Below are 57,085 nucleotides of genomic sequence, written 5' to 3'. Positions count from 1 at the left end.
CGACCATCGCGACGGCCTCACCCTGACCGAGATCCAGCGCCTGCTGGAGATCCCGAAGAGCAGCACCTACACGCTGCTCGTCACGATGGCCACCAGGGGGTTCCTGGAACAGGACGCCGAGACCCGGCGCTTTCGCGTCGGCATCCGGCTGTGGCAGGCGGGCCAGAGCTACGTCGCGGTCTCCGACCTGGAGCAGGCGGCGCTGCCGTACATGGAGGCGCTGCGGGACACCCTGAACGAGACCGTCCAGCTGGCCACGCTCGACGGCACGGACAACGTCTACATCGCCAAGGTCGACCCCGACCAGCAGCTGCGCCTCGCCTCCCGCGTCGGCATCCGGCTGCCGGCCTACGCCACCGGGATCGGCAAGGCCCTGCTCAGCCAGCTCCGCGACGAGGAGATCGGGGAACGGTTCGCCGAGGTCCGCTTCGTCCAGTACACCCCTCAGACCATCACGTCGCTGCCCCACCTGCTCGCCGCCGTGCACGAGGTACGTGAGAACGGCTACGCGACCGACAACTCCGAGTACACCCCCGGCGTGTTCTGCATCGCCGCGCCCTTCAGCGGCCACCGGGGAGGCGGCCGCGCCGCGATCAGCGTCTCGATCCCCGAGATGCGCAAGACGCCGGCGCTCATCGCCACGACCATCGACAACGTCCGCTCGACCGCTCACCAGCTCTCGCTGCGCATGGGCTACCAGGTCGGCGCGGGCGGCAACGCGTAAGGACTCACATGGAACTCTTCCGGTTCGGCCCGGCCGGGTCAGAACGCCCCGCCGTACGGCACGAGGGTCGCGAGTACGACCTCACCTCGCTCACCGCCGACCTCGACGGCGCGTTCTTCGCGGCCGACGGCATCGAGCGGGTCGCCGCCGCCCTGGCCACGGGTGAGCTCACCGAGATCGACACGACCGGGCAGCGGATCGGATCGCCCGTCGCGCGGCCCGCCGCGGTGGTGTGCATCGGGATGAACTACGCCGCCCACGCGGCCGAGTCCGGCGCGGCCCCGCCGGAGCACCCCGTGGTCTTCCTGAAGCACCCGGGTTGCGTGGTCGGCCCCGGCGACGAGGTGATCCTCCCTCCCGGTTCGGTCAAGACCGACTGGGAGGTCGAGCTCGCCGTGGTGATGAAGCGCACCCCGCGCTATCTGAGCGACCCGGCCGAGGCCCTCGACTACGTGGCGGGCTACGCGCTCTCCAACGACCTGTCGGAGCGGGCGTTCCAGATCGAGGTGTCGGGCGGCCAGTGGTCCAAGGGCAAGTGCGCCGAGACGTTCAACCCGCTCGGCCCGGTGCTGCGGCCCGCGGCCGAGATCCGGCCCGACCGGCTGCGGCTGCGCTCCTGGGTCAACGGCGAGCCCCGGCAGGACTCCAGCACCGCCGACATGATCTTCTCGGTGCCCGAGCTCATCGTGCATCTGAGCAACCACATGCTGCTGCTGCCCGGCGACGTCATCAGCACCGGAACCCCCGAGGGCGTCGGTCTCTCCGGCCGCTTCCCCTACCTCAGGGCCGGCGACGTGGTGAGCGTGGAGATCGACGGGCTGGGCCGGCAGGAGCAGAAGGTGGTGGACTACCGGCCCGTGTCCTGAGCGACGTCAGGGCACGGGCGAACGGCCCCGCGACCGGTCGCGGTACGGAAAAGACGACACGGAAAAGACGACACGGCAGGCCCGGCACCGCGCGATCGGTCGCGGTACCGGGCCCCTCGCGTTCACGAACCGGGGAGCTCCGCGACGACGCCGTCCGGGTAGCGGGTGAGCTGGTCGGCGTCGTAGATGGTCAGCGGCACGTCGGCCACCCTGCGGACCCGCTCGTGGGCCGCCATCGCCTCGTAGATGTTCTCGCAGATCCCGATGGGCTGGTCGGTGTCGAGGTTGCGGCGGGTGAAGTAGGCGTCGGTCACCGTGACCACGCCCGCCGTGCTGTCGATCTCCACGGCCATGGAGGCGCGGTGGTGCGAGCCGGTCCACCAGGTACGGATCCCCGGCACCACCTCGTCCTCGTCGGCGAGCAGCCGGACCCGGTCCCACGCGTCGTGGGTGAGATAGCCGAGCACGTCGGGCGGCAGGCAGGCCCAGCGGTCGTCGTGCGGGTGCCGCTTGGTGCGGTGGAAATGGGTCCAGCCACGCTCGGTCAGGCAGATTCGCGCGTTCGGGAACAGCGGGACGTTCGAGGTGGTGTAAAGCTGCAACGGCGTCAGCAGGACGTGGGTGACATCCTCCGGTGCGACACCGTGCGCGGCCAGCTGGTCGGGCAACCACTGGCCGGGCTCACGCCGCATCGCCGCGCGCTCGCCGAGGAAACCGGCCCACTGCTCGTTCATCGGGCCGAGGTCCTCGGCCGGTCCCGTGCCGACGAGCGCGGTGACCCCCTCGCCCTGGATCAGTACGGCCTGGAAGGCGAGCCGATACCACCGGTCCCAGTCCGACATCCAGTACACCTCGGGACCCGGAACGTCTCCGTCGCCCAGATGAAGCAGACGTACACCGAACATCTCACTCCCCTCCCCACGGGCGCAGCAGCGCCTTGACGACATCCTGTCGTCCTTCCATCAGCTCGCCGAAGATGGCCGCGCCGTCGGCCAGGTCGAAACAGGACGCCCAGTCCAGCGTGAGGCTCCCCGCGAGCCTCACGGCGTCGGCGAACTCGGCCGCCGTGTAGCAGTACGAGCCGACGACACGCTTCTCCTCACGGACGATCTTCTGTCCGTCGAAGGCGGCGTCGCTGCTGAGCAGCCCCACCCACACGGCGGTGCCGCCCGGGCGCAGGTGCTGCACCGACATGCGGTGCGTCGCCGCCGCACCGACGGCGTCCACGACGATGTCGAACTCGCCCCGCAGAGAGGTGGTGACGGCGGTCGCGCCCAGGCGCTCGGCCACCTCCAGCCGCTCCCGCGACAGGTCGCAGACCACCACCTGGTCGGAGAACCGCCTGGCCGCGAGCATGGAGACCAGGCCGATCGTGCCGGCACCCAGCACGGCGACGCGGGCGCCCTCGGCCGGGCGGGCGAGGTTCAGCGCGTGCACGCCGTTGGCGAGGGGCTCGATCATCGCCGCCGTCTCGAACGACATGGACGGCTCGATCGGATGCAGGGCCTTCTCGGGTACGCAGACGTACTCCGCGAACGCCCCCGCCCGGTGGATGCCCAGGATGGCCCGCTCACGGCAGAGATGATCGCGGCCCAGCAGGCACAGGTCGCACACCCCGCAGCTGAGCAGGGGGTTGACCGTGACCCGGCGGCCGTCGGGAGTGGTCCCGGCGAACTCGTGGCCCATGATCAGCGGTGGCCGCCGGAAACCGCTGTCGCGGATGCCGTGCAGCTCGCTGCCGCAGATGCCGACCGCGCGGACCTGGACGAGGGCCTCACCGTCGATCGGCCGGGGGTCGGCGACATCGAGCAGCTCGACGGTGCTCGGCTTGGTGTAGACGAGAGCGCGCACCGTGCTCAGCCCGCCTTCAGCAGGTCACGCATGATCTCGGCGGCCCGCCGCTGCAGCATCGGCAGCGACCGCGTCGAGAGGTAGGCGACATGCGGGGTCACCAGCACGCGGTCGTGCCCGGCGAGCTCCGCCGAGATCCCCGACGGCGGCTCCCCCGCCAGCACGTCCAGTGAGGCGAAGCCCAGCGTGCCCGCCTCCAGCGCGGCCAGCAGCGCGGACTCCTCCACCAGGGCTCCCCTGGCGGTGTTGACCAGATGCCCGGCCGGGCCGAGCGCCTCCAGCACCGTCCGGTCGACGATGCCGCGGGTCTGCTCGGTCGAGGGCATGTGCAGCGTGAGGTGGTTGACGGCCGCGGCGAGGCCGGCCGGCGTCGCGTGCCCGGTGACGTCCGGGGGCAGGTCGACGACGTACGGATCCCACACGTGCACGGGGAAGCCGAGCGCGGTGGCGCGGCGGGCGACCTCACGGCCGATCCGCCCGAACCCGGCGATGCCCACCGGGTCCTCACCGGGACACAGCGGCGCGGCGATGCCCTCGGTGGTCCACCCCCGCACGGTGTAGGACCGGCTCGCCGCGACGAGCCTGCGGTTGTGGGCGTAGATCGACGCGACCGCGTGGTCGGCCACCTCCGCCAGGCAGTAGTCGTCCACGTTGCGGACCTCGATGCCCAGCCGGGCGGCGGCGGCGAGGTCGATGTTGTCCAGGCCGATCCCGTACCGCACGACCGCGCGCAGCCGGGGCAGGCCGGACAGGACCCGCTCGGTCAGCGGTGCCCACTGCACCAGCAGGCCGTCGGCGTCCGCGCCGACCTTGAGCACCTCCTCCTCGCTTCTGGCGTCGTGGTGGCTCACCTCGAACTCGGGGACCAGGACTCCGCGCTCGATGGAGCCGTCCCCCAGGTTGGTGTCGGTGATGACGATGTGCGTGTTCAACGCGGGTCCCTCGAATCGCTGTCGATGCGCGTCGCCGGAGCCGATCCGGCGAAGCTGGAGTTCTCGCCCAGGCCTTCGGGGCCCATGGCCAGATAGCCGCCGTCCACGGGCAGTTCCGCGCCGGTGATGAAGCTGGCGTCGCTGGAGCACAGGAAGGCGATGGCGCGGGCCACCTCGTCCGGCTCGCCCAGGCGGCCCAGCAGGTGGAAACGGCCCCAGACCGGTTCGACGGCGGCCCGGTCGCCGTTCGCGGCCCGGCTCACCTCGGGGGTCCAGATCCAGCCGGGGCTGACCGCGTTGACCCGGATACCGTCCGGGGCGAGGTCCATCGCCATGCACTTGGTCAGGGTCAGGATGGCGCCCTTGGTGGCGTTGTAGGTCCAGCGGGCGGGCTGCGCGACGTGGGCCGAGATACTGGCGGTGTTCACGATCGCGCCCGCCCCGGAGCGGGCCAGCAGCGGATGCGCCGCCTGCACCACGTTGCCGATGCCCTGCACGTTGACGCGGAGCACCCGCTCCCAGTCGGCCGCCGTCACGTCCAGGCCCCTGGCCAGGAAGTTCACCGCGCAGTTGACCACCGCGTCGAGGCGGCCGTGCGCGGCCTCGATGCCGGCGACGGCGCGGCGCACCGCCTCGCCGTCGCCGACGTCGACCACCTCGGCACTCGCCGTGCCGCCCATCCGCTCGATCGCCTCGCGAGTAGCGGCCAGGCCGGTCTCGTCGACGTCGAACCCGATCACGTGCATGCCGCGCGCGGCGAAGCGCAGAGCCGTGGCCGCGCCGATACCCGACGCGGCGCCGGTCACGACGCCGACACGATCGGTCCAGTCCATCTTCGTCCTCCCCTTCGGTCAGGCGTCCGGTCGCGAGGTCAGTCCGACACCCACGCGTTCAGGAAGCTCGGCACGCTGTAGCGCAGCCGGCTCGGCTCGTCGAGGTCGACGCTGTGCACCCGCTTGGACCAGATGAAGCCGATCGGCGCGCTGGTCGTCCACACCCACGGGAGCTTGGTGGTCAGGACGGCGTCCGCCTCGTTCCACAGCTTCTTCTGCTCCTCGGGGCTCCCGGCGACACGGGCCGCCTCGACCTTCTCGTCGAAGGCGTCGTCCTTGAACCCGCCGGTGTTCAGGTCGCCGCCCGAGTGCAGGAACCGGTACGGCAGCAGGTCGGGGGTGAGGAATCCGGCCATCGTCCAGCAGATCGCCCCGTACTTCTTGCCGAAGAACTGCGCCAGCCAGGCGGAACTCTCCAGCGCGTCCAGCTTCACGTCGAATCCGGCCGCCTTGAGCTGGGAGACGATGACGTCACTCGCCGCCCGGGCGTTGTTGCAGGTGTAGGTGAAGGAGGCCTTCTTCCCCGTCTCGCTCTCGTACGCCGCGATCAGCTCCTTGGCCCCCGCGAGGTCGTACTCCGGGACGGCCTCGGTGCCGTGGAAGGGGTTGCCCTCGGGGAAGAGGCTCACGGCTGGCTTGCCCAGTCCCTCGGTGGTCAGGTCGACGATCTCCTGGCGGTTGAGCGCCTTCGACACCGCCTGGCGGACCCGCTCGTCGTCGAAGGGGGGCCTGGTCACGTTGAGGATGATGCTGTCCTGGTCACCGCCGACGCCCTGGACGAAGTTGACCTGGGTGTTCGTCGTCGCCGTCTTCATCAGCGTCGAGGAGGTGGTCGCCATCAGGTCGATGTCCCCGGCCAGCAGCGCCTGGTAGGCACTCTGCGGGTCGGCGATGGTCTTGACCACGACCTTGTCCAGGTAGGCCTGCTTGTCCTTGTTCCAGTAGTCGGGGTTGCGGACCAGTTCCACCGGGCTGCCCGGCGACCACGACTGGAGCTTGTACGGCCCGGCCCCGGCGGCGTGCGCGGTGTAGTCGTCGCCGTGCTTCTTCAACGCCGTCGGAGAGGCCACGTACCCGGCGGTGCCGGAACCGTCGTAGGAGAACACGTACGGCAGGTTGCTGAAGGGCTTCTTCATCTTGATGACGACGGTGCTGTCGTCCTTCACCGCGACGGAGCCGACGGAGGACAGCAGCGCGGCGGCGGTCGAGCCCTCGGCCCTGTTGCGGTCGAGGTTGAACTTCACCGCCTCGGCGTCGAAAGGCGTGCCGTCGCTGAATTTGACGCCCGTGGGCAGCGTCATCTCCCAGCTCATCTTGTCGTCGCTCTCGACCAGGGACCTGGCCAGGTTCGGCTCCGGCCGGTCACCGATCTTCGGCACCGTCATCAGCGTGTCGTAGACCGCCGAGCCGATCAGCGCCATCGTGTTGGCGGAGCCCTTGGAGGGGTCCAGCGTGGTCAGGTCGGCCCCGGCGGCGACGGTGAGGGTGCCCCCCGCCTTCGGGGCGGCGTCGGCGGCGGCTCCCGAAGGAGAGGCGGCGGTGCCGCTCTGCACCGTGCAGGCGGCCAGGGTGACCACGGTGACGGGCGCGATGAGCAGGGCGATCGCCCTGCTCACACGGCTACCCCTATATGGGACGCGCATTGCCTTGCCTTCTTTCTCAAAAGGGGAAGAGCGGTAGTCAGCGGACGGCGGGCTCGAACGGGTGGTGGCAGGCGACCTCGTGCCGCGGGGACAGTTCGTCCAGCGGGGGCGGGGTGGTCCTGCACACCGAGGTGACGGAGGGGCACAGCGCGGCGAAGCGGCAGCCCGGCAGGAGCCGGCCGTCCACGTCGTCGCTCCCGGTCCTGGTGCGGATCCTGGGCGCGGGGTCGTCGTCCGGCTCCAGCGAGGGCACGGCGTCCTGGAGGGCGACCGAGTAGGGATGGCGGGGACTGTTGGCGATGTCCGGTGCGGTGCCCCGCTCGACGACCCGCCCGGCGTACATCACGGCGGTCCGGTCGCACAGGGACGCGACCACGCCGAGGTCGTGGGAGATGAACAGCATGGCCAGGCCCTGCTCGGTGCGCAGTTCGGCCAGCAGTTCCAGGATCTGCGCCTGGATGGAGACGTCCAGCGCGGAGACCGGTTCGTCGCAGACGAGCACCTCGGGCCGCAGGATCGTGGCCCGCGCGATCGCGGCCCGCTGGCACTGGCCGCCGGAGACCTCGTTCGGTCGGCGGAGCGCCATCTGCTCGGTGACGCCGACCCGGTCGAGCTCGGCCAGCGCCCGTGTGCGCCGTTCCTGCCGCGTGCCCTGGCCGTGCACCCGCAGCGGCTCGGCGACCGAGTCGAGCAACGACCTCTTCGGGTTGAACGACGCGGCCGGGTTCTGGAAGATCGCCTGCACCGACGCCCGCAGCCGCCGCTCGTGGACGCCCACCGGCGTGCCGTGCAGTGTCAGCCGGCCGCTGCTCAGCGGTACCAGCCCGAGCATCGCCCGCGCCGTGGTGGACTTCCCGCAGCCGGACTCCCCGACCAGGCCGAGGATCTCTCCCCGATAGAGCCGCACCGAGACGTCCGAGACGGCTTCGGGTCCGTTGCCGTACCGCACGGAGCCGTTCTCCAACGTGAAGATCGGCTGCTTGCCTTCCGTCATCGGCTCGCCTTTCCCGGGTGCCAGCAGGCGTACTCGTGGCCGGGGACGTCGCCGAGCGCGAGCAACGGCGGCTGCTCGTCGCGGCAGCGTGCCGAGGCGTGCCCGCACCGGGGGCCGAAACGGCAACCGGGGGGTGGGTTCAGCAGGTTGGGCGGCTGCCCGGGTATCGGCCGCGGCAGGGACTGCTCCGTCGCGCGGTGCCGCGGGATCGCGGCCATGAGCGAGCTGGTGTAGTGCATGCTCGGCCGGGCGAAGACGGCACCCACCGGCCCTCGCTCGGCGATCCTTCCGGCGTACATCACGGCGACCTGGTCGGTGTGGCGGCCGACGACGCCGAGGTCGTGGCTGACCATCACCAGCCCGATCCCGAAGCTCGCGCACAGCTCGTCGAACAGGTCGAGGATGCGGGCCTGCACGGTGACGTCCAGCGCGGTGGTCGGCTCGTCGGCGAACAGGAGCTTGGGGCGGCAGGCGACGGCCATCGCGATGGCCACCCGCTGGCGCATTCCGCCGGACAGCTCATGGGCGCGGGAGTGGACGCGCCGGGCGGCCTGCGGGATGCCCACGGTCTCCAGCAGCTCGACGGCCCGCGCCGCGGCCTGGCGGCGGGTCACCTCGGGGTCGCGGCGGACCGCCTCGGCGATCTGCTCGCCGATCGGCGTGATCGGGTGCAGCGCGCTCAGCGGATCCTGGAAGACCATCGCGACCTCGCGCCCCCACAGGGCACGGCGGCGGCGCTCCTTGAGATCCAGCACCGAGTGCCCGGCGATCACGACCTGGCCGCTGATCCGGGCCGTGCCCGCTCTGGTGAGTCCCATCGCGGTGCGGGCCAGCACACTCTTGCCGGACCCCGACTCCCCGACGATGCCCAGGCGCTCGCCGTAACCGAGTTCGAGGCTCACATGGTCGACCGCGCGGACCGTCCCGGCGCCGGTCGGGAACTCCACGACCAGGTCCCGGATGCTCAGCAGCGCGTCGCCGGCGCCCGGGGTCGCGGCAGGGGTGACATCGGAGGTCGTGTTGAGAGTCATCGCACACCTGCCGTCGCGGCGTCGGAACGGGACAGGAAACGGTCGGCGATCAGGTTCAGGCCCAGGATGGTGAGCAGCATGAACATCGAGGGCACCGCGACGAGGCGCGGATCCTCGCTGATGAAGATCCGGCCACTGTTGATCATGCTTCCCCAGGAGGGCTGCTCCGGCGGCACGCCCATCCCCAGGAAGCTCAGGCCCCCCTCGATGAGGATCGCAGAACCCACGCTGACCAGCGCGTACGCCATGACGGGCTGGAGGATGTTGGGCAGCACGTCACGCACCACGATCGACCACGTGCGGGTGCCGATCACCTGACTCGCCTCGACGTACTCCCGGCCCGCCACCGACATCGTCTGTGCCTTGGCCAGCCGGACGAACACCGGCGTCATCGGCACCAGGATCGCGATCATCACGTTGCCGACCGAGGGCCCGAGGAACGAGGCCAGCGCCAGTGCCAGCACCAGCCCGGGGAAGGCGAGGATCACGTCCACCACGAAGGAGACGACCGCGTCCACCCAGCCCCTCAGGTAGCCCGCGAGCATGCCGAGCGGCACTCCGATGAGGGCGGCCGCGGCGACCGAGCCGAACCCGATCCCGAGCGAGATCCTCGCCCCGGACAGGGCTCGGGCGAGCAGGTCACGACCGTAGTTGTCGGTGCCGAGCCAGTGCTGGGCGGAAGGACCGCCGAGCCGTTCGGCCGACGACATCGTCTCGGTGTCGAGCTGGAGGAACAGCGGCAGGGCCAGCGCGGCGAGGGCGAGGAACCCGAGCCAGGTGAGCGACAGCGCGTCGGTCAGCCGCCAGGTGCGCAGCCGCCGTCGCCAGGTGCTCGCGGCGCCCACGGCGGGAAGAAGTCCTGTGCTCACGCGACCGGCACCTCCCGCGCGCGCCCGGCCTGACGGCCGGCCGTCCGCGTCTTTCGCAGCCGGGGGTCGATGAAGCCGTACAGCAGGTCCACGACCGCGTTGATCAGTACGAACGACGTGGCCGCCACCAGCACGACCCCCTGCACGGTGACGTAGTCGCGGGCACTGACCGACTGGGCCAGGATCGACCCCAGTCCGGGCAGGCTGAACAGGTTCTCGATGATCACACTCGACCCGATCAGCACGCCCGCCACCACTCCGATCGAGGTGGTGAGCCCGAGCAGGCTGGGCCGGAACGCGTGCCGCACGGCCATCCGCAGCGGCGAGATCCCCTTGGCACGTGCCACGTTCATGAACTCCTGTCCGTATGTCTCGACCAGGTCGGCCCGCAGCACCCGCTGGTAGAGCGCGGCCGGACCGGCGGCGAGCGCGAGGGCGGGCAGGAACAGCGAGCCGAGGTTCTGTCCCAGTCCGGCGCTGATCGGGACGAAGCCGTTGGCCGGGTACAGTCCGAGCTTGATCGCGAACACCCAGATCAGCACGAACGCGAGGACGAAGGAGGGCACCGAGACGGCCACGAACACCAGTGAGCTGATGCCGCGGTCCACCACGGTCCCCCGTTTGATCGCGGCGACCGCCGCGAGGGGCACGGCCGCCGCGAGCGCGATGATCTGGCTGAGGACGATGAGCTCGACGGTGACCGGCGCCCGCGCCAGGATGATGTCGGCGACCGGCTGCCGGTTGGCGTAGGAGCGGCCGAAGTCGCCCCGCAGGATGTCGCCCAGCCAGTTCACGTAGCGGTCGGCGAGCGGCCGGTCCAGCCCGAGTTCCTGGCGCAGGGCCGCCACCGACTGGGGGGTGCCCGACTCGCCGAGGATCGCCCTGGCCGGGTCTCCTGGCAGCAGGTTGAGGCTCAGGAAGCACAGGGTCGACACCACGATCAGCACGGCGGCCAGCCGGGCCAGCCGGGCCAGCACTCTCCGCGTCCTCATCGCGGGCCCAGGTGCACGCGGACCGTGTGGCGACCGGGGCCGAGCCGGACGTGTCCCGTCGTGGTCACTGTCGGGGTCGCTGCCGGGGCCGCTGTCGGAGACGGGGTCGCGTCCCCGGCCTCCAGCGCGGCGCCGACCGGCGCGTGCACGGTCGCGTACGCGGCCCCCGGCACCTCCAGCTCGTGCTCGACGACCTCGCCCGACCATCTCCAGTGGCTGCGGATCGGGCCGACCGGACTGTCGTAGCCGGCCCTGACCCAGTCGAGCTCGCGGGTGTAGCGGGCGCGCACGGCGACCTCGCCGGTCCAGGTGGTCTCGGTGGCGTCGATGCCCGCCACCCCCTCGAAGAGGTGACGGCCGACCGCGCCGAGGGCGCAGTGGTTGAAGGAGTTCATCTCGGCGGTGGCCAGCGACCCGTCCGGTTCGATGCCGTCCCACTTCTCCCAGATCGTCGTCGCGCCCTGGCCGACCATGTAGAGCCAGCCGGGCATCTGGTCGCGGAGCAGCAGCCCGGTGGCGAAGTCGGCGTGCCCGTGGGCGCTCAGGACGGGGAGCACGTGCTCGACGCCGTGGATCCCCGCGGTCACGTGTCCGATCCGCTCGATGTTCTCGCGGAGCCGGTCCGCCGTCGCCCGCGCGGCCTCGCCCCGCACCAGGCCGTACCCGACGGCCTGGGCGTAGGCGGTCTGGGTCGCCTCCTTGATGTCGCCGTCGGGCAGCAGGAACGCCTCCAGGTACGCCTCGCGGATCCGCTCGGCCCTCGCCGCGAGCCGCGCCGCCTCGCCGTCCTCGCCCAGCCGGCGGGCGATCTCCGACAGCTGGACGAAGGAGCGGTAGCTGTGCGCGGTCCCGACGATCGGCCGGGGTGTGGTCGAGTACGCGCCGGTGTACTCGAACCCGGTGTGCCGCGGGAGCCCGTCGCGCTCCGGCAGGGAGAGCCAGTCCCCGAAGTCCGCGCCGGTCTGGTTCACCCGCAGGCCGTCGGGGTTGGCGCGGTCGACATGGCCGAGGAAGCGCGTCATGGGCTCGAACAGGCGCCGCGCGGTCTCCAGCTCGCCGTAGCGCTGGACGAGCAGGTGCACCAGCCGGACGAAACCGTCGGACCAGCCTGGTGCCCCCGGTCTCAGCGTGCTCGGCGGCACGGCCGGGGCGTAGTTGCGGATGATCCCCTCGGCGTCCTGGGTGTCGGCCGCGTCCTGCGCGAACTTGGCCACGAACGCGGAGACGTCGAAGTGGTAGGCGGCGGTCGGGGCGATCACTCCCGCGTCGCCCAGCCAGCCGTGCCGTTCGTCCCGCTGCGGGCAGTCGGTCACCGCCTCCAGGAAGTTGTCCCGCACGGTCCACTCCACGTTGCTCGCCAGCCGGGTCAGCCGGTCGTCGGAGCACTCGAACCAGCCCGTCCTGCTGGGCAGCCCGGTGACGGAGCACGCCTCGATCGAGGTCTCCGGCAACACGTCGTAGGCGCCGTACGGCGTCGTCCCCGGTAGCCCCCACACCTCGGCGTAGCGGAAGCCGTGCATCGTGAACGAGGTCTCCAGGCGGTGCGGCCCCGGGTCGGGAACGGTGTAGTGGTCCTCCTGGAAGGCGCCGCGCAGGTTGTCGCGGTAGACCAGCCGGTCGGGCGTGAGAATCTCGCCGTGCCGCACGATCAGTTCGACGGAGGGCGCGCAGGGCGTGGTGAGCCTGGTCCAGCCGACCAGGTTCTGCCCGAAGTCGAAGACGGCCGGGCCGCGCGCGTGCGCGTGGACCAGCTTGCCGGGGTGCGTCCGGTAACCGGTGATCGAGTCGTGCGGCTGCGGCAGCACCAGCTCGGGCGCTGCGGTGAAGGGCAGTGCCGGAGTCCACCCGCTGTCGTCGAACCCGTTCAGGTGCCAGCCCTCGGGCTCCTGGCGCAGGTCCTGGATCTCGCCGCGCAGCAGATCGGAGGCGAGGAGCGCGCCCTGGCCGGTACGCCACTCCTCGTCGGTGCCCACGACGGGGACACCGTCGACCTCCAGTTGCGCCAGGAAGGCCGGGCGGTCGCCGTAGTAGCCGGGCTCGCGGAGCAGGCCGAGGCGTCCCGCGTACCAGCCCTTGGCCAGGACGGCGGTGAGGGTGTTGCGGCCGCGCCGCAGCGCCGCCGTGCCGTCGAAGGTCTGGTGGTGGACGCGGACGGTGTAGTCGGTCCAGCCTGGCCGGTACAGCTCGCCGGAGGTCAGCTCGACCCCGTTGAGCCAGAGGCGGTAGAGGCCGAGCGCGCTCGCGTACACCCGGACCGAGCCCATGTCCTCGACGTCGAACTCGCGCCGCAGGTAAGGGCAGGGGTCCCAGCTCTCGCGCGGGAACGCCACCGGCTCGGCGCGGATCCATCCGGCCCGCCAGTCGGCGGCGGAGGTGAGCCCGACCTCCCAGGAGGCGATGTCGCCGGTCAGGCGCAGGCCGGAACGATCCAGGGCGGTGACCGTCCAGTACAACCTCTGGCGCGAGGTGGGTTCCGGGCCGCCGTAGCCGACCCAGGGGCGCTCGCCACCGCCCGACCACAGCAGCGGGCCGTCCCTCAACGCGCGCTCCGAGGCGGCGACGGACACCTCGAAGAACGTGCCGGGATCGATCCGGGCGTCGGGCGAGACCGACCAGGACAGGCGTGGCGGCGTGCCCGGCATGCCCAACGGGTCGACGCGCCCCCCGGTGCGCGGCGAACTCAACGCCGGGCTTGTCTGCTGCCTCATCATCGCGAACTGCCCTTCTGGTTTACGGCCCTCCGGAACGCGCCTTTGTAACGCACTGTTCACACGAGCGGAATCGTGCGCCACCTCGCCCCGAACTGTCAAGGATGAGAACCGAAGTTCATATATGTGAACTAGCCGAACACGTTTGATCCACTAAGAAGATATTTGATAGCTAGTTTCACATATGCCCGATTTGTCGAGTAATCGGACCGTAGGGGGCTTTGTGGTTCACATTTGTGAACATAGGTCCACAGTCTTGACTCGATGCCACACCGTACGGCAGCATCGCGCGGGTCCCTTCGATGAGGGACGTCTCACCGTCCGGAGAGGAAACGGCCCATGCGGACCACGGTGAACCCCGCCTCCCACGGACTCGCCCCGTCGAGCCTGGCCACCCTCGACGAGCGACTGCGCGAGTACGTCGACAACGGCCTTCTCCCCGGCTGGCAACTCCTGGTGAGTCGGCACGGGCAGGTCGTCCACCACCGCTCCTACGGCATGGACGACCGTGACGACACGCTCTTCCGGATCTACTCGATGACCAAGCCCGTCACCTCGGTCGCCGCGATGATCCTCCACGAGGAGGGCCGATTCGACCTGACCGACCCGCTGGAACGCCACCTACCGGCCTTCCGCGACATGAGGATCTTCACCGGCGGCGACGCGGACGCCCCGGTGACCGAGCCGGCGCGGGGCCCCATCCGGGTTCGCCACCTGCTCCAGCACACCTCGGGCCTGTCCTACGGTGCCTTCCTGGACCACCCGCTGGACGAGATGTACCGCGCCCGGGGCCTCGGCTCACCACAGCCCCCGGGCCGCGATCTGGCCGAGCTCACCGACGCCTGGGCCGGGCTTCCGCTGCTGTTCGAACCCGGCAGCCGCTGGAACTACGGCGTCTCCACCGACGTTCTCGGCCGCCTGATCGAGGTCGTCTCCGGACAGAGCCTGGACGTCTTCCTCACCGAACGCGTCTTCGCGCCACTGGGAATGACCGACACCACTTTCACCCCGACCCCGGCACAGCGCACCCGTCTCACCCGCGTGTACGCCCCCGGCGAGGGCGGCGGCCTGGTCGAACGCGCAGAGAACGCCGAGAACACGGTGCTGGAGAGCTCAGGTTTCCTGTGCGGCGGCGGCGGGCTGCTGTCGACCATGGCCGACTACCACCGCTTCACCCAGATGCTGCTGGGCGGCGGCGCCCTCGACGGCGTCCGCCTCCTGGAGCGCCACACGGTGAACCTCATGACCGCCAACCACCTGCCCGGCGGCGTCGATCTCGCCCAGGCCGCCGTGACGATCCCCGAACCCGGTCGCTACGACGGCCTCGGCTTCGGCCTGGGCTTCTCCACCGACCTGGATCCGGCCTTCCGTGGCGTCACCTGCGCCCCCGGCCAGTACGGCTGGTCCGGCGCGGCCGGGACGACCTTCCTCGTCGACCCCCACCACCACCTCACCGCCGTCTTCCTGACCCAGGTCCTCCCCTCCCCCCACACCGCCGCCGTCCGAACCCTTCTCGGCCGGCTCCCGCACACCGGACTGCGGGACTGACCACTGACACCGCCGCCCCCCGAACGGCGGGTTCACGGTCACGTCCGGCCGAGGGACGCGCCACCTCGGCCCCGGGCGAAGCCGGTGGCCAGGTGTGACCAGGGCCGCGATGCCGGACCGTCACCCACCGACCGGGGGCAAGCCCGCCCGGTCCGGGAACCCGCCGGTCGATCACGAGCCGACCACCGCGGCCCCCTCCCGCGTGACACGGCGACGCCGAACCGGCAGCCCGAGCGTCGGGTTCGCGACGCTCCAGGCGGCGCCCCTGCAGACCAGCTCCTTGTAGACGGCCGCGAACCGTCCGGTCAGGACCGCCCGCACCGCACGGTCGTCGGCGGTGACGTACTGGATCAGCCCCTCCCCGCGACCCAGTGAGACGCACTGATTGATGTAGCGGATCGGCGTGTTCGGGAGTCTCCCGCCGGTCAGGCGCGCCGCGATCGCGTCGGCGGCCTGCCACGCGGTCGGCCCTCCCGAGGCGCACGACATCCGCAGCGGCTTGCCTCCGGGGCCCGCCACCATCGCCGCGTCGCCGACGGCGTACACCTCCGGGTGCGAGACCGAGCGCATGGTCTCGTCGACCACGATCTGGCCGGTGCCGGTGACCTTCAGGCCGGTCGCCGCCGCGATCGGGTGGACGGCGAAGCCGGTGGTCCACACGGTGACCGCGGCCGGGATGCCCCTGCCGTCGGCGGTGGTGACGCGCTCGGCCTCGACCCCGGTGACGACGGCGTGCTCGTGCACGGTGATCTTGAGCTTGCCGAAGACCTTCCGCAGGTGCTCGCGGCCCCCGGGCGAGAAGTGGCCACCGAGGTCGCCACGGACGGCGAGCGCGACGTCGAGGTCCGGGCGCGCCTCGGCGATCTCGGCCGCGGCCTCCAGGCCGGTGAGACCTCCGCCGACGACGACCACGCTCTGTCCGGCGCCCAGGCGTGCCAGGCGCTCACGCAGCCGGAGTGCTCCGGGCCGGCCGGCGATCTCGTAGGCGTGCTCGGCGCTCCCGGGGACGCCCTGGGAGTTCCAGCCGCTGCCCAGGGCGTAGACGAGCGTGTCGTAGGCGAGTTCTTCCGCGCCGTTCGCGTCGACGACGGCGACGGTCCTGCCGTCGACGTCGACGCCGGTGACCTTCGCGATCCGCAGTTCGACGCCGGTGCCCGCGAACATCTCACTGAACGGCCGGGGCCTGAGATCCTGGCCGACCGCCAGCTGGTGCATGCGGACGCGTTCCACGAAGTCGGGCTCGGCGTTGACGAGGGTGATCGCGACGTCCTCACGGCGGAGCCGCCTGGCGAGGCGACCGGCGGCGATGGCTCCGGCATATCCGGCTCCAAGAACGATGATGCGGTGCTGCATTCCCTTGCTCCTATCTCGCGCGGGTTTGCCCTTTGAACCGGGCGGCCCGCCGTTTCCTGACAGGAACGCGATGTGAAGCACCTCACACAGTGATCGGAAGTGATCAGGAAGCGCCGAACAGAGGCTCCCCGTGATCGGTGGCCGCCCAGCGCGCGGTCGCGCGGTCGAGCTTGTCGGGATTGACCTGGTGACGGAACGCGGCGATGCCCTCGGCGGTGACCTCCAGACACATGACACCGACGACCCGGCCGTCCATGACGGCCACGACGGCGGGGTCACCGTTGGCGGTCCAGGCGTAGACCTCGGGCATACCGCCGACCACGGCGCGTACGCCCTTGCCGAACGCGAACAGGCCCCGCAGGAACTTCGCGACCGCGACGGAGCCCTCGAACGCCGTGGCGCGGGCCGGAACCTTTCCTCCACCGTCTCCGATCGAGACGACGTCCTCGGTGAGCAGCCGCACGAGCGATTCGACCTGGCCGCCGGCCGCGGCCGCCAGGAACTCCTCGACGATCCGCCGGGTCGCGGCCTCGTCGACCTCGGTTCGGGCTTTGCCGTCCGCGACGCGCTTCCTGGCCCGGTGGAAGATCTGCTGGCTGGCACCCTCGGTGATGTCGAGGATCTCGGCGATCTCCCGGTGCGAGTAGCCGAAGGCCTCCCGCAGCACGTACACCGCCCGCTCGTTGGGGTGGAGGCGCTCCATGAGGGTGAGGACCGCGTACGAGACCGATTCGCGCTGCTCGGCGGTCTCGGCCGGGCCGAGCATCGGGTCTCCGGCGAGCAGCGGTTCGGGAAGCCACTGGCCCACGTAGGTCTCGCGGCGCGCCCGCGCGGAGGCGAGCTGGTTGAGGCACAGGTTGGTGAGGACCTTCGTCAGCCAGGCCTCGGGGACCTCGATGCGGCCGACGTCGGCGGCCTGCCAGCGCAGGAACGTCTCCTGCACGGCGTCCTCGGCCTCCCCGCCGGAGCCGAGGAGGCGATAGGCGATGGCCTCCAGGCGCGGTCTGGAGGCCTCGAACCGGCCGACGTCGTTCGCGGTCAACGGCATGGCCCGATCCTAGGTCGCGCGGCGCGAATCGGCCGCCACGGCAGGAATCGAGGTAGTCCTGTCCCGGCGCGAACCGCGCCACGCAGCAGAGGTTCGACGATCGCCGCACGCGATCCGTGAGCGCCGGAACCGCGCCGGAGGACTACGGCGCGGGTCCGGCGGGTTCACGAGATGACCGGGCCGCGACGACTCAACCCGCGTCCCGGGAACGAAGGATGATCGCTTCACGGGGACAGCAGTCCGCCACCTCCTCGGCCAGCGAGATGTCGTCCGGGTCGGTGAGTTCGCCCTCGCGCGCGACGGCGATCCGATCCGCGCCGAGCGTGAACAACCCGGGGGCCGTCGCGGAACAGAGCCCGGTGCCGAAACACAGGGCTCGGTCCACCTCCAGACGCCGGCCCGTCACAGGACGACGGGCAGAGCACGGTAGTCGTTCAACGCCCACACCTCGTGACGCCGTATCTCCTCCCGAGGGCAGGCGAGCCGCAGATCCGGGAACCGCTCGACGAGAGTGGCGAGAGCCATCTCGCTGATCAACCGCGCGGCGGCCGCCCCGAGGCAGTTGTGGATACCGTGCCCGAGTCCCAGGTGACGCGCCCCGCTGCGGGTGAGGTCGAGGCGATGCGGATCGTCGAAGACCTCCGGGTCACGGTTGGCCGACGCGATCATGACCATCACCGGCTCACCGGCCGCGATCTCCACGTCCCTCACCTTGATCGCCTCGGTGGGGAACCGCCAGGGCACGGAGGCGACCGGCGACTCGTAGCGCAGCAGCTCCTCGATGCCCGACCGGCCCAGGACGCCGGGATCCCCGGTGACCAGCGCGCGCTGGTCGGGGTGGTCCAGCAGCGCCAGCATCGCGTTGCCGATGAACATCTTGGTCGTCCCGACCCCCGCGATGATCATGATGATCACCATCGCCACCAGCTCGTCCTCGGTGATCCGCCCCTCCTCGTCCGCCGCGCGGATGAAGGCGGAGGTGAGGTCGTCACCGGGTTCGGCCCGCTTCCTGGCGACGAGCTCGCGGCCCCGTTCGCAGAAACGCTCCCGCGCCCCCGGAATCAGCGGATGTTCGGCCGGGTCGGTGGAGATGAGCAGGTCCACGTCCCGGGCGAGATCCTCCCGCCCCTCCAGGGTGAACCCCAGGCGCGTCGCGATCACCGAAGGTGGAATCGGCGCCGCGAACTCCGACACCAGATCCCGTTCCTGCCCCGGTTCCCAATCTTTTATGGTCAGGTCGATAACGCGCCGGATATCCTCCCGCCATTTTTCGACGGCTCGCGGAGTGAACGCGCTCATGGCGCACCGCCGGACCCGGGTGTGCTGCGGTGGATCGAGTCCCGGAATGGTCTGCGCCAGTATGCTCTCTCCACCGATGGACAATCCCGCCGCGTGGAATTCGGCGCTCCCGCGCCACTCGGCGGTGCTGAACCGCGTGTCGGCGAGGATGGCCTGAGCGTCGTCGTATCTGGTCACCACCCACATGGGGACGTCGCCGAGCGGGAAGACGTATCGATGAACAGGCGAGTTGACCCGCAACCAGTCAAGCGCCGTATAGGGGTCACGAAAATAGTCGGAGCCGAAAAGCTCGAACGGAACGACCGTATCAGCCATACCAGGATTCCTCCCGCTGCCTATATCGCCCGCATCGTACGTCTCATATCCACCGTGGGAAATAGGCGGCCCGCAACGGAGCCACCGCACAAAAGGCGAACGCCGGTCACCGGAAAAACCTGCGAGCAAAGGCACGGCTCACTCGACCCGGACTCCGAGTGGGAGGACCCGGGGGTCGTCCCGCCGGGTAAACGAGAACGGGACCTGCGGGAGGCCGCCCCTGAAGGCGGACCCGCAGGTCCCGGTCACACGTGGAGCTATGGGGATTCGAACCCCAGACCTCCTCCATGCCATGGAGGCGCGCTACCAGCTGCGCCATAGCCCCTTGCGATGCAGATGAAATCCTAGCCGATTCGGGACAGTCCTCGCGCCCTCATTCCGGTCGCGAGCGCGACGGCCGCGGAGCCCGCGGCGCTCGCGGTGATGATGCCGAAGGAGATCACGTACGCGTCGCGGGAGGGGACGGAGGTTCCCGCGATGGTGATCGAGGTGAGGAGCGCGGAGGTCGCGGCGCCGGAGAGGCTGCCGCCGATGGAGCGGACCAGGGAGTTGATGCCGCTCGCGATGCCGCTCTGGTCCCTGGACACGTGCTGCACGGCGAGGGCCCCCAGCGCGGCGTAGCCGATGCCGAACCCCAGGCCCTGTACGGCGTTGGAGCCGACCAGATGGAGCACCGAGTCGTTGAAGAGGGTGAACCAGCCGAATCCGGTGGCGCACAGGGCCGCGCCGAGGGCGAGGGAGTAGGCGGGACCGAGCCGGGCGGAGAGACGGCCCGCCGTGAAGGAGGCGAGCAGCATCGTCACGGTGCTGGGCAGGGCGTAGACGCCGACGTCGAGGACCGACCCGCCGAAGCCGTACCCGGCGGACGAGGGCGTCTGGATGAATCCTGAGACCAGGGTGAAGGAGCCGAACATGGCGAAACCCAGGAGCATCGACGCCACGTTGGCCGGCAGGGACCGACGCCCGACGAGCAGGTGGAGCCGTACCATCGGCGCCCGGAGCCGCAGCTGGCTGAAGACCCAGACGGCACAGAATCCGCCCGCGCCCGCGAACAGCCACAGGACGACTCCCGAGCTCCAGCCCCAGTCGTTGCCCTTGGAGATCGCCAGCAGCAGGCAGACCAGCCAGGCCGACAGCAGCGCCGCGCCGATGAGGTCGGGGCGGCCCCCGGCGCCGGCTCCGTCGCCGGGAGCGCTCAGCACGATGAGAACGATCGCGAGCGCGCTGAGCCCAGCCGTGATCCAGAAGACCGGGTGGTGATCGGGGGTGCGGTCGGCGATCAGACCGGTGACGATCATGCCGAGGCTGCCGCCGACACCCATGGTGGCGCTGACCACCCCGATCGCCGTCATGACCCTGCCGGGCGGGAAGGTGTCCCTGATCATGCCGATGGCCAGCGGGATCAGTGCCGCCGAGGCACCCTGCAGAGCCCGCCCGGCGATCAGCACGGGGAGGGAACCGGACAGGGCGCAGACCAGCGAGCCCAGTACGAGCAGGCCGACGGTGAACAGGATCATCCGCTTCTTGCCGTACATGTCCCCGAGGCGCGAAAGCAGCGGCGTGGCCACCGCCGCGGCGAGCAGCGAGGCGGTGAAGACCCAGGTGACCTCGGCCACCGACGCGCCGAAGGTGACCATGAGCCTGGGCAGCAGCGGAATGACCACGGTCTGCTGCACGGACACGACCATCCCGGCGGTGGAGAGCGCCACCAGGGTCAGCCAGAGTTGTCTGCCCTGCCGTGTGGTGCCAGGTTCGGCGAGGGTCGTTCCCGTCACTGCCCGCTCCTCCGCTGTCGACTGCCGCCTTCGCATGGTAGAGGGCGACGGTAAACAACTGTTTACCAGGTGGCGGTCGACCGAACCCCCTCGGCCTTTCCGCCGGGACGCGTGACGCGCGTCGAGTCCGCGATCGGCGTCATCCCGTCATGCCGGTGTTCATGCCGATGCGGCTCGCGCCGCCCCCGAAGGGGCGCGAGCCGCATCGGCGCGGTCGATCAGCGCGCGAGGGACCGCTCGTCCTCCAGATATCCAGGGCGACCGGCGTGCCAGCCGGTCACGAACTGGACGGCGACCACCGCGAACAGCAGCAGGAACGGCAGCGTCCAGCCGCCGGTCGATTCGTGCATGACGCCGACGACCAGGGGCCCGGCACCCGCGATGAGGTATCCGACACTCTGCCCGAAGGCCGACAGCGCGGCCGTCGCCTCGGGGGTGCGGGTGCGCATGGCGAGCATCGTGAGCGCGAGGGGGAACGACCCCATACCGACGCCCACCAGGCTCGCGAAGACCCAGGCCAGGCCGGAGGGACCGAGCCAGAGTCCGAGGAATCCGACCGTGTAGAAGACGACGAAGGCGGCAACCACGGGCCTCTGGTCGGAGAACCGCGACGCGATCGAGGGCACCAGGAGCGAGACCGGGATACCGATCGCGGTGAAGACGCCCAGCACCAGGCCCGCCTGCGCGGTGGTGTAGCCGCCGTCGGTCAGGATCTTCGGCAGGAAGCCGAACATGATGTAGGCGACCATGCTCTGGGTGCCGAAATAAGCGGCGACCGCCCAGGCCAGCCTGCTACGAAGCAGGGCACGGGCCCCCGTGCCCCCGCTCGTGCCGCGCCGCTCCGGCTCACTGCGCGAGAGCGCAAGCCACGGAATGGCGGCGACGGCCGCGAGCGCCCCCCACACCCCCAGGGCAACATGCCAGTTGCCGTCGGTGGCCCGCTGGATGGGCACGGTCGCGGCGGCCGCGAGCATCGTGCCCACCGCGAGGGCGGTGGTGTAGACGGTGGTCATGGTCCCGGCCCGGCCGGGGAAGTGACGCTTGATCAGGCTGGGGATGAGCACGTTGCCCACCGCGCCGCCCGACAGCGCCAGGGCACTGCTGTAGAGGAACACCTCGGCCGAGCCCACCATCGAGCGGATGAGCAGGCCCGCACCGAGGACGACGAGGGCGAGGAGCAGAAGGCGGTGCTCTCCGACCCTCACCGCGAGGGCGGGCGTCACCGCGCCGACCGAGGCGAAGATGAGCACCGGGAGCGTGGTGAGCAGCCCGGCTCCGACGGCGGTCATGCCCAGGCCGGAGGTTATCTGGTCGAGGACCGGTCCGACGCTCGTGACGGCGGTACGCAGGTTCAGTGCCGCGAGGACGATTCCCAGTACGAGCAACCAGGCGAGAGAGCCCGTGGTTCCATCGGTGCGGCCCCTGGTCTGATGGGTGAGCACGCTCATGCTGGTTTCAGTCCTCCTCAGTGGTTTCATCCAATCGTAGGATGATTGGCTGACCCCGACTGTAACAGGAGTGAAACCTCAGTTTGTTCCTGACCTGGCGTGTCGAATCCGAACAGGACGAATCACTGACAACGTGAAAGCCGGGCCACGATCCTCTTTACAGATCGTGGCCCGGCTTTCTCACGCACCGGCACGACTCCCCGGCCTCCGGATGCCCGGAATCCCGGACGGTTCGGGCAGCGGACGCCTGGGACGTCACCGAGCGCGCCTTGGGATCGGACGCGCGGCCTGGGACCGACCGCACCGGACGCCCACCCCGGACGAGAGTCCCCCAGGTCCGGACGGCGGTTTCCGGGCACGCGGCCCCGGTCGGCGAGCGTCAGATGCGCGGCCCCGGGGTGAGCGGCGGCTCCTCGCCCGGCCTGCGCCCCGCCGGGGGCAGCGGCTCACCACCGGGCGGAGGAAGATCCGGGTCCGCCGGGTAGGGCTGGCCCACCGTACGCGGCGGCACCGGCTCACCGAACCCGTGACCGCCCCCCGTACCGGTGCCGCGATGCTCCCCCAGGCCCGGGTCGCTCAGAGGCCGGTCGGTGACCCCACCGGTGCCGGCGACATCGCCGCCGCGCTCGTGCGGGCCGGGAACGTCGCCACGCCACGCGCCGGTCTCGTCGCCGCGCGACTCGACGAAAGCCTTGAAACGCTCCAGGTCGCCGCGGACGCGCAGCCGGACGAGCTGCAGCCAGTCACCGACGGTCTCGACGAACCCCTCGGGGTCGTACTCCATCTGCAACGTGACCCGGGTGCTGTCGGGACCGAGATGGTGGAAGGTCACCACGCCCGCCTGGTGCGGCTTGTCCAGTGACTTCCAGGCCACCCGCTCGTCGGGGTGCTGCTCGGTGATCTCCGCCTCGAACTCCCGGCGGACCCCCGCGATCTCGACGACCCACGCCGTGCGCGTGTCGCTCAGCTGCTTGATCGACTCGACGCCTTCCATGAACTCGGGAAAGCTCTCGAACTGGGTCCACTGGTTGTACGCGGTCCGGATCGGAACGTTGACGTCCACTGACTGTTCAATCGAGCTCATGACCGTGCCTCCCTTGTGGTTTGGTCGGTTCGGGAACCAGACCTGCCCGGTGAGGCACGGGCCTAACTAGCGGCGCCGCAAAAGCCAGTAAAGGCCCAGGACAGGAAGCACAAACGGGATGAAAAGATATCCGCTCCCGTAACCCGACCAGACCGTGGCACGCGGGAAGGCCTCGGGGTCGACCATGCTGAGCGTTCCCACGATGAGCACCCCGGCCAGCTCGACACCGCAGGCGACGAGCGCCAGGGTCCTGTTCCCCCTGGCCAGCGCCACGGTAAGCACGACGTAGACGGCCGCGGCGAACGCCGACAGCGCGTAGGCCAGCGGAGCCTCCTGGAACCGGGTGGCGATCTGCACGGCGGCACGCGCCCCCGCGGCGAGGGCGAACACCCCGTAGACCGCCACCAGCGCGCGTCCCGGCCCGCTGCCGATCGCCGGTTCGCTCACGGCAGCCCCTGCCAGACCTGGAGCATCCGCCCGACCATGCCGGGAATCGCGAAACCCGCCACCGCGATCACCGCGGGCCCCCAGCGCGACCGCTCACCGATCCCCCAGAACGCCGCCACCGGCGGGATCACCAGGCTGCCCGCCAGATAGCCGATGAGCGTGGCCGTCTCCGCGGGCCCCTCGCCCCGCACCAGCGCGGCGATCACGAACCCGGCCTGGACGAGCAGGCCGATCTCCAGCACTCCGAGCGCGACGAGGAGCGGTCTGCTCATCGCCCTGTTCCTCGCCGTACTCACCAGCGCGAAGATCCCGACCAACAGCGACAGCAGGATGAGGCCGGTCGCGAGCGGGCCGATCATCGAGACCTCAGGGGATCGAAAAGCATGGGCAGCAGGGTACTGCCCGGCCCCCTCGCCCTCCGCTCCGCGCCACGTACTCTGGGTCCGTGGAGAGGATCCTGGTCAGTGCCTGCCTGATGGGACGGAAGGTCCGCTACGACGGGGCCGCCAAGACGAGCGGCGACGCCCTGCTGGCCACGTGGCGGCGACAGGGGCGGCTCGTCCCGTTCTGCCCCGAGGTCGAGGGCGGTCTGCCCGTGCCGCGCCCGGCCGCGGAGATCGAGGACGGCGCCGGGGGCGAGGCGGTGCTGTCCGGGGCGGCCCGGGTGCTGACCGCCGAGGGTGCCGACGTCACGGAGTCCTTTCTCTCCGGCGCACGGGCGGCGCTCGCCGCCGCGCGGACCCACGGTGTGCGGGTGGCGATTCTGAAGGAGGGCAGTCCCTCCTGCGGCAGCCTGGTCATCTACGACGGCGCCTTCGGGGGCGGGCGCGTGCCCGGCCACGGGGTGACCACCGCCCTGCTCGAACGGCACGGCATCGCGGTCTTTTCCGAGGAGCGTGTCGCCGAGGCCGCCGCGCGACTGCGCGAACTCGGCGACCGGCACCCCGGACCCGCCTGAAGGCCGGCCCTCGCTCGCCCCGGCGTCCACCAGGGGCGGCCTAGTACTCCCACAGGTCGGTGCGGCCCTCCGCTCCGATGCAGAAGACCGCGGAACCGTGCTCTCCCTGGACGAGGTCGACCCTGATCCAGCCGGTGGCCGAGGCGACCTTGGCCTCGTAGCCCGCGTTGGGCGCGGCGGCGATCAGACGGCACACGCCGTTCTCGATGGCGAACGAGACCGAACCACCCTTGACGTTCACCACGCGCAGATTCTCGGTGGAGATCGATCGCGTCCTGGTGGCCGTCGCCCTGGGCGTGGCGGGCGACGAGGTGGCCGCCTGGGTTCCGCGCGGCCTGGACGGCGCGGACGACGGCCCGGAACGGGAGGAATCGCCCTCCCGCGTGCGGGCCCGCGCCGCGGCGGTCCTCGACGGAGAGGGGGCGGAACTCGGCCTGGCGGTGCCGCGTGCGGGCGCGGTGGAGCGGGGCGCCGGGGTCCGGTCCGGCCCGGAGGAAGGCGCGGAGGAGGCCGCTGTCGGCGTGCCGAGTACCTGCGGTCCCGTGGGCGCTCCCCGGGGGAGTCGCGAGTCTCCCGTACGCCCGATGGCGGCGTTGATGGGTTCGATGCTCGCGTCCTCGAAGACCTCGCTGCGGAGCACGTCGCGGACGCCGAACCAGGCGACCGAGATCGCCAGGACGGTGGCCCCGCACCACACCGCTATGAACCCCAGCGTCTGCCGCATATCGTGAATTATTACGTCATATGTCCCACTGTTCACTACCGTTACATGGCATGGCGACGGTGCTAGTGGTCGAAGACGATGAATACGTACGATCCGCGATCATCCAGGAACTCAGCAGGCGCCAGCACGCCGTACGCAGCGCGGGGCGTGCGCTCGACGCGCTGCGAGAGATCACCCAGAACCCCCCGGACGCGGTGGTTCTCGACCTCGGGTTGCCCGACCTGGACGGGGCGGAGGCGCTCAAGATGGTCCGCAGCGTCTCCAGCGTCCCGGTCATCGTGGCCACGGCCAGGGACAACGAGGCGGAGATCGTCCGCCTCCTCCAGGCGGGGGCCGACGACTACCTGGTCAAACCGTTCTCCGGCGACCACCTGAACGCCCGCCTGGACGCCGTGCTGCGCCGGGCGCGGAGCGCGACCCCACCCCCGGTCCTGTGCGTCGGCGCCCTGTCGGTGGACCTCAACCGGCGCGAGGCCCACCTGGACGGTGCCCCGCTCACCCTCACCAGGCGCGAGTTCGACCTCCTCGCCTATCTCGCCACCCGCGCCGACCGGGTGGTCTCCCGCAAGGAACTGCTCACCGAGGTCTGGCAACAGTCCTACGGGGACGACCAGACGATCGACGTCCACCTGTCATGGCTGCGGCGCAAACTCGGCGAGAGCGCGTCCTCCCCCCGCTACCTGCACACCGTACGCGGCGTGGGGGTCATGCTGATCACACCGCCGTGAGGCGGACCCTCGCCCTGCTCACCGTCGCGGGAACCTCGATGGTCGCCCTCGCCTTCCTGATCCCGCTCGGGCTCATCGTCAGGGAGATCGCCCACGGCCGGGCCATGGCCGAGGCGGAGCGGCAGGCGTCGGCGCTGGTCCCCGTGCTCGCCATCACCGTCGATCCCGACCGGCTCACCCACGCGCTGCTCAGCACCGGCGCACGGGACCGCATCGGGGTCCACCTGCCCGGCGGCGGCTCGGCCGGTACCGTGAGGGCCCCCGCGGAGACCGTGGCCGCGGCCTCCCGCCTGACCCGGGCCGTCACCTCCGAGATGGACACCGGCTACCTCCTGCTGCGACCCGTCGCCCTGGACGGTGACAGGACCGTGGTCATCGAGATCTTCATCCCGCCGGCCGACCTCACCCGAGGCGTCGCCTCGTCGTGGGCGGTGCTGAGCGGGGTGGCCGCGGTACTCGTCGCCGGATCACTCCTGGTCGGCGACCGGCTGGGCGTACGCGTGGTGCGCTCGGCCCGGCGGCTGGGACGGGCCGCGAGCGCCCTGGGCGCCGGGGACCTCAGCGTCCGCATCGAGCCCGAGGGCCCGCCCGAGCTCGTCGCGGCCGGCGAGGCGTTCAACAGCATGGCCGACCGCGTGACCCAGCTGCTGGCCGCGGAAAGGGAGATGGCCGCGGACCTGTCGCACCGCCTGCGCACCCCTCTCACCGCGCTCCGGCTCAGCCTGGACCACCTGGGACCCGAGGCCGAGCAGAGCAGGAGCGCGCTGAGCCGCCTGGAGGCCGAGGTGGATCAGATCATCGCGGCGGCGAGGCAGCCCTCCCGCGCACCGGAGCTCGTCCACTGTGACGCCGCCGAGGTGCTGCGCGAACGGCTCGCCTTCTGGTCGGCGCTCGCCGAGGACCAGAGGCGCCCCTGGGAGCTGATCGGCGCCTCGGCGCCCGCACGGGTGCCGGTCGCCGCGGGAGAGCTCAGCGCCGTGGTGGACGCCCTGCTCGGCAACGTCTTCCGGCACACCCCCGAGGGCACGGCGTTCACGGTGACCCTGCACCAGGGCTCGGGCACCGTCGGCGTGCTGATCGCCGACGCCGGTCCCGGCATCGGCGACCCCGAGGCGGCGCTGCGACGTGGGACCAGCGGGGCGGGATCCACCGGGCTCGGCCTGGACATCGCCCGCAGGCTCGCCGAGTCCTCCGGCGGCACCCTGCGGATCGACGCGTCCTCACTCGGCGGCGCCAGAGTCCAGCTCTGGTTCCGCACCGAACCGCACGACCGTCCCCCCCGTACCGCCCGGCGTCTGGTCGGCGGCCGCTGGTCCCGCAGGGACGCGAGGCGCTGAGCGGCGCGGCCGGGACCGTGTCGTGGACCGCGCCGGAGAGTACGCCTCGGCCGATACGGGGCCGGCTCACGACGTGCTTCTCGGGACGTCGGCCAGAGCACGGGTAATCGAACGGCCGGATCACCCGAAGTGCGAAGCGTTGCCCGGACCACGCGTGAGCGGACATTGGTTAGATCACGCGTAAGCGCACCTTAAGCAATGCTCAAACGGGCTGTTTCCCCATTCCGGCTGCTCGATCATGAAGGGGAACGCGGACGTCACCCCGCGTCCATGGTTTCCGGCTCGCCCCGCCGCGCCGGTCTCGCGTCCAGACGGAGGAGGCGCGACCGGCACGGCGGGCGAGCCGGAAGCTCGCCTTCGCGGTCTCTTCTGATGATCCGTGATCGAAGCGCTCCATCGCGAAGAACCGGGATGACGTTCGCCTTCCGGGGACGCGGGAACGGCGGGCATCCCCCACCTCCTCGTTGACCCGCTGACCCGACTCGGCCGACGTGTCGTCCCGCGTGATCGGCCGTCACCGGATCACGAAACAGAACACGCCGGTGGCGAGGCAGACGACGAGCATGCCCGTGGCGTTGAGGAAGAGGTTCCTGCCGAAGTCTCTCGCCGCCACGTGCATCGATATCGCGACGAGGAAGTACAGGACGAGCGCGGCGCAGGTGACCGCCCCCAGATAGGGGATCCATATGCCCGCCAGCAGGCCGGCCGCCGCCGCGAACTTGATCGGCGACATCACCCACCAGTGTCTTCGCGGCCACTTCACGTCCTCCAGGCACTGAGCGACGAAAGCCACCGGCCTGACGCACAGGATCGCGTCGACCACCTGTATGAAAGCCAGCACCACGACGGGCCACACCGGATCAGGAAGGTGCGTCAAGGTCGTCCTCCCTTCGTACGCTCTCGACTCGAAACGTACCATACGGCATGGTATGGAAAAGCGGCAAGGATCCTCCGACGCCGGGACGTGCGGGCGGGTCACCGTCCTTCCTCCCGCTCAGCTGAACGCTCAGGTGAAGGAGAACATGGGCCGCCCGGAAACCCGGTCGAACAACGGCGTGGACCGCGCGGGAAAGCAGCCGGCCGACGTCATGAACCGCGCGGGAAACCGGTCGGCCGATGCCATGAACCGCACAGAAATCCGACCGGCGATGCCGTGGAGGGTCCGGCAAACCGGCCGGCCCATGTCGCGGAGCGCGAATCGATGTCGCGCCTCAGTCGGCGGCGGTGGTCGACTCCTCAGGCACCAGGGGCAGAAGCATCTCGACGACGCCCCTCAACTCCTCGGCACCGACGGGCGGGACCAGCACGGTGGCCCCCACGGCCAGGAGATACGGAAGCAGCGCGGCTCGTCTCGCCTCCGCGTCCGTCGCGACATGGGGCCGCCAGACGCGCTGCAACGCCGACAGCCTGACCTGGTCGAGGGGGGGGGGGGCGGGGCGGCCCCCCCCCGCCCCCCACCCCCCCCCCCCCCCCGGGCCCGCCCCCCCCCCCCCCCCCCCCCACGCCAGGATCCGACATCGACCAGGCACGTACCGCGGCCTCCAGTTGCGGGCGGTAGAGCCCCGTATCCCGCGACCGGATCAGCTCGGTCAGCCTCCCGAGGACGGCGCGCGCGTCACCCTGCGTTTCGACCTCGGCGATCGCCCGGTCGAACGCCTCGACGGACAAACGCTCGAAGTACGCCAGCAGGTCGCGCTTGTATCCCTCGGCACCATCGAAATGGTGGTGAAAGGACCCCTTGGACAATCCCAGGCGGGCGGCGATCCGGTCGATGCGCACCCCCGAGGCCCCCTCGGCGGCCAGCACCCGGATGCCCTCGTCCAACCAACGGTCACGCGCCGCACTCACGCCCCGACCATACCAGGAGGTACGGCGCCCGGACGTGCCCGCGACACGCCCCTGAACGAAACAAGGCCACCCGGAGGGTGGCCTTGCCAGGGAGATCGCGGGCGACCTCCCACCGGCGCTCACCGCGCCGACGATCCGATCACCCGTCCGTGGGTGGAGCTATGGGGATTCGAACCCCAGACCTCCTCCATGCCATGGAGGCGCGCTACCAGCTGCGCCATAGCCCCTGGTCACCGCTTCGAGTGCTCTCGTTGCGGCGCTCGGGAAGCATATAAGGACACCGGCGTGTTCACCTAATCGACGACCACACGGCCCGCGCCCGCCACCGGGGCGCAAGCCGCGCCGCCCGAAGGTTAATCCTGGGTGACCTCGGGGTTGTCGTCGCTGCTGACCGGCTCGGGGAGGGTCCCCGCGTTGTGCTCCAGCAGACGCCAGCCCTTACGCCCCTCCTCCAGCACCGACCACGAGCAGTTTCCGAGACCTCCCAGGGCGGGCCAGAGCTCCTGCGGCAGGTTCATGAGCTTGGCGATACCGAGCCGGATCGCCGCCCCATGGGAGGCGACGACCAGCAGGCCGTCGGAGTCGATCTCCGCCGCCCAGCGGCGGATGGCCGAGGAGACCCTGTCGGCGACGTCGGTGACCGCCTCACCGCCCGGCGCCTCCCAGTCGGCGAACTCCCGGGGCCACCTCTTGGAGATCTCCTCCCGGGTGAGCCCTTCCCACTGGCCTCCGCCCCGCTCTCGCAGATCCTTGTCGACACTGACGTCCAGGCGCGTGACGCGGCCCAGCGCCGAGGCGGTGTCGAAGGCGCGCTGGAGATCGGAGGAGACAATCCTGCTCGGGCGGAGAGCGGCGAGCAGCGAGGCCGCGCGGGTGGCCTGCGCGATCCCGGTCTCGTCAAGGGGGATGTCGCTGTGGCCCTGGAAGCGGTGCTCGACGTTCCACAGCGTCTGGCCATGCCTGAGGCAGACGACGCGGCGACTCACTCAGCTACCGTCCCGCGGGCGCGCTGGGCGGCGACCTGGGTCACACTGTCCGGCAGCGAGATGGAGGGGCAGTCCTTCCACAGGCGCTCCAGCGCGTAGAAGGTGCGGTCCTCCTCGTGCTGGACGTGCACGACGATGTCGATGTAGTCCAGCAGGACCCAGCGGCCCTCGCGCTCACCCTCGCGACGGACGGGCTTGGCGTCGGCCCCGATCCGCAGCCGGTCCTCGATCTCGTCGACGATGGCGCGGACCTGACGGTCGTTGGTGGCGGAGCAGAGCACGAACGCGTCGGTGATGACGAGCTGGTCGCTCACGTCGTAGGCGAGAATGTCGTCGGCCAGTTTGTCCGCCGCCGCCTCGGCGGCGAGCCTGACGAGCTGGATGGATCTTTCTGTTGCTGTCACGGTGTGGGTCAGTCCTCCTGCTAGTCGGCGCTGTCACCTATCAGGGTGCCCGATTCGGCGCTTGTTGAAGAGCCGCCTGTTGGACAACGCCTATCGTGTGTCACCCGATTCCGCACCGCAAACGAATTGCCGCCCTGATCAGGGGCGTCCTCGGCGGGCGGGGCCGCGTTCGTCGATCTCGGGTGGGACGGGCACGGCCCGCGCGGTCGGCGATCATGCCGGATGAGCCGCGGATACTCGTCCCACGCAAATTTCTCGAATCATAGCGAATTTCATCAAAATCGGCCCCCGCTCACCGGCCACCGGAAGGTCTGGCCGCCGTGTCGCCGTACAGACCGCGCTTGTTGATGTACTGGACGATGCCGTCGGGGACGAGATACCAGATGGGCTCCCCGGAGGCCACCCGCTGGCGACACTCCGACGACGAGATGGCCAGTGCCGGGATCTCCACCAGGCTCACCTTGCCGTCGGGCAGGCCGGGGTCGTGCAGGACGTGGCCGGGCCTGGTGGCACCCACGAAGTGCGCGATGGTGAACAGCTCGTCGACGTCGCGCCAGCTCAGGATCTGGGCGAGCGCGTCGGCCCCGGTGATGAAGTAGAGATCCACATCGGGCCCCCAGGCGGCGGAGATCTCCCTGAGCGTGTCGATGGTGAAGGTGGGACCCGGGCGGTCGATGTCGACGCGGCTCACCGAGAACCTGGGGTTGGAGGCGGTGGCGATGACCGTCATGAGATAGCGGTCCTCGGCGGCCGAGACGATCTTGTCGGCCTTCTGCCACGGCTGTCCCGTCGGCACGAAGACCACCTCGTCAAGATCGAAATGGTGAGCGACCTCACTGGCCGCGACCAGGTGACCGTGATGGATCGGGTCGAAGGTCCCGCCCATGACGCCCAGACGTCGCTTCCCCTTGCCCGTAGGCACGTTCATCATGAAACGGACCATACGTGCAAGCCGTACACAGCTTTTAATCACCCCCCGCGCGTGGCAGGCGGACCCGACGTAGCATGCCGGACATGACCACCACCCCGGATCGCAACCGCGTGCAGCTTCCCGGCATCAGCTCGCGCGCCTACGAACATCCTGCCGATCGGTCCGCGCTGGTCGCCCTCCGGTCGCTCAGCGGGTTCGACACGGTGCTCAAGCAGATGTCCGGCCTGGTCAGCGAGCGCCGCCTGCGCCTGATCTACCTCGCCTCGGCCGTGCGCACCAGCGAGACCCAGTTCCGCTCGCTGCACGACATGGGCCGCGACGCCGCCTACACGCTCGACCTCCACCGCATTCCCGAGGTCTACGTACAGCAGAGCCCTCTGGTGCAGGCGAAGGCGATCGGTTTCGACGACCCGTTCATCGTCGTCACGACCGGTCTCCTCGACCTGATGGACGAAGAGGAGCAGCGCTTCGTCATCGGCCACGAGACCGCCCACATCCTGTCGGGCCACGCGGTCTACCGGACCATGCTCGACATCCTGACCCGTCTCGCCACCCGTGTGGCCTGGATCCCGCTCGGCTACATCGGCCTGCGCGCGATCGTGGCCGGCCTGGAGGAGTGGCACCGCAAGTCCGAGCTCTCCGCCGACCGAGGCGGCCTGCTCTGCGGCCAGGACTCCGACGCGGCACTGCGCGCCCTGATGAAGCTCGCCGGCGGCTCGCGCCTGCACGAGATGAACATCGAGGCCTTCCTCGACCAGGCCAGGGAGTACGACACGGCGGGCGACGTCCGTGACGGCCTGCTCAAGGTCCTCAACCTGCTGGGCACCACCCACCCGTTCGCCGTCTCGCGTGTCGCCGAGCTCGACAAGTGGCGCCGCAGCGGCGAGTACGAGACGATCCTCGCCGGTGAATACCCCCGCCGCACCGACGACGCCAACGCGAAGATCTCCGAAGAGGTCAAGGCGGCCGCCCGCTCCTACCGTGAATCCTGGTCGCAGTCCCAGGACCCGTTCATCGGCGTCCTGCGCGACGTCGCGGAAGGCGCGGTCAACGCCGGAGAGCGTATCTTCAACCGCTTCTCCCGCCGCGATGGAAATTAATCAGAAGCTCCACCAAAAGGGCCCGGGGACCGCTCCGGGCCCTTTTTCATTCTGGCCGGATTCAATCCGATGCTGTCCTATTATCGTGCCCCATGAGAATTCGAATGATCATTGCTATGGTCGGGGCGGCCGGAATGGTTCTCACGGGTACGGCGAACGCCTACCCGATCAAGGATCCTGTTCTGACGAAGAACCCCTTCTACACCTCCGGCAAGCTCGCCGACACCAGGTGCGCGGAGACACCGATGAAAGACAACGACCGAACGCTGGCCAGGAGATACATCGCGGCAGTCACCGACTGTCTGAACACCGCGTGGGGAGGGCATTTCAAGACCGCCGGCCTGCCGTTCGGCAGGCCGAAACTCAAGTTCGTCAACAAGGTGCCCGCCGGCTACTGCGGCCTTGACGTGGATCCCACGGCGAAGTCGCAGGTCTACTACTGCTCCACATCGCGGACAATGACGGTGCAGATCGGCCAGGACTGGCTCACCGATGCCGACGACCTCTGGTTGCTCCACATGACGGGACTGCTGTACGGCACACATCTGCTGGGGCTCACCGGCATCGAAAAGGCATTCGAGGATGCCCCGTACGCGAACAAGAACGAAATGAACGAGCAGATCCGCCGCTCCAACCTGCAGACCGACTGCCTGAGCGGTGTGTTCATCCGGAGTGTCTGGTCCTCCCTGAACCGGGGGGCCAAGGACTGGAACCAACTGCTGCGGTCCCTGAGGCACAACGGTGATCTCAAGGGCGGGCCCCGGATATCCGGAAAGGGTGTCAACCGCGCCGCCTGGACGAAACTCGGCTACACCACCGGCGACCCCGCCTCCTGCAACACCTGGGTCGCCACCCCCGCCAAGGTCGGCTAGCCCGCACGCGTCCCGTCTCGGCGAGGAACGCCCGCGTCAGAGACCTTTACACGAGGAGGGCGATCGCGCGTACGGCCGCGGAACACAGGGCGACGAACCCGCCCAGTACGGCGAGCGCGCGCAGGCCCTCCTTGCGGAGTTCGACGAGCTCGGCACCGATCCGCTCGATCTCCCGGCCGAGGATGCCTCCGCAGACGACGCCGAACACGACGCCGGCGACGGCGACCGGGGCGGGATGCGCCCACCAGTCCGGGGGCAGCGAGCCGCCGAGGCTCAGCCAGAGCGCGCCCCCGGCGAGGGCCGCCGCCGGCAGCCCCGGCCACGCGAGGGCGGTCAGCAGCGAGACGACGAAGGTCAGTGGAAAGCCCAGCACACGCAGGACCGCCCGGGTCCTGGCCGACTTACGCTTCCTGACCAGCCAGTGCCCGGCCCACAGCGTACGGGCCAGCGTGGCGAACAGCCCGGTGACGGCGAAGGTGGCCGGCGGCCAGATGACCGTGGCCACGACGCACGGCACGGCCAGCACTGCCAGCAGTAGCAGCGCCGCGTTGCCCGCTGGCAACGGCCCCGCCCTGCCCCCGCCCTGGAGTTCTCCGGCCGCCCCGCCCCGCCCCTTACCGGCTTGGCGCCGCCGGACGGCTCTGCCCGCCGCGGCGGCGGGACGCCCGCCACGCGACGTCTCTGCGGCCGCGGGGGCCCGCCCGGTCCTGGACGTCTCACCTGTCGTGGCGGCCGCGCGTGCCCCGCGAGGTGTCTCACCGCTCGCGGGGGCAGAGCGGCCGCGGGGCGCCTCGCCGACCGCGGCGGCCGGGCGCCCGCCCCGGGACGTCTCACCGGGCGCCGGGAGCGCCCGGGCCGCACGGGCCGTCTCACCGGCGGGCACCGCCCTCCCCCCGCGCGGCGCGCCGTCCGTGTCGGCCGGGGACCGGGGCGGACGCACCGCTCCGTCCGTGGGAACGGACGACCTTCCTCTGCCGGTCTCCGCCCTGGCCGCCCGCCCGCTCTTGACGGGCTCCTCGCCCTTGGTGCCGGACCTGGAGCGACCTTCCTGCTTCCTGCCCTGGCCGGGCTTCTCCCCCGCGAGGGTGCCCGGTTTCCTGGCCGCCCCCGCCTCGGACGGGATCGTCCTCACCAGGCGGCCCAGGCGGCTGGTGAGGAGTGCCGCGGTGGGGCGCTTGGCCGGCTCGCGGTGCAGGGCCGCGCGGATCAACGGCAGCAGAGCCGCCGGGACGCCCTCAAGGTCGGCCTGGCCGTTGAGGATCGCGTACATCTGTGCCTCGACGGTGCCTCCACCGAAGGTGGGGCGGCCGGTCGCGGCGAAGGCGACGGTGGCCGCCCAGGCGTGCACGTCCGCGGGCTCGCCCACGTGCTCGTCGGCGAACAGTTCGGGGGCGGCGTAGCCGGGGGTGCCCAGGAAGGTGCCGGTCAGGGTGAGCCGGGTGGCGTCCAGGACGTGGGCGATGCCGAAGTCGATGAGGACGGGCTCGTCGTCCCCGTTGACCACCACGTTGGCGGGTTTGAGGTCACGGTGCACGACCCCGGCCGCGTGGATGATCGACAGGGCGATGGCGAGGCCCTGCGCGACACTGAGCAGGCCGGCGCCCTCCAGGCAACCGTCGCGGCGCACCCGATCCAGGAGGGTGTCTCCCTCGATGTGCTCCATGACCAGGTAGGGCCGGTCACCGTCGAGATCGGCGTCGACGACGCGGGCGACGTAGGGGCTCTCGACCCTGCGCAGGGCGCGGACCTCTCGCTCCAGACGCACCCGGGCCTCGGAGCCCGGGTCGTGGACGTCGTGGAGCACCTTGAGCGCGACCCTGTCACCCCGGCGGCTGGAGGCGAGGTAGACCTCGCCCATTCCCCCCCGGCCAAGACGTTCCAGCAACGTATAGGGACCGACCCGCCCGAGACGACCCACGTGACCTCCTGCGTCGGCCACATGGGTCAGGGACCGCCGCGCCTATCGGGTCGCTCACTCCCGCTCGCTTCCCTGCTCTCCAGCCATAGGAGACCACACCATAGCGGGCGAGTGTGACGTTTTCCCGGCGGCACGCCGGACTCCCAGAAAGATCCGGAAGAGCGAAAGGCCCTGCGGCTGCGGGATTCGCCGGGTCCGGGCGGTGCGCCCCGGGCCCGAGGAACGGCTCACGGGGCACCCGGAAGGCCGCGTCGCGACGTCCGGGGCCCCGAGGGAGCGACTTATCGGGACGCGGACTCGGGTGAGGCGAGGACCGTACCCTCGGCCGTGCGCAGATGACCTTCGCCGGTGTAGACCCACTTGGTCGAGGTCAGCTCCGGCAGGCCCATGGGGCCGCGCGCGTGCAGCTTCTGGGTGGAGATGCCGATCTCCGCGCCGAAGCCGAACTCCCCGCCGTCGGTGAACCTGGTCGAGGCGTTGACCGCCACGGCCGCGGAGTCGACCAGCGCGACGAACCTGCGGGAGGCGCTGACCGAGCGCGTGACGATCGCGTCGGTGTGCGCCGAGCCGTACTTCCTGATGTGCGCGACCGCCTCCTCCAGCGAGTCGACCACGGCGGCGGCGATGTCCAGCGAGAGGTACTCCATCCGGAAGTCCTCCTCCCCGGCGGGCACCACGTCGCCGTACGCCGCGACGCGCGCGTCGCCGTGCACCGTGACGCCCTCCGCCGCCAGCGCGGCCAGCGCTCGCGGCACGAAGGTGTCGGCCACGGCCGCGTGCACCAGGAGCGTCTCGGCGGAGTTGCACACCGAGGGCCGCTGAACCTTGGCGTTGATCAGGATCTGGATCGCGAGGTCCAGATCGGCGTCGGCGTCGACGTAGACGTGGCAGTTGCCCACGCCGGTCTCGATCACCGGGACGGTGGACTCCTGCACCACCGAGTTGATCAGCGAGGCGCCGCCGCGCGGAATCAGCACATCGACCAGGCCGCGGGCCCTCATGAGTTCCTTGGCCGAGTCGCGGCTCTGCCCGGGGACCAACTGGACGGCTCCGGCGGGCACCCGGGTGCCCGCCAGCGCCTCCTGCATGATCCTGACGAGGACCGTGTTCGACTCGTACGCGCTGGACGAGCCGCGCAGCAGGGTGGCGTTGCCGCTCTTGAGGCAGAGCGCCGCGGCGTCCACGGTCACGTTGGGGCGGCCCTCGTAGATGATGCCGATCACGCCGAGCGGGACCCGCAGCTGGCGCAGCTCCAGCCCGTTGGGCAGCGTGTTGCCCCGGATCACCTCGCCGACGGGGTCGGGCAGGTCGGCGACCTGACGGACCGCCTCGGCGATCGCCTCGATCCTGGCCTCGTCGAGACGAAGACGGTCGATCATGTACTCGGAGATCCCGCTCTCCCGCGCCCGCTCCACATCGAGCGCGTTGGCCGCGACGATCTCGGCGGACGCGGCCACCAGCGCGTCGGCCATCACCCGGAGCGCGGCGTCCTTCGGCGCCCTCGGCAGCGGGGCCAGCTCCGCGGCGGCCTCTTTGGCCGCCAAGGCCACCTTCAGGAAGTCCTCGGACATCTCGCGCTCCAAAAAACTAGTTGTGGGATTCCAGTATGACGATGTCGTCGCGGTGGATCAGCTCTCGTTCGTACTCGGGCCCCAGGCTCGCCGCCAGCTCCCGGGTGGAGCGCCCGAGCAGCCCCGGAATCTCCCCCGCGTCGAAGTTGACCAGGCCGCGCGCGACCACCCGGCCGAGCGGTCCGCACAGGTCCACCGGATCGCCCGCCGCGAACTCGCCCTCGACGGAGGTGACCCCCGCCGGGAGCAGCGACTTGCGGCGGCTCACCACCGCCTCGACGGCGCCGGAGTCCAGGTGGAGGCGTCCACGACCCGTGGTGGCGTGGGCCAGCCAGAGCAGGCGGGTGCCCGGGTGACGCCCGCCGGGGTGGAAGTAGGTGCCGACGTCGGTTCCCGCGAGCGCCTGGGCGGCGTGCGCGGCGGCGGTGAGCACCACGGGCACACCCGCCCCTGTGGCGATCTTGGCGGCCTGCACCTTGGTGATCATGCCTCCGGTGCCGACCGCCCCGCCCTTGCCGAGCTCCACCCCGACGAGGTCCTCGGGCCCGCGTACGTCGGCGAGCCTGCGGGCGCCGGGACGACGGGGGTCGCCGTCGTAGAGCGCGTCCACATCCGACAGCAGCACCAGCGCATCGGCCCTGGTCAGGTGGGCGACCAGCGCGGCGAGCCGGTCGTTGTCGCCGAAGCGGATCTCGTCGGTGGCCACGGTGTCGTTCTCGTTGACCACGGGGACGATGCCCAGCTCCAGCAGCCGGGCCAGTGTGCGCTCGGCGTTGACGTGGTGCGAGCGGCGCATCATGTCGTCGGCGGTCAGCAGAACCTGGCCGACCCGCAGGCCGTACCGGGCGAAGGAGGAGGTGTATCGGGCCACCAGCACGCCCTGGCCGACCGAGGCGGCGGCCTGCTGGGTGGCGAGGTCGCGCGGCCTGGCGGGCAGGCCCAGCGGACCGAGACCCGCCGCGATCGCGCCGGAGGAGACCAGCACGATCTGGGTGCCGGCCTTGCGCCGAGCGGCGAGCACGTCGACCAGGGCGTCCACCCGGTCAACGTCGATCATTCCCCGCGGGGTGGTGAGCGAGGACGAACCCACCTTCACGACAAGGCGCGAAGCCGTACGGATCCGTTCGCGCGCAGAGTCCACGACACGCACCTCTCAAAGATGATCACTTGGAAGATCAGGTTATCCGAGCCGCCCGGACGGGGCGGGGAGCACACGGGACGCGCGTCGAGGCGCCCTCGCGAGGCCCCGCTAGCCGAGCCGGTTGTCCGATCCGCGCGGCCCCTGACGTACGGCCTCGGCGTTGAGCGTCGGCTGCCAGTCGAAGATGTGTCCGCTCTCCATGGAGCCGATGATCACCTCGGCTCCGGCCTTCGCCCCGGCCTTGGTGAGCTCCTCCTCGACGCCGAGCCGCTCCAGCCGGTCGGCCAGGTAGCCCACGGCCTCGTCGTTGGTGAAGTCGGTCTGGCGGATCCACCGCTCCGGCCTCACCCCGGTGACCTGGAAGGTGTGGTCGTCGATCCTGCGGACGGCGAATCCCGCGTCACCGTGCTGCTTGGGCCTGATGACCAGGCGGGTCGGCTCCGGGATCGGAGCGGCGGCCCTCGCGGCGGCGACCATCTCCCCCATGGCGTAGGTCAGCTCCTTGAGGCCGTCGTGGGTGGCCGCGGAGATCGAGAAGACCCGCAGTCCCCGCTCCTGGAGCATCGGCGTCACGATCTCCGCCAGCTCGCGGGCGTCGGGCACGTCGGACTTGTTGAGCACCGCCAGGCGCGGCCGGTCCTCCAGCTTGCCGTACGCGGCCAGCTCGGCCTCGATCGCCTCGTAGTCGCTGATCGGGTCACGGCCCGGCTCCATCGTGGCGCAGTCGATCACGTGCACGAGCGTGTTGCAGCGCTCGACGTGGCGCAGGAACTCGTGCCCCAGCCCCTTGCCCTCCGAGGCGCCGGGGATCAGTCCCGGCACGTCCGCGACGGTGAAGACGGTCTCGCCCGCGGTGACCACCCCGAGGTTGGGGACCAGGGTGGTGAACGGGTAGTCGGCGATCTTCGGGCGGGCGGCGGAGAGCGCGGCGATGAGGGAGGACTTGCCCGCACTGGGGAATCCGACGAGCGCCACGTCGGCGACGCTCTTCATCTCCAGCATGACGTCGAGCTCGTCGCCCGGCTCACCGAGCAGCGCGAAGCCGGGGGCCTTGCGTTTGGCGGAGGCGAGTGCGGCGTTGCCGAGCCCGCCGTGCCCGCCCTCGGCGATCACGTAGCGGGTACCCGCGCCGATCAGGTCGATCAGGACCTCGCCGGTGGCGGCGTTCTTGACCACGGTGCCGTCGGGCACCGAGATGATGATGTCGCCGCCGTTGGCGCCGTCGCGGTTGGCGCCCTGCCCCTGCTTGCCGTTGTCGGCCTTGCGGTGCGGGCGGCGGTGATACTCCAGCAGGGTCGCCGTGTTGGCGTCGACCTCCAGGATCACGTCACCGCCCCGGCCTCCGTTGCCCCCGTCGGGACCGCCCAGCGGCTTGAACTTCTCCCGATGGACAGAGGCACAGCCGTTTCCCCCGTCACCGGCCTTGATGTGCAGGACCACCTGGTCCACAAAGTCCGGCATATCTACTTTCCTACCTCTATCTACGGGAAATTCCGGTGAAAACGCGAACAGGGGTGGACCGCTGAATGCGATCCACCCCTGCCCTCAACGTCTGTCGGCGCGAATCTACTCCGCGACCGGAACGATGCTCACCGCGCGGCGTCCGCGCTTGACACCGAACAGAACGTGGCCCGCGGCCAGCGCGAACAGCGTGTCGTCACTGCCACGGCCGACGTTGTCGCCGGGGTGGAAGTGGGTGCCGCGCTGACGAACGATGATCTCGCCGGCGTTGACCAGCTGACCGCCGAAGCGCTTCACACCGAGCCGCTGGGCGTTGGAGTCGCGGCCGTTCCGAGTGGACGACGCGCCCTTCTTGTGTGCCATCTCGCAAAACTCCCGAAACTCAGGCCTGGTCGATGCCGGTGATCTTCACCTGGGTGTACCGCTGGCGGTGACCCTGGCGCTTCTTGTACCCCGACTTGTTCTTGTACTTCAGAATCCGGATCTTCGGACCCTTGGTCTCACCGAGAATCTCGGCGGCAACCGTGAACTTGCCCGCCTCGGTGGTCACGTCGCCGTCGTTGACGACGAGGACCGTCGGCAGCGAAACCGTGGAACCGACCTCGCCGGCGACCTTGTCCACTTCAAGGACGTCACCGACGGAGACCTTCTGCTGCCTGCCGCCGCAACGAACGATCGCGTACACCGCGGAACCCTTCTTCTGACTGCTTGCTCGCTGGATGCTGCGCCCCGCATCCGGCTGTGGTCATTGATGACGTACCGGGTAGGCGCGCGAACAGGGCGCGCCATGAGCGCACCGGTTCACCAGGGTACCGGATTGACGGTGTCCTGGTCGAACCGGGCGGAACGTCGGGGGTGCCGGCCTTCGGCCCCGTCCCTGTGCGGGACGGGGTCTAATCGGCCGACCTGGCCTTGCGGGAGCGTCGCCGCCCCCGGCCAGAAGCCTGTGCTGCCTGACCGTCCTCATGCTGGACTCCATCAAGCGCATCGGTCACCGTATCACGCCCAGACTGGTCACCGGCCGCCACCGCGTGGTTACCGTCCTTGCCGAGCTTTTCCGCGACGGCCTTCTCCACGGCCATCTTGCCCTGGGTGCCGCGCGGCTCGGGCTTGCCCTCGACCGGTTCCGACGAGACGTGCAGGCCACGGCCGTTGCAGCACTCACAGGTGGTCGAGAAGGCCTCCAGGAGGCCCTGGCCGACCCGCTTGCGCGTCATCTGGACCAGACCGAGGGAGGTCACCTCGGCCACCTGGTGCTTGGTACGGTCACGGGCCAGGCACTCCAGCAGCCGCCGCAGCACCAGATCACGGTTGTTCTCCAGCACCATGTCGATGAAGTCGATGACGATGATGCCGCCGATGTCGCGCAACCTGAGCTGGCGGACGATCTCCTCGGCCGCCTCCAGGTTGTTGCGGGTGACGGTCTCCTCGAGGTTGCCGCCCTGACCGGTGAACTTGCCGGTGTTGACGTCGACCACGGTCATGGCCTCGGTCCTGTCGATCACCAGCGAGCCGCCGCTGGGCAGCCAGACCTTGCGCTCCATCGCCTTGGCGATCTGCTCGTCGATCCGGTACGCGGCGAAGACGTCACCGCCCTCCTCCCACCTGCTGAGGCGGTCGGCCAGATGCGGGGCGACGTAGCGGACGTACTCGTCGACCGTCTCCCACACGTCCCCCGCGACGACCAGCGAGGCGAAGTCCTCGTTGAACACGTCGCGGACCACCCGGACGGTCAGGTCGGGCTCGGAGGAGAGCAGCTCGGGCGCGCTGGCCGACTTGGCCTTGCGCTGGATGTTCTCCCACTGCGCCGACAGTCTGGCCACGTCGCGAGCCAGCTCGTCCTCCGAGGCGCCCTCGGCAGCCGTACGGACGATGACCCCCGCGTTCTCCGGCATGACCTTCTTCAGGATGCTCTTGAGACGGGTGCGCTCCTTGTCGGGGAGCTTGCGGCTGATACCGGTCATCGAACCGTCGGGCACGTAGACCAGGTAACGTCCCGGCAGGCTGATCTGGCTCGTCAGGCGGGCGCCCTTGTGGCCCATCGGGTCCTTGGTGACCTGCACCAGCACCGACTGGCCCGACTTCAGCGCCACCTCGATCCGCTTGGGCTGTCCTTCCAGCCCTGCGGTGTCGAAGTTCACCTCTCCGGCGTACAGGACCGCGTTGCGGCCCTTGCCGATGTCGACGAACGCGGCCTCCATGCTCGGCAGCACGTTCTGCACCTTGCCGAGATAGACGTTGCCCACGTACGACTGGCTCGCCTCGCGGTTGACGTAGTGCTCGACGAGGACGCCGTCCTCCAGCACCGCGATCTGGGTGCGCCCGCCGGTGCGGCGGACCACCATCACGCGCTCGACGGACTCCCTGCGGGCCAGGAACTCCGACTCGGTGATGATCGGCGGACGCCTGCGGCCGAGCTCACGACCCTCGCGACGGCGCTGCTTCTTGGCCTCCAGACGGGTCGAGCCGCGCACGCTCTGCACCTCGTCCACCGAGGTGCCGCGGCCGGCACGGGGCGCGCGGATGCGCACCACCGTGTTCGGCGGGTCGTCGGGGACGTCACCGGACTCGTCCGTACCCCTGCGCCGCCTGCGTCGACGGCGACGCGAGCTGCCGCTCTCGGCCTCGTCGTCCTGCTCGGCCTCGGCCTGCTCCTCGTCGTCCTGCTCGGCCTCGGTCTCCTCGGTCTCGTCGAGGTCGCGCGCCTTGCCGCGACCCCGGCCGCCCCTGCGGCGCCGACGCCGGCGACCTCCCGCGTCGTCGTCGCCCTCGCCTTCCGAGTCGTCGTCCTCGGGCTCCTCGGCGAGCTCGGCCCTCTCGGTCTTCTCGACCCGGTCGGCCTTGTCGGCCCTCGCCTCGACGGGCTCGGGCTCGGGGGTGGCGGGCTGGACCGGCGCGGGACGCGTGGCGGGCTGTGCGGCCCGCTGCGGGTCGGGGGCCTGGAACAGCGGCTGGAACACCGCGGCGGGTGCCTGGAAGGTCACCGAGGGCACCTCGGAACGTTCCCTGGCGGCCAGGCCGAAGGGATCGGCGAACAGGCCGGGACGCTCCTCGATGATGTCCTCGCCCGCGGGCTCGTCGTCGAGCGGCTCGTCGGCCGGCAGGAGCTCCGCCTCGGCCTCCTCCACCTCGGCGGGAGGCACGTGGACGCTCTGCTCGACCTCGACCGGCGGCGCCTCGCGCGGCGTGGCCTTCTTGCGCGTACGGGTGCGCTTGGCGGGGGCCGCGGGCGCCTCCTGGGGCGCGGGCTCGGCCTCGGCGAAGGGATCCGGTACGGCGACGGGCGCCACGGGGTGCGCCGGGGAGACCGTCACGGGTGCATCGGGGATCGCAGGGGTCTCGGGGGTCGCAACCTCCGCGACCGGCTCGGCCGGCTTCTTCGCACGGCTACGACGCGTGGTGGTGGTCGCACCGTCCGCCACCGCCGTCTTGCGCCTGGTGGCGCGCTTGGGCGCGGGCGCGGTGGGCTCCACCGTGGAGGTCTCGGGGACCTCGGGCGTCACGGTCTGCGCGACCGGTGCGGGCGGTGCCGTGACCACCGGGGCCGGCTCCGGCGGCTCCGGCGGAGGTCCGGCCGGCCTGCTCGCGGCCCTGCGACGGGTCGTCGGCGGTCGTGTCTCTTCTGTTGTCGTGTCCCCGTCAGGGCTGTTGACCCCGGCGTTGGGCTCGTTGTCGAGCATGCGGGCGCTCTCCCGTTCAGCTCCCGGGCGCGTCTCCGCGCCGCGCGGGAGCTCTCGTCTCTCACTGTCCGCCAGGCCTGGGGCCCGGCGCCAAGTCCTATATGTCGCCGCCGACGTGCCTGCCCACCGGTTCCGCTTCGCCGCCGCGCGTGATGTCGCGGTCCAGGCCGAACGGATCGGCGGGCTCACCGGTGTGAACGTCCAGCGGGCCCTGCGCCAGCCTGGTCACCTCGGGGGGCACCGGCGGCGCGAAGTCAGCCACAAGACGCAGTCCAGTGAGAACGTCGTCGGGTCGAACAGCAGGAGTTTCGTGCCGTACAACCATGCGAAGTATGACACATGGCTGACTGGACGCCTGACCTGCTGTTGTCTCTGTTACCTCAAATACCGTGAGGCTCAGCACCGCTTCACGTGCGTCGAAGCGCCGCATCCCCTTCTTCGTAAGGCGTTCGACCTCGACGTGTTCCGTGGCGAGGAATTTCTCGACCGCGGCCCCGGCGAGGGCGGAATCGGCTCCTCGAAGTCGCAGCTCCCACGCCGAGCACTCCATCCGGTCGGCCAGGCTCGCGGAGCCCGCCTCGACGACGTCGAGCACGTCGAGACCGGGAGGCAGTGAGGTGTCCAGAGCGGCTCGCAGCCTGCCGGGATCACACTCACGCGTCACGCTGATCTCGAAGTATTCGGCCTCGCTGGCGACCCCGGTGGGGGCGGCCGCTCCCACATAGGAGATCTTCGGGTGGGGCGAGAAGCCCGCGCTGAACGCCACCGGGACGTCGGCTCTCCGGACCGCCCGTTCGAGGGCCCGGGTGATGTCACGGTGACTGGTGAAGCGCAGGCGGCCGCGCTTGGCGTAGCGAACGCGCAGGCGCTGCACCACGGGCGCGGGCGGCGGCCCGTCAGGAGCGGGTTTCAGGGTGGTGTCGTCCTTCCCGAATCGTGGTCGTCGTTTCCGGAGGCGGTGCTCACGCGCCGCCCACCTCAGACAACCGTGAGTGGCAGCAGCTTCTTCCCGGTGGGCCCGATCTGGATCTCGGTGCCCATCGTGGGGCAGACACCGCAGTCGTAGCACGGGGTCCAGCGGCAGTCCTCGACCTCGACGTCGTTGACCGCGTCCTGCCAGTCCTGCCAGAGCCACTCGCGGTCGAGCCCGGCGTCGAGATGGTCCCAGGGCAGGACCTCGTTCTCCTCGCGCTCACGCGTGGTGTACCAGTCGACGTCGACGCCCACCGCGGCGGCGGCGTCCATCCAGCGCTGGTAGGAGAAGTGCTCGCTCCAGCCGTCGAAGCGGCCCCCCTCGGCCCACACCGCGCGGATGACCTTGCCGACCCGGCGGTCACCCCGGGAGAGCAGGCCCTCCACGATCGACGGCTTGCCGTCGTGGTAGCGCAGGCCGATGGCGCGGCCGTACTCCCTGTCGCCCCGCAGAGCCTCCTTCAGCGCCTTCAGCCTGCGGTCGACCGTCTCGTGGTCGGCCTGGCCCGCCCACTGGAACGGAGTGTGCGGCTTGGGAACGAAACCGCCGATGGAGACCGTGCAGCGGACGTCGCGCGACCCGGTGGCCTCCCGGCCCGCCTTGATGACCTTCTTGGCCAGATCGGCGATGCCCAGGACGTCGGCGTCCTCCTCGGTGGGCAGGCCGCACATGAAGTAGAGCTTCACCTGCCGCCAACCCTGGGTGTACGCGGTGGTGACGGTCCTGATCAGGTCTTCCTCGGTGACCATCTTGTTGATCACCTTACGCATCCGCTCCGAGCCGCCCTCCGGGGCGAACGTCAGACCGGAGCGGCGGCCGTTGCGGGAGAACTCGTTCGCCAGGTCGATGTTGAAGGCGTCGACCCGGGTCGAGGGCAGCGACAGGGAGGTGTTGGTGCCCTCGTAGCGGTCGGCCAGCCCCTTGGCGACCTCGCCGATCTCGGAATGGTCGGCCGAGGAGAGCGACAACAGGCCGACCTCGTTGAACCCGGAGGCCTTGACGCCCGCCTCGACCATGTCGCCGATCGTGGTGATCGAGCGCTCGCGCACCGGACGGGTGATCATGCCGGCCTGGCAGAACCGGCACCCACGGGTGCAGCCGCGGAAGATCTCCACACTGAACCGCTCGTGCACGGTCTCGGCCAGCGGGACCAGCGGCTTCTTGGGATAGGGCCACTCGTCCAGATCCATCACGGTGTGCTTGTGGATCCGCCACGGCGCCCCCGACCTGTTGGGCGTGACCCGCTGGATCCGGCCGTCGGCGTGGTAGTCGACGTCGTAGAACTTCGGCACGTAGACCCCGCCGGACTCGGCCAGCCGCATCAGCAGCTCGTCGCGCCCACCGGGCGAGCCCTCGGTCTTCCACTCGCGGATCACCTCGGTGATCGCGATGGCGACCTGCTCCCCGTCGCCCAGCACGGCGGCGTCGAGGAAGTCGGCGATCGGCTCGGGATTGAACGCCGCGTGCCCACCGGCCAGCACGATCGGGTCGTCGTCGCCCCGGTCGGCCGCCTCCAGCGGGATGCCCGCCAGATCCAGCGCGGTCAGCATGTTGGTGTAGCCGAGCTCGGTCGAGAAGGAGAGTCCGAGCACGTCGAACGCCCTCACCGGCCGGTGCGCGTCGACCGTGAACTGCGGCACGCCCTCGGAACGCATGAGCGCCTCGAGGTCGGGCCAGACCGCGTAGGTCCGCTCGGCCAGCGTCTCCGGCAGCTCGTTGAGGATCTCGTAGAGGATCTGGACACCCTGGTTGGGCAGGCCCACCTCGTAGGCGTCCGGATACATCAGCGCCCAGCGGACCGTGCTCTCGTCCCAGTCCTTGACGGTCGAGTTGAGCTCACCTCCCACATACTGGATCGGCTTCTGCACTCTGGGCAGGAGCGCTTCCAGGCGGGGAAACAACGACTCGACAGACATGCCGTCAAGAATATCCGCCTGGAGAGGGTGCCACAGGCGGGCCACTCCGCACCGGGGCCGGAGCGAGCACCGGACTCCTCAGCTGAACGACGGTTGCCTGCGCATATGGATCGCCTGGAGCAGCCCGAAGGCGATCATGTTGGCGAAGGTGGCGGTACCGCCGTAGGAGACGAACGGCAGGGGAAGGCCGGTGATCGGCATGATCCCGATCGTCATCCCGATGTTGACGAACGACTGGAAGGCCAGCCAGCACACGATCGAACCGGCCATCAGCGCGCCGAACCGGTCGTCGCACTCGCGCGCGATCCGCACCCCCCGCAGCAGGATCACCCCGATCAGCGCCACCACCGTGACCGAGCCGAGGAATCCGAACTCCTCCCCCGCCACCGTGAAGACGAAGTCGGTGTGCTGCTCGGGCACGAAACGGCCGGTGGTCTGGCCACCCCCGAACAATCCCTTGCCGAACACCTCCCCCGATCCGATCGCGATCAGCGACTGGGTGCTGTTGTAGCCGACGCCACGCGGGTCACTGGCCGGGTTGAGGAACGCGGTGAACCGGGCGATCTGGTACGGCTCCAGGACATCGAGGAGCCACACGGCCACCCCTGCACCGATCACGCTGAGGGTGAGCCCGGCGATCCAGCGCTTGCGGACCCCCGCCACGACCATCGTGCCGGCCGTGATCACCCCGATGACCATCGTGGTGCCCAGGTCGGGCTGGAGCATCACCAGGCCCATGGTGAAGGAGGACACCACCAGCGCGATCACGACATCGAAGCTGCGCGGCCGGTCGGTGCCCCTGGCCGGCTGGGCCAGCAGCATGGCGAGCATCAGCACCAGACCCAGTTTGGCGAACTCGGAGGGCTGGAACGCGAAACCGCCCCCCAGCATGATCCATGAGTGGGCGCCGTTCACGGTGCTGCCAAGCGGTGTGATCACCAGGATCAGCCCGATCAGCGTCACCCCGTAGATCAGCGGCGCGAAGAGCCGCAGCGCCCGATGGTCCACCATCGCGGCCGTGCCGGCCAGCACGGCCCCGATGACGAGGTTGAGGATGTGCTTCTTGACCAGCCCGGTCGAGCCGGGCGCCCAGGTCCTGGTCGACGACCAGACGAGCATCGTGCCGATCACCGCGAGCGCGGCCACGGCGACCAGCATCAATCCGTCCATCCGGCCCACCGTGGAGACCGCCGCCACCGTCCGGCCGGTGAGGGACGTCCTCGGCGGCGCCGCCCGACTCACGCAGCCTCACTCGCGGACGTCACCGCCGCCGATACGGGGGTCATCGCGACACCGTCCCATCCTTGGCGATCACCGGAAGCGCCCTCGCGGGGCGCCCGCCCGGCAGGATGGAGGAGGACGGTTTCCCGTCAGGCTTGAACCCGTAGATGCCCTCGTAGATCTTCCGTACCGCCGGAGCCGCGGTCTGACCGCCCATCCCGCCCTGGGACACCATGGCGACGATCACGAACCGCGGGTTGTTCGTCGGGGCGAACGAGGCGAACCACGACGTGTCGGCCTTGCCGTAGACCTCGGCGGTGCCGGTCTTCCCACCGATCTTGACCTTGTCCATGGGGAACCCCGCGAAGGCCCCGGCGGCGGTGCCGTCGGAGGCGACCTCGCTCAACGCCCCCTTGATGTAGTTCCGCTCCTCCCGCGTGATCGGCAACTTACCCACCACCGGTACCTTGATCTCCTTGACCTTGGTCCCGTCGGGACGCACCAGCGCCCAGGCCACCCTGGGACTGCGCAGCCTGCCGTCCCCGACCAGTGCCGCGTAGGCCGCCGCCAACTGCAGCGGCGTCACCAGCACGTCGCCCTGCCCGATGGAGAAGTTGGCGGCGTCACCCGGCCGCCACTGGAATCCCTCCAGGCAGTTCTCGTACGCCAGCCGTTTGAGGAAGGCCGCCCTGCTGGGGCTGCTCTTGGCCACCTCCGGATAACCGGTCTTGGCCCGCCGGCAGTTGTCCTCCTTCGTCACCGCCCAGAGCGCCTTCTTCCATGCCCGGTCGGGAATCCTGCCCGGCGACTCGCCCGGCAGGTCGACGCCGGTGGGGCGGCCGAACCCGTAGGCACGCGCCATGTTCGCCATCGGCTCCTTGGGCCTCCCCTTGGGATCGAGACCGCCGTCGCGCAGCCACTGCTCGTACGCCGCCCGATAGAAGATCGTGTCGCACGACTTCACCAGCGCCGTGTGCAGGTCGAGGGTGCCCAGTCCGATGCCGCGGAAGTTGTTGAACGGCCGGTCGCCCACCATGTAGGACCCCGGGCAGTCGTACTTGCCGTGCAGTGGGTAGCCGTCCCTGAGCATCGCCGACACCGACGACACCTTGAACGTCGAACCGGGCGCGAACTCGCCCTTGATCGCCCGCGACACCAGCGGCTTGCCGGTCTTGCCCGACAGCAACCGCTGGTACTCCGCCTCCGAGATGCCCCCGGACCAGACCGCCGGATCATACGTCGGCGCGCTGGCCAGCGCGATCACCCGGCTGGTCTTCGCGTCCAGCACCACCGCCGCCGCCCCGTCGGCCTTGGGCGCGCCCTTCATCGCCTCGGCCAGCGCCTTCTCCGCCAAGGTCTGCACCCTGGCGTCGATGCTGGTGATGAGCGTGTCACCCGGGATCGGCGGCACGTGCCGCTCCACCCCGATGACCTTGCCCAGCCGGTCGACCTGCACCCGCCTCATCCCGGGCGTCCCCCGCAGCGGCACGTCGTAGACCGACTCCAGGCCGTCCCTGCCCACCAGGTCGACCCCGGAGAACGCCGCCCTGAGCCCGTCACGCTTGTCCAGCTCCTCCTGCGTGATCGGCTGCAGGTAGCCGAGCGCCTGCGCGCCCGCGCCCTTGCGCGGATACTCCCGCACGGCCTGCACCTCGGCCGTGACGCCGGGGAACTCCTCCTGCCGCTCCAGGATCTGCAGGGCCTCGCGCGTGGTCACGTCGACGTCGATGGGGATCGGCTGGTACGGGGATCCCGGCCAGCACGGACGGGCGACCCCGGGCCCGCACGCCCTGATCCGCTCCCGCAACTCGCCGGGACGGCGGCCGAGCACAGCGGCGAGCCTCTTGATCACCTCCTCGCCGTTGCCCGCCATCCGGTTCAGGCGGGTGCGGTCGACCGAGACCACCAGGGTGGTCCGGTTGCGCACCAGTGGACGGCCCGTCGCGTCGAGGATCTGTCCGCGCACCGCCGGGACGACGACATCACGCGTACGCGTCTCGGTCGCGGCCTCCACGTACTCCCGGCCACTCACCACCTGCACCTGCCAGAGCCGCACCGCGAGCAACGCCAGCATCGACACCACGATCACCTGCACCACGACCAGGCGCCCTCGCATCAGGCCCATGACCGCTCCTCCCCGCACACCTCGCGGACCCCCCCCGTCCACGCCCCGCCGAACCCCTCGCGGCGCACGCACCGGGAACCCCACCGCGCACGATGCCGCGTACGTGATCTCATGCATGACTCCGCATGGCCGAGCGGGGCATCTGGATGGGGCGCGGCTCCGGCCCCTTGACGACCCTTCGCACCATCCACACCACCGGTGGCGCGGCGAGCAGGTTGTAGATCATCGCCTGTGGCAGCACCGCCGTGAGCATGGACACACCGGCCCGCGGATCCCCCACCAGGGCGCCGGTCACCAGAGCGACCACGGGACCGGCGATCGCGCAGGCCAGCGCCGCGAGCGGCCCCGCGGCCGGCCGGCTCTCCACCGCCCGTCCCGCCATGAAGCCGATGAGGCAGAACACGAGCGCGTTGTGCCCGAGCAGATGCGCCGCGGGCGGCAGCAGGTCGCTGACGAGGCCGGCGGCGAAGCCCATCACGGCCCCCGCTGCGGCCCCGCGTGCCAGCGCGTACCCCACCACGGCGAGCAACACCAGATCCGGCGCGGCATGCCCCGGCAGCGGCAGCCTGTTGACGACGGTCACCTGGAGGATCATGATCCCCAAAAGCAGCGCCACGAACATCGCGTTGCGCCCCATCCCCTCAGGCCCCCTCTCGCCGGCCACGGGGAACCCGCGCCTCTCGCCGACCGGACTCAGAGGTGGAGTCGACCTCGGAGTCGGAGCCGTCCTCGGAGCCGGGCCCGGACTCGGCATCGGACTCGGCGTCGGACTCGGGTGAGCGCGGCGTGGACCGCCCCGGTGCCGAGACCTTCGCCTTGCGCGGGGCCGGCGGAAGCACCGTGTCACGCGGGTCGCGCTGCGGCGCCTGCACCACCACCCCGACCACGTCCAGCGAGGTGAGATCCGCGGACGGCCGCGCGTACGCGATGCGGGTCAGCTCACCCGGCGTGGCCTCCACCCGCTCCACCACCCCGATCGGCACCCCCGCCACATACGGTGCGCCGCGCTGGGAACCAAAGCTCACGATGCGATGCCCCGGGGTGATCGGCGCGGTCGAGTCGAGCAGCCGGAAGCGGACCAGGCGACCGTTCTCCCCCACGCCGTGCACCACCCCGATCTCGTTGCTACCCTCCAGCCTGGCCCCGGCCGCCGAGGCGGGGTCACTGAGCAGAACCACCGTCGAGGTGGACGGGCCCACCTGAACCACCCTGCCGACCAGGCCATCGGCATTCAAAACGGTCATCTCCGGACGCACTCCGTCGGCGCGCCCCACGTCGAGCTCGACGGCCTCCTCGAACCCGGGAGCGCCGCGCCGAGCGATCACCTGGGTGGTCAGGATCTTGTATCCGCCGGTCCCCGCCACACCGAGCAGCCTGCGAAGCTCCCTGGAGCGCTCCCGGTCGAGGCTCTGCGTCGCCAGATCGTGCCTGAGTCGCTGGTTCTCCGCGTGCAGCCTCTCGATCCGGCTCCGCGCCGAGGGAGCCTCGGCCATCGCCTCGAAGAACTCGCCGACCGGTCGTACGAGTCCCGCCCCCGCGCTCTCCGCGGCGCCGAAAAGCGTCGTGCCGACCGTCCTGAGCGGACCGAACGGCGACTCCGTGACCGAACGGTGGTCGATGGTCACGAGCACGAGTGCGGAGGCGAGCAGCAGCCCCAGGTTGACCCGTGCCCTGCGGGTGTCCTTCATCAGTGCCGCGGCTCGGGGACCAGGACCTGCTGCAGGGCGTCGAAGTCCTCGACACACTTGCCCGAGCCGAGTGCGACGGAGTCGAGGGCGTTGTCGACGAGGTGAATCGGCATGCCCGTCTCCGCCTTCAGCCGCTCGTCCATGCCCTTGAGAAGCGCACCGCCCCCGGTGAGGGCGATCCCGCGGTCCATCAGGTCTCCGGAAAGCTCGGGCGGGCATTTGTCGAGCGTGGTCTTGACCGCGTCGACGATCACGTTCAGCGGCTCCTCGATGGCCTTGCGGATCTCCGCGGCCGATACCACGATCGTCTTGGGCAGGCCGCTGACCAGGTCGCGGCCCCGGATCTCGGCGTGGCTCTCCTCGGGGAGCGTGCACGCGGAACCGATCGCCATCTTGATCTCCTCGGAGGTGCGCTCACCGAGCATCAGCGAGTATTCCTTCTTCGCGAAGGTGATGATCGCCTGATCGAGCTCGTCGCCGCCCACCCTGATCGACTGGCTGGTGACCACACCGCCCATCGAGATGATCGCCACCTCGGTGGTCCCGCCGCCTATGTCGATCACCATGTTGCCGGTGGGCTCGTGCACGGGAAGCCCGGCACCGATCGCGGCCGCCATGGGCTCCTCGACGATGTAGACCCTGCGCGCACCCGCCTGGTAACCGGCCTCCTTGACCGCTCGCTGCTCGACACCGGTGATCCCGCTCGGCACGGCGATGATGATGCGCGGCTTGGCGAAGTGGCGGCGCTTGTGCACCCGCTGGATGAAGTAGCGCAGCATGCGCTCGGTGACGTCGAAATCGGCGATGACGCCGTCCTTGAGCGGGCGGATGGCCACGATGTTTCCGGGAGTGCGGCCTATCATCCGCTTGGCCTCGATACCAACGGCCACGATCTTCCCCGTCGCGGTGTTGATCGCTACGACGGACGGCTCGTTGAGCACGATCCCGCGGCCCCGCACATACACGAGGGTGTTCGCGGTGCCGAGGTCGACCGCCATGTCGCGGCCCAGAAAAGCAAGATTGCTGCCCATGAGGAAGGCCGGCCTCCTTCCGTCAGGTCGTCGGCGAAAACTACGGAACGCACTCGAATCGTAACGTGACGTACCCACCGTTGAGCGCAATGAGGCGGCCTGCCGCAGCAAAATCTTGGGTTAACCGAACAAGGCGGGCCCCGCCGTCCACAAGGACGGCGGGGCCCGGCAATCGCGGCGAAAGCGCGCGTTCTAGAAGCGATCCGGGAAGAAGATCTTGATCTCCCTCGCGGCGGACTCGGGAGAGTCGGAGCCGTGGACGACGTTCTCGCCGATCTCCAGGGCGTGGTCGCCGCGGATGGTGCCGGGCGCGGACTTGACGGGGTCGGTGAGGCCCGCGAGACCACGGAATGCCTCGATGGCCCGCGGCCCCTCAAGCACCAGCGCGACCAGCGGACCGGAGGTGATGAACTCCACCAGCTCGCCGAAGAACGGCCGCTCGGAGTGCTCCGCGTAGTGCGTCTTGGCGGTCTCGACGTCCAGGGTGCGCAGCTCCAGCGCCACGACCTTCAGCCCCTTGCGCTCGACACGGGCGATCACATCGCCGATGAGACCACGCGCCACACCATCGGGCTTGATCAGGACAAGAGTGCGCTCGGACACTGGAGTTCTCCTTTGAACATGTATGGGTCGCGGACTGCGGTAATCGCGCGAAGTTTACCGTCCTTCGCGCGATTACCCGTGGTCGGCGAGGTCACTGGAGGGCCGGCCCACTTCCCGGGCCGTCCTCGGGCGAGGGCGCGGGCGGGGGCACCACCACGGGCGGCGCGACGACCTTCTCCGGCTCGGCCTCCGTCTCCGGCTCGGGGTCGCGCTCGGGAACACGGTCGGGCTCGTGCCGGGGCCTGGGTCTCCCACCCTTGCCCACCCCCTGCCCTCCCCCGGTGGCGGCCGCGGACCCGCCCTTGGATCCGGTCGCGGCCATAGGTCCCGCCTCGGGATTCGGACGGCCCTGCGGCCTCGGTGCGGCCTCGGACCGTGGCCGCACCACCCCGTGTCCCACCTGCCCGTCCTGTTCGGACCGCCCGGGCTGCCCGACCCGCTCGGACGGCTTGACCTGCCTGGAAGGACCGACCCTTCCGGGAGGTCCCGACGCCGTGGCGGCCGGCCACGCGCCACCGGCGGAATCGGCCTCCCCGGCGGGAGGAGGCACCAGCCCGGAAGTGGATCGCGCCGCGGGCGAGAAGCCGCCCGCACCTGCCGGAGTGTCCCGGGTGTCCCCCGGGCTCACCGGGGTGCCTGGCAGGAGGCGAGCCAGAACGGCGCCGAGCACGATCACCACGAGCACCAGTCCGCCCCCGAGCAGTGCCCACAGGTGCAGGGCGTCCACGAACCCGTCGACCAGCGCCTGCGGGGTCGTGGCGTCCTTCAGGCGGTTGACCTGGACGCCGCTGCCCAGCAGAAAGCCCACGAGTACCGCGGGGAAGAACAGCGACAGCGCCAGAAGCGCCGCCCCCTCGCCGCAGGATCGCAACGCACCGGTGAGCGCCACCGAGGCACCGCCCGCGAGCAGCGCGAACGGGAGAATCAGCGGGAGCCCGCCCGGGGCGGGAAGAAACAGCCGCACGGCGCACAGGCCCGCGACCATCACCACGAGCCCACCCGCGGTGACCATGGGCATGGCCGCGTCGCCCAGCCGGTTCGCCGACAGCGCGGACAGGAGGCCCACCAACGCGGCGATCACGAAGGCGGGCCACAGACCGGACAGCCCCGGTCCTCCCAGCCCTCCGAGTTCGACGTAGGTGATCTGGGCGGCGGTGGGCAGGGCGACGACGCCGACCGCGATCATCGCGTAGGCCGGCGCCCGACCGGCGGCCCCCTTCGAGACACCGGAGGAGGCCAGGGCGAGCAGGACGAGGATGGACACCAGCGCCGCACGGATCACCAGATTCGGTGACCAGTCGAACGTGCTGCCCAGAGCCAGGGCCGCGACGCCCGCGGCGGGCACGACCACCCACAGCGTGCGTCCGCGTTCGGCGACGACCGGAACGGGGCCCGTGCCGCCCTCGCCCTCCTTCAACCACAGCACCAGATAGAGCGCGGCGAGGGCGAGCGCGACCCCGGTGAGCATCGGGTACGGCTGGAGGGTGACGCGCCAGGAGTCGACCTGGTCGAGGGGCCACAGCGCGAGCGCCTGAGCGGCCAGCAGGCTCCCCGTCAACACGGCCGCCCACACGGCCCTGAGGAGCGTCGAACGCCCCCGGACGGCCATCAGGGTGGCGGGGACCAGCAGGCCCGCTCCGACCCCGTGCAGGACCCGCAGGACCCCTACCAGCGCCGTTGACCCGGCGTATCCGCCGGCGACGTCGGCGAAGGCGAGCAGGGTCAGCCCGGCGACCATCATCGGGGCCGCCCTCATCCGGTGCACGGCCACCGCCGCCACCGGCACGGTCAGGACCATCGCGGGAAGCGCCAGCCCGTGCGCTCTGATCATCGCTATCTGCGAGATGTCCGGCGGCAGGAGGGCGGCGACCACCGAGATGGTGTTGGGAATGGCGACGATCGCCAGCGGCAGCACTACCGCGACGAGCAGTCCGAGGACAACGTCGATCATCAGGGAGACCCGGAGCACGCGCACCAGGCCGGTGGGCCTGGCGGACACCGCCCGAGTCGGCTGGATGGGAGGGACGGCCATGTTGGCCGACTTTAGCGAGAAGTCACGCCCTCGACACGGCGAGCGACGAATATCGCCGTGATCCACAGCGCGGCGAAGATCACCCCGAGGAAGAACATCGCCGGGACCATGAAGCCGGAGGCGATGGTGAGCACCTGGATCGCGCTTCCCGCGAGGTAGGCGAAAGGCCGCTTGAGCAGGCCGATCACCACCACGCAGAGGAGTGCCAGGCCGAGGCCGACGGTGAACGCGAGGGTCGGTTCGACGCCTTGGATGTTGATCGCGACCGGCGTGAACAGACCGACGACTATGGCCTGCATGCCGAGCACGCTGGCGCAGAGACGCCTCATCCCGGGAGTGACCGTGATCATTTTCTGTCCCTCCAGAGTCGCCACGACCGCGTCCGACGACCGGCCACGCCCGACCGGCTCATCCCGCCTCGCCCGCTCACTGTGACCTGTCTACTCACTTCGCCCCGCCCGCCCGGCTTGTCCGATAAGAACGTTTTCGGCATATCGCGCTCTTGGCCGTTCGCGGTGTCCTGCTCGCTCACTGTGCCTCGTCCGCCTTGAGCAGAAGTCGCGCGTCACCGGCGGTCACCACCGATCCGGTGATCAGAACCCCGGCCCCGCTGAACTCTCCCAGAGCGTCGACGATGCCGATCGCCCGGTCGATCGCGCTGTCCAACCTCTCGACCTGGTGCACCCGGTCAAGGCCGAAGATCTCCTCGGCCAGCGCGGCGAGATCGTCCACATCCATGGACCTCGTCGAGGAGTTCCTGGTCACCACGATCTCGTCCATCATCGGTTCCAGCAGCTCCAGGATGCCCTGGACGTCCTTGTCCTCGAACACCGCCACCACTCCGATGAGCTTCGCGAAGTCGAAGGACTCCTGCACGGCGTCCAGACTGGCCCGGATCCCCGCCGGATTGTGCGCGGCGTCGACGACCACCGTGGGCCCTCTGCGGACCACCTCGAGCCTGCCGGGCGAGCGCACCCCCAGGAACGCCTGCCGCACCAGCTCCGCGTCGAGAGGCTCGTCCCCACCGGTCAGCGCCTCCACCGCGGCAAGTGCGCAGGCCGCGTTGCCCGCCTGGTGAGCCCCGTAGAGGGGGAGCAGGACGTCCTCGTAGGTTCCCTTGAGCCCTTTGAGCCGGACCAACTGCCCGCCGATGGCGAGTTCCCTGCTCAGCACGCCGAACTCCAGCCCCTCGCGTGCCACGGTGGCACCGACCTCGGCGGCCCGCCTCATCAGCACCGAGGCGGCGGGAAGCTCCTGCTGCGCGAGCACGGCGGTCGCCCCGGGCTTGATGATGCCGGCCTTCTCCCCTGCGATCGTCTCGACGTCGGGCCCGAGGTAGTCGACATGGTCGAGAGAGATGGGCGTGATGACCGCCACGGTGCCGTCGGCGACGTTGGTGGCGTCGGTGACGCCTCCCATCCCCGTCTCGATCACCGCCACATCCACGGGAGCATCGGCGAAGGCGGCGAACGCCATCGCGGTGAGGGTCTCGAAGAAGGAGAGCCTGCGCCCCTGTGAGTCGACCATCTCCAGGTAGGGCGCGATGTCCTCGTACACCTCGATGAAGCGCTCCTCGCTCAGCGGGACGCCGTCCACGCTGATGCGCTCGCGCATGGAAACGAGGTGAGGGCTGGTGAACCGGCCGACACGCAGGTTGCGCTCACGCAGAAGTGCTTCGATCATCCGGGTCGTACTCGACTTGCCGTTCGTACCGGCCACATGCACGACGGGATAGGAGTGCTGCGGGGAACCGAGCAGGTCCACGAGCGCGGCGATCCTGTCGAGGCTGGGCTCGAAGCTCCACTCGACGCCACGCTGCATGATCGCTTGTTCAACCGCTCGATAGTCCACGTCTCCAGCCTACTGACGTCCTGGGCTGGTTCCGGACAGGCCCATAAGAGTCCAGGACAGGCCCGCGTTCCTGCCCATGGCCAGGAACGCCGGAAAGCCACGAGGGGAAAGTGCCCGGAAAAGGAAAGGACCCCTGGAAAGCACGAAAGGGCCCCCACCAAACGGCGGGAGCCCTCTCATGAAAGATTGTCCGGCGGTGACCTACTCTCCCACACCGTCCCCGGTG

Annotated in this window: 52 protein-coding genes, 2 tRNA genes and 1 pseudogene (1 of these 55 cut by a window edge); 9 read left to right on the top strand and 46 right to left on the bottom strand. The window is 70.4% G+C overall.

Annotation, left to right across the window (positions count from 1 at the left end; all coding sequences use genetic code 11):
• Both ACFY3D_RS38225 and ACFY3D_RS38220 read left to right on the top strand, forming a co-directional pair.
• Nucleotides 1–724: the 3' portion of an IclR family transcriptional regulator gene (locus ACFY3D_RS38225; protein WP_350945851.1), read on the top strand. The gene continues 56 nt to the left of window position 1, outside the view; only the last 724 of its 780 coding nucleotides appear in the window; its start codon lies off the left edge, out of view; the stop codon is at nt 722–724.
• Between the two features lie 8 nt (nt 725–732).
• On the top strand, nt 733–1,590 hold the full coding sequence (locus tag ACFY3D_RS38220) for a fumarylacetoacetate hydrolase family protein (protein ID WP_350945850.1): 858 nt from the start codon (nt 733–735) through the stop codon (nt 1,588–1,590).
• Between the two features lie 122 nt (nt 1,591–1,712).
• On the opposite strand, the gene ACFY3D_RS38215 is transcribed toward ACFY3D_RS38220, so the two are convergent.
• From ACFY3D_RS38215 to ACFY3D_RS38170, 10 genes are all read right to left on the bottom strand, one after another.
• Nucleotides 1,713–2,495: a hypothetical protein gene (locus tag ACFY3D_RS38215; RefSeq protein ID WP_350945849.1), complete on the bottom strand. Its 783-nt coding sequence runs from the start codon at nt 2,493–2,495 to the stop codon at nt 1,713–1,715.
• 1 nt (nt 2,496) lies between these two features.
• Entirely contained in the window at nt 2,497–3,441 is a 945-nt protein-coding gene (locus ACFY3D_RS38210) for a zinc-binding dehydrogenase (RefSeq protein ID WP_389989221.1), read from the bottom strand.
• A gap of 5 nt (nt 3,442–3,446) precedes the next feature.
• Nucleotides 3,447–4,373 carry an NAD(P)-dependent oxidoreductase gene (locus ACFY3D_RS38205; protein WP_389989219.1) on the bottom strand — a complete coding sequence of 309 codons (927 nt, stop codon included), beginning with the start codon at nt 4,371–4,373 and terminating at the stop codon, nt 3,447–3,449.
• Nucleotides 4,370–5,206, bottom strand: a complete 837-nt coding sequence (locus ACFY3D_RS38200; protein ID WP_350945846.1) for an SDR family oxidoreductase — start codon at nt 5,204–5,206, stop codon at nt 4,370–4,372. The genes ACFY3D_RS38205 and ACFY3D_RS38200 overlap by 4 nt, the downstream gene beginning before the upstream one ends.
• 38 nt (nt 5,207–5,244) lie before the next feature.
• Nucleotides 5,245–6,822, bottom strand: a complete 1,578-nt coding sequence (locus ACFY3D_RS38195) for an ABC transporter substrate-binding protein (RefSeq protein ID WP_389989217.1) — start codon at nt 6,820–6,822, stop codon at nt 5,245–5,247.
• A gap of 64 nt (nt 6,823–6,886) precedes the next feature.
• Entirely contained in the window at nt 6,887–7,843 is a 957-nt protein-coding gene (locus ACFY3D_RS38190) for an ABC transporter ATP-binding protein (RefSeq protein ID WP_389989215.1), read from the bottom strand.
• Nucleotides 7,840–8,874, bottom strand: a complete 1,035-nt coding sequence (locus ACFY3D_RS38185; protein WP_362905333.1) for an ABC transporter ATP-binding protein — start codon at nt 8,872–8,874, stop codon at nt 7,840–7,842. Before ACFY3D_RS38185 ends, ACFY3D_RS38190 begins: the two co-directional genes overlap by 4 nt.
• Entirely contained in the window at nt 8,871–9,743 is an 873-nt protein-coding gene (locus ACFY3D_RS38180; RefSeq protein WP_350945842.1) for an ABC transporter permease, read from the bottom strand. The genes ACFY3D_RS38185 and ACFY3D_RS38180 overlap by 4 nt, the downstream gene beginning before the upstream one ends.
• Nucleotides 9,740–10,735 (bottom strand): ABC transporter permease, encoded by a 996-nt coding sequence (locus tag ACFY3D_RS38175; protein ID WP_389989213.1) that lies wholly within the window; start codon nt 10,733–10,735, stop codon nt 9,740–9,742. Before ACFY3D_RS38175 ends, ACFY3D_RS38180 begins: the two co-directional genes overlap by 4 nt.
• On the bottom strand, nt 10,732–13,443 hold the full coding sequence (locus ACFY3D_RS38170; RefSeq protein ID WP_389989211.1) for a family 78 glycoside hydrolase catalytic domain: 2,712 nt from the start codon (nt 13,441–13,443) through the stop codon (nt 10,732–10,734). The genes ACFY3D_RS38175 and ACFY3D_RS38170 overlap by 4 nt, the downstream gene beginning before the upstream one ends.
• Before the next feature lie 339 nt (nt 13,444–13,782).
• Here ACFY3D_RS38170 and ACFY3D_RS38165 point away from each other — a divergent pair, with 339 nt between their 5' ends.
• Nucleotides 13,783–14,991, top strand: a complete 1,209-nt coding sequence (locus tag ACFY3D_RS38165) for a serine hydrolase domain-containing protein (RefSeq protein WP_389989209.1) — start codon at nt 13,783–13,785, stop codon at nt 14,989–14,991.
• Nucleotides 14,992–15,162: 171 nt separating this feature from the next.
• On the opposite strand, the gene ACFY3D_RS38160 is transcribed toward ACFY3D_RS38165, so the two are convergent.
• The 10 genes from ACFY3D_RS38160 to ACFY3D_RS38115 all read right to left on the bottom strand — a co-directional run bounded on the left by ACFY3D_RS38160 (nt 15,163) and on the right by ACFY3D_RS38115 (nt 24,119).
• The gene (locus tag ACFY3D_RS38160) at nt 15,163–16,344 is read right to left on the bottom strand and encodes an NAD(P)/FAD-dependent oxidoreductase (RefSeq protein ID WP_389989207.1); all 1,182 of its coding nucleotides are present in this window, start codon (nt 16,342–16,344) and stop codon (nt 15,163–15,165) included.
• A 103-nt stretch (nt 16,345–16,447) separates the two neighbouring features.
• A complete protein-coding gene (gene sigJ, locus ACFY3D_RS38155; RefSeq protein ID WP_389989205.1) occupies nt 16,448–17,392 on the bottom strand; it encodes an RNA polymerase sigma factor SigJ in 945 nt (314 codons plus the stop codon).
• Nucleotides 17,393–17,582: 190 nt separating this feature from the next.
• On the bottom strand, nt 17,583–17,798 hold the full coding sequence (locus ACFY3D_RS38150; RefSeq protein WP_362905345.1) for a ferredoxin: 216 nt from the start codon (nt 17,796–17,798) through the stop codon (nt 17,583–17,585).
• Nucleotides 17,795–19,006: a cytochrome P450 gene (locus ACFY3D_RS38145; RefSeq protein WP_362905348.1), complete on the bottom strand. Its 1,212-nt coding sequence runs from the start codon at nt 19,004–19,006 to the stop codon at nt 17,795–17,797. The genes ACFY3D_RS38150 and ACFY3D_RS38145 overlap by 4 nt, the downstream gene beginning before the upstream one ends.
• A gap of 252 nt (nt 19,007–19,258) precedes the next feature.
• Nucleotides 19,259–19,331, bottom strand: a tRNA-Ala gene (locus ACFY3D_RS38140).
• A gap of 19 nt (nt 19,332–19,350) precedes the next feature.
• On the bottom strand, nt 19,351–20,781 hold the full coding sequence (locus ACFY3D_RS38135; protein ID WP_389989203.1) for an MFS transporter: 1,431 nt from the start codon (nt 20,779–20,781) through the stop codon (nt 19,351–19,353).
• A gap of 218 nt (nt 20,782–20,999) precedes the next feature.
• On the bottom strand, nt 21,000–22,229 hold the full coding sequence (locus tag ACFY3D_RS38130; RefSeq protein ID WP_389989201.1) for a CynX/NimT family MFS transporter: 1,230 nt from the start codon (nt 22,227–22,229) through the stop codon (nt 21,000–21,002).
• Nucleotides 22,230–22,608: 379 nt separating this feature from the next.
• On the bottom strand, nt 22,609–23,313 hold the full coding sequence (locus ACFY3D_RS38125; protein ID WP_389989199.1) for an SRPBCC family protein: 705 nt from the start codon (nt 23,311–23,313) through the stop codon (nt 22,609–22,611).
• A gap of 66 nt (nt 23,314–23,379) precedes the next feature.
• Complete coding sequence (locus ACFY3D_RS38120; RefSeq protein WP_350945831.1) at nt 23,380–23,760, bottom strand: hypothetical protein; 381 nt, start codon at nt 23,758–23,760, stop codon at nt 23,380–23,382.
• Nucleotides 23,757–24,119, bottom strand: coding sequence for a hypothetical protein (locus ACFY3D_RS38115; protein WP_350945830.1), 363 nt, complete (start codon nt 24,117–24,119; stop codon nt 23,757–23,759). The genes ACFY3D_RS38120 and ACFY3D_RS38115 overlap by 4 nt, the downstream gene beginning before the upstream one ends.
• An 86-nt stretch (nt 24,120–24,205) precedes the next feature.
• Between ACFY3D_RS38115 and ACFY3D_RS38110 the strand changes: the two genes are divergently transcribed.
• Complete coding sequence (locus ACFY3D_RS38110; protein WP_389780372.1) at nt 24,206–24,718, top strand: DUF523 domain-containing protein; 513 nt, start codon at nt 24,206–24,208, stop codon at nt 24,716–24,718.
• Nucleotides 24,719–24,758: 40 nt separating this feature from the next.
• On the opposite strand, the gene ACFY3D_RS38105 is transcribed toward ACFY3D_RS38110, so the two are convergent.
• A complete protein-coding gene (locus ACFY3D_RS38105; RefSeq protein WP_389989197.1) occupies nt 24,759–24,962 on the bottom strand; it encodes a hypothetical protein in 204 nt (67 codons plus the stop codon).
• Here ACFY3D_RS38105 and ACFY3D_RS38100 point away from each other — a divergent pair.
• The 3 genes from ACFY3D_RS38100 to ACFY3D_RS38090 are packed head-to-tail and all read left to right on the top strand — an operon-like array spanning nt 24,949 to nt 27,507.
• On the top strand, nt 24,949–25,449 hold the full coding sequence (locus ACFY3D_RS38100) for a hypothetical protein (protein ID WP_389989195.1): 501 nt from the start codon (nt 24,949–24,951) through the stop codon (nt 25,447–25,449). The genes ACFY3D_RS38105 and ACFY3D_RS38100 overlap by 14 nt on opposite strands.
• 43 nt (nt 25,450–25,492) lie before the next feature.
• Nucleotides 25,493–26,170 (top strand): response regulator transcription factor, encoded by a 678-nt coding sequence (locus ACFY3D_RS38095; protein WP_350945826.1) that lies wholly within the window; start codon nt 25,493–25,495, stop codon nt 26,168–26,170.
• Nucleotides 26,167–27,507 (top strand): sensor histidine kinase, encoded by a 1,341-nt coding sequence (locus ACFY3D_RS38090; RefSeq protein ID WP_389989193.1) that lies wholly within the window; start codon nt 26,167–26,169, stop codon nt 27,505–27,507. Before ACFY3D_RS38095 ends, ACFY3D_RS38090 begins: the two co-directional genes overlap by 4 nt.
• 514 nt (nt 27,508–28,021) lie before the next feature.
• Here ACFY3D_RS38090 and ACFY3D_RS38085 read toward each other — a convergent pair.
• The 7 genes and pseudogenes from ACFY3D_RS38085 to nadD form a co-directional block, all read right to left on the bottom strand.
• The gene (locus ACFY3D_RS38085; RefSeq protein ID WP_362905364.1) at nt 28,022–28,384 is read right to left on the bottom strand and encodes a DoxX family protein; all 363 of its coding nucleotides are present in this window, start codon (nt 28,382–28,384) and stop codon (nt 28,022–28,024) included.
• 334 nt (nt 28,385–28,718) lie between these two features.
• Complete coding sequence (locus ACFY3D_RS38080) at nt 28,719–28,904, bottom strand: hypothetical protein (protein WP_389989238.1); 186 nt, start codon at nt 28,902–28,904, stop codon at nt 28,719–28,721.
• A gap of 325 nt (nt 28,905–29,229) precedes the next feature.
• A pseudogene (locus tag ACFY3D_RS38075) lies at nt 29,230–29,355 on the bottom strand (TetR family transcriptional regulator); the annotation flags it as partial.
• A 154-nt stretch (nt 29,356–29,509) separates the two neighbouring features.
• A tRNA-Ala gene (locus tag ACFY3D_RS38070) sits at nt 29,510–29,582 on the bottom strand.
• A gap of 126 nt (nt 29,583–29,708) precedes the next feature.
• Nucleotides 29,709–30,341: a histidine phosphatase family protein gene (locus ACFY3D_RS38065; protein ID WP_350945822.1), complete on the bottom strand. Its 633-nt coding sequence runs from the start codon at nt 30,339–30,341 to the stop codon at nt 29,709–29,711.
• The gene (gene rsfS, locus ACFY3D_RS38060; RefSeq protein ID WP_350945821.1) at nt 30,338–30,745 is read right to left on the bottom strand and encodes a ribosome silencing factor; all 408 of its coding nucleotides are present in this window, start codon (nt 30,743–30,745) and stop codon (nt 30,338–30,340) included. The genes ACFY3D_RS38065 and rsfS overlap by 4 nt, the downstream gene beginning before the upstream one ends.
• 292 nt (nt 30,746–31,037) lie before the next feature.
• A complete protein-coding gene (gene nadD / locus ACFY3D_RS38055) occupies nt 31,038–31,676 on the bottom strand; it encodes a nicotinate-nucleotide adenylyltransferase (protein ID WP_350945820.1) in 639 nt (212 codons plus the stop codon).
• Nucleotides 31,677–31,750: 74 nt separating this feature from the next.
• Here nadD and ACFY3D_RS38050 point away from each other — a divergent pair, with 74 nt between their 5' ends.
• Together ACFY3D_RS38050 and ACFY3D_RS38045 are read left to right on the top strand one after the other, a co-directional pair.
• Nucleotides 31,751–32,776, top strand: coding sequence for a M48 family metallopeptidase (locus tag ACFY3D_RS38050; protein WP_389989190.1), 1,026 nt, complete (start codon nt 31,751–31,753; stop codon nt 32,774–32,776).
• A gap of 92 nt (nt 32,777–32,868) precedes the next feature.
• Complete coding sequence (locus tag ACFY3D_RS38045; RefSeq protein WP_389989188.1) at nt 32,869–33,648, top strand: neutral zinc metallopeptidase; 780 nt, start codon at nt 32,869–32,871, stop codon at nt 33,646–33,648.
• Nucleotides 33,649–33,694: 46 nt separating this feature from the next.
• On the opposite strand, the gene ACFY3D_RS38040 is transcribed toward ACFY3D_RS38045, so the two are convergent.
• The 18 genes from ACFY3D_RS38040 to ACFY3D_RS37955 all read right to left on the bottom strand — a co-directional run bounded on the left by ACFY3D_RS38040 (nt 33,695) and on the right by ACFY3D_RS37955 (nt 56,829).
• Nucleotides 33,695–35,566 carry a protein kinase gene (locus ACFY3D_RS38040; protein WP_389989186.1) on the bottom strand — a complete coding sequence of 624 codons (1,872 nt, stop codon included), beginning with the start codon at nt 35,564–35,566 and terminating at the stop codon, nt 33,695–33,697.
• 281 nt (nt 35,567–35,847) lie between these two features.
• Nucleotides 35,848–37,137 carry a glutamate-5-semialdehyde dehydrogenase gene (locus ACFY3D_RS38035; RefSeq protein ID WP_389989184.1) on the bottom strand — a complete coding sequence of 430 codons (1,290 nt, stop codon included), beginning with the start codon at nt 37,135–37,137 and terminating at the stop codon, nt 35,848–35,850.
• A 16-nt stretch (nt 37,138–37,153) separates the two neighbouring features.
• Nucleotides 37,154–38,278, bottom strand: a complete 1,125-nt coding sequence (proB, locus tag ACFY3D_RS38030) for a glutamate 5-kinase (RefSeq protein WP_362907255.1) — start codon at nt 38,276–38,278, stop codon at nt 37,154–37,156.
• A gap of 108 nt (nt 38,279–38,386) precedes the next feature.
• Complete coding sequence (obgE, locus tag ACFY3D_RS38025) at nt 38,387–39,739, bottom strand: GTPase ObgE (RefSeq protein WP_350945815.1); 1,353 nt, start codon at nt 39,737–39,739, stop codon at nt 38,387–38,389.
• A 105-nt stretch (nt 39,740–39,844) separates the two neighbouring features.
• The gene (gene rpmA / locus ACFY3D_RS38020) at nt 39,845–40,102 is read right to left on the bottom strand and encodes a 50S ribosomal protein L27 (RefSeq protein WP_030924780.1); all 258 of its coding nucleotides are present in this window, start codon (nt 40,100–40,102) and stop codon (nt 39,845–39,847) included.
• Nucleotides 40,103–40,121: 19 nt separating this feature from the next.
• Nucleotides 40,122–40,424: a 50S ribosomal protein L21 gene (rplU, locus tag ACFY3D_RS38015; protein WP_030924785.1), complete on the bottom strand. Its 303-nt coding sequence runs from the start codon at nt 40,422–40,424 to the stop codon at nt 40,122–40,124.
• A gap of 208 nt (nt 40,425–40,632) precedes the next feature.
• Entirely contained in the window at nt 40,633–43,419 is a 2,787-nt protein-coding gene (locus ACFY3D_RS38010; RefSeq protein ID WP_389989182.1) for an Rne/Rng family ribonuclease, read from the bottom strand.
• Nucleotides 43,420–43,516: 97 nt separating this feature from the next.
• The gene (locus ACFY3D_RS38005; RefSeq protein ID WP_350945813.1) at nt 43,517–44,296 is read right to left on the bottom strand and encodes a TIGR03936 family radical SAM-associated protein; all 780 of its coding nucleotides are present in this window, start codon (nt 44,294–44,296) and stop codon (nt 43,517–43,519) included.
• Nucleotides 44,297–44,397: 101 nt separating this feature from the next.
• Nucleotides 44,398–46,308, bottom strand: coding sequence for a TIGR03960 family B12-binding radical SAM protein (locus ACFY3D_RS38000; RefSeq protein ID WP_389989180.1), 1,911 nt, complete (start codon nt 46,306–46,308; stop codon nt 44,398–44,400).
• 78 nt (nt 46,309–46,386) lie between these two features.
• Entirely contained in the window at nt 46,387–47,550 is a 1,164-nt protein-coding gene (gene rodA, locus ACFY3D_RS37995) for a rod shape-determining protein RodA (RefSeq protein WP_389989178.1), read from the bottom strand.
• 40 nt (nt 47,551–47,590) lie between these two features.
• Nucleotides 47,591–49,654: a penicillin-binding protein 2 gene (gene mrdA, locus ACFY3D_RS37990; RefSeq protein WP_389989176.1), complete on the bottom strand. Its 2,064-nt coding sequence runs from the start codon at nt 49,652–49,654 to the stop codon at nt 47,591–47,593.
• A 109-nt stretch (nt 49,655–49,763) separates the two neighbouring features.
• Nucleotides 49,764–50,291 carry a rod shape-determining protein MreD gene (gene mreD, locus ACFY3D_RS37985; RefSeq protein ID WP_389989174.1) on the bottom strand — a complete coding sequence of 176 codons (528 nt, stop codon included), beginning with the start codon at nt 50,289–50,291 and terminating at the stop codon, nt 49,764–49,766.
• 4 nt (nt 50,292–50,295) lie between these two features.
• Entirely contained in the window at nt 50,296–51,342 is a 1,047-nt protein-coding gene (locus ACFY3D_RS37980) for a rod shape-determining protein MreC (RefSeq protein ID WP_389989172.1), read from the bottom strand.
• On the bottom strand, nt 51,342–52,373 hold the full coding sequence (locus tag ACFY3D_RS37975) for a rod shape-determining protein (protein WP_350945807.1): 1,032 nt from the start codon (nt 52,371–52,373) through the stop codon (nt 51,342–51,344). The genes ACFY3D_RS37980 and ACFY3D_RS37975 overlap by 1 nt, the downstream gene beginning before the upstream one ends.
• Before the next feature lie 192 nt (nt 52,374–52,565).
• Nucleotides 52,566–52,976, bottom strand: a complete 411-nt coding sequence (gene ndk / locus ACFY3D_RS37970) for a nucleoside-diphosphate kinase (RefSeq protein ID WP_350945806.1) — start codon at nt 52,974–52,976, stop codon at nt 52,566–52,568.
• Nucleotides 52,977–53,067: 91 nt separating this feature from the next.
• Nucleotides 53,068–55,008 (bottom strand): hypothetical protein, encoded by a 1,941-nt coding sequence (locus ACFY3D_RS37965; protein ID WP_389989170.1) that lies wholly within the window; start codon nt 55,006–55,008, stop codon nt 53,068–53,070.
• An 11-nt stretch (nt 55,009–55,019) separates the two neighbouring features.
• Complete coding sequence (locus ACFY3D_RS37960; RefSeq protein ID WP_389989168.1) at nt 55,020–55,358, bottom strand: DUF4233 domain-containing protein; 339 nt, start codon at nt 55,356–55,358, stop codon at nt 55,020–55,022.
• Between the two features lie 178 nt (nt 55,359–55,536).
• The gene (locus tag ACFY3D_RS37955; RefSeq protein ID WP_389989236.1) at nt 55,537–56,829 is read right to left on the bottom strand and encodes a bifunctional folylpolyglutamate synthase/dihydrofolate synthase; all 1,293 of its coding nucleotides are present in this window, start codon (nt 56,827–56,829) and stop codon (nt 55,537–55,539) included.
• Between the last annotated feature and the right edge of the window lie 256 nt (nt 56,830–57,085).

The sequence above is a fragment of the Streptosporangium sp. NPDC000509 genome (assembly GCF_042898365.1).
Taxonomy (GTDB): Bacteria; Actinomycetota; Actinomycetes; order Streptosporangiales; family Streptosporangiaceae; genus Streptosporangium.
This window is presented reverse-complemented; position numbering and strand designations above follow the sequence as displayed.

Bases quoted from the DNA above. Each gene is read 5' to 3' on its own strand.
- ACFY3D_RS38010 (WP_389989182.1), bottom strand. From the start codon at position 43,419: ATGCTCGACAACGAGCCCAACGCCGGGGTCAACAGCCCTGACGGGGAC.
- ACFY3D_RS38095 (WP_350945826.1), top strand. From the start codon at position 25,493: ATGGCGACGGTGCTAGTGGTCGAAGACGATGAATACGTACGATCCGCG.
- obgE (WP_350945815.1), bottom strand. From the start codon at position 39,739: ATGCCGGACTTTGTGGACCAGGTGGTCCTGCACATCAAGGCCGGTGAC.
- ACFY3D_RS38145 (WP_362905348.1), bottom strand. From the start codon at position 19,006: ATGGCTGATACGGTCGTTCCGTTCGAGCTTTTCGGCTCCGACTATTTT.
- ACFY3D_RS37965 (WP_389989170.1), bottom strand. From the start codon at position 55,008: ATGGCCGTCCCTCCCATCCAGCCGACTCGGGCGGTGTCCGCCAGGCCC.
- ACFY3D_RS38160 (WP_389989207.1), bottom strand. From the start codon at position 16,344: ATGCAGCACCGCATCATCGTTCTTGGAGCCGGATATGCCGGAGCCATC.
- ACFY3D_RS38125 (WP_389989199.1), bottom strand. From the start codon at position 23,313: ATGAGCTCGATTGAACAGTCAGTGGACGTCAACGTTCCGATCCGGACC.
- ACFY3D_RS38130 (WP_389989201.1), bottom strand. From the start codon at position 22,229: ATGAGCGTGCTCACCCATCAGACCAGGGGCCGCACCGATGGAACCACG.
- ACFY3D_RS38185 (WP_362905333.1), bottom strand. From the start codon at position 8,874: ATGACTCTCAACACGACCTCCGATGTCACCCCTGCCGCGACCCCGGGC.
- ACFY3D_RS37980 (WP_389989172.1), bottom strand. From the start codon at position 51,342: ATGAAGGACACCCGCAGGGCACGGGTCAACCTGGGGCTGCTGCTCGCC.
- ACFY3D_RS38220 (WP_350945850.1), top strand. From the start codon at position 733: ATGGAACTCTTCCGGTTCGGCCCGGCCGGGTCAGAACGCCCCGCCGTA.
- ACFY3D_RS37960 (WP_389989168.1), bottom strand. From the start codon at position 55,358: ATGATCACGGTCACTCCCGGGATGAGGCGTCTCTGCGCCAGCGTGCTC.
- ACFY3D_RS38050 (WP_389989190.1), top strand. From the start codon at position 31,751: ATGCCGGACATGACCACCACCCCGGATCGCAACCGCGTGCAGCTTCCC.
- ACFY3D_RS38165 (WP_389989209.1), top strand. From the start codon at position 13,783: ATGCGGACCACGGTGAACCCCGCCTCCCACGGACTCGCCCCGTCGAGC.
- ACFY3D_RS38215 (WP_350945849.1), bottom strand. From the start codon at position 2,495: ATGTTCGGTGTACGTCTGCTTCATCTGGGCGACGGAGACGTTCCGGGT.
- rpmA (WP_030924780.1), bottom strand. From the start codon at position 40,102: ATGGCACACAAGAAGGGCGCGTCGTCCACTCGGAACGGCCGCGACTCC.
- ACFY3D_RS38115 (WP_350945830.1), bottom strand. From the start codon at position 24,119: ATGATCGGCCCGCTCGCGACCGGCCTCATCCTGCTGTCGCTGTTGGTC.
- ACFY3D_RS38190 (WP_389989215.1), bottom strand. From the start codon at position 7,843: ATGACGGAAGGCAAGCAGCCGATCTTCACGTTGGAGAACGGCTCCGTG.
- ACFY3D_RS37975 (WP_350945807.1), bottom strand. From the start codon at position 52,373: ATGGGCAGCAATCTTGCTTTTCTGGGCCGCGACATGGCGGTCGACCTC.
- ACFY3D_RS38035 (WP_389989184.1), bottom strand. From the start codon at position 37,137: ATGTCCGAGGACTTCCTGAAGGTGGCCTTGGCGGCCAAAGAGGCCGCC.
- sigJ (WP_389989205.1), bottom strand. From the start codon at position 17,392: ATGCCGTTGACCGCGAACGACGTCGGCCGGTTCGAGGCCTCCAGACCG.
- ACFY3D_RS38045 (WP_389989188.1), top strand. From the start codon at position 32,869: ATGAGAATTCGAATGATCATTGCTATGGTCGGGGCGGCCGGAATGGTT.
- ACFY3D_RS38175 (WP_389989213.1), bottom strand. From the start codon at position 10,735: ATGAGGACGCGGAGAGTGCTGGCCCGGCTGGCCCGGCTGGCCGCCGTG.
- ACFY3D_RS37955 (WP_389989236.1), bottom strand. From the start codon at position 56,829: ATGCAGCGTGGCGTCGAGTGGAGCTTCGAGCCCAGCCTCGACAGGATC.
- ACFY3D_RS38170 (WP_389989211.1), bottom strand. From the start codon at position 13,443: ATGAGGCAGCAGACAAGCCCGGCGTTGAGTTCGCCGCGCACCGGGGGG.
- ACFY3D_RS38000 (WP_389989180.1), bottom strand. From the start codon at position 46,308: ATGTCTGTCGAGTCGTTGTTTCCCCGCCTGGAAGCGCTCCTGCCCAGA.
- mrdA (WP_389989176.1), bottom strand. From the start codon at position 49,654: ATGGGCCTGATGCGAGGGCGCCTGGTCGTGGTGCAGGTGATCGTGGTG.
- ACFY3D_RS38200 (WP_350945846.1), bottom strand. From the start codon at position 5,206: ATGGACTGGACCGATCGTGTCGGCGTCGTGACCGGCGCCGCGTCGGGT.
- nadD (WP_350945820.1), bottom strand. From the start codon at position 31,676: ATGATGAACGTGCCTACGGGCAAGGGGAAGCGACGTCTGGGCGTCATG.
- mreD (WP_389989174.1), bottom strand. From the start codon at position 50,291: ATGGGGCGCAACGCGATGTTCGTGGCGCTGCTTTTGGGGATCATGATC.